We start from the raw sequence: 55,753 nt of genomic DNA on the forward strand, positions 1-55,753 counted from the left end.
GCGGTCGCCCTGGAGAACTGGCAGCGCATGCACCGCTTCTGCTCCCGCTGCGGCGAGCGCACGGTCGTCGCGGCCGCCGGCCACATCCGCCGCTGCCCGGGCTGCGGCGCCGAGCACTACCCGCGCACCGACCCGGCGGTGATCATGCTGGTCACCGACGAGCAGGACCGCGCGCTGCTCGGCCGCCAGGTGCACTGGCCGGAGGGCCGCTTCTCCACGCTGGCCGGGTTCGTGGAGCCGGGCGAGTCGATCGAGGCGGCCGTCGTCCGCGAGGTGTGGGAGGAGGCGGGCGTGCGCATCGGCGAGGTCGAGTACGTCGCCAGCCAGCCCTGGCCCTTCCCGTACAGCCTGATGCTGGGCTTCAACGCGCGGGCCGTCAGCTCCGAGATCACGGTCGACGGCGAGGAGATCCAGGAGGCCCGCTGGTTCTCCCGCGAGGAACTGGCCGAGGCGTTCGAGTCCGGTGCGGTCGTCCCGCCGTCGGGGATCTCGATCGCGGCCCGGCTCGTCGAGCTCTGGTACGGCCGGCCGCTGCCGAAGCCGGCGCCGTAACGTGCGTCACATGCGGAAGGCCCCCGCCGAGGCGGGGGCCTTCCGCATGCGCTCCGTCAGCTCGGTGCCGGGCGTCAGACGGCCAGGGCCTGCTTGACCTGCGCGAGGCTCGGGTTCGTCATGACGGACTCGTTGCCGGCGGAGGACTTCACGAGCACGGTCGGGACGGTCTGGTTGCCGCCGTTGGCCTGCTCCACGAACTTGGCGGACTCGGGGTCGAGCTCGATGTTGATCTCGTTGTACGCGATGCCCTCCCGGTCCAGCTGCGTCTTCAGCCGGCGGCAGTAACCGCACCAGGTGGTGCTGTACATCGTGACCGTGCCCGTGTCCTGCATGCTCGCTCCTCTGTGAGGTCTCGGGGACCGGAGGCCGCCCGGTCCGAGTACTCGAACGCACGCCGTCCCCCGGCCATTCCCGGCGCCCGGCCGGTATGACCCATCCGACAATCCGGCCGGGCCTGTGGACGGATTTCCCGCCCGCCCCGCCCGACCTGGCAGCATGGCGGGGTGACAGCAGCAACGCATCCCCCTTCGTTCCCGGCCGGCCCGGGTACCGGCGCGGCCGACGCCGACGCCGTGCTCCTGGGCCTCGACCCGGAGCAGCGCGAGGTCGCCACGACCCTGCGCGGCCCGGTGTGCGTGCTGGCCGGAGCCGGTACGGGCAAGACCCGGGCGATCACCCACCGGATCGCCTACGGGGTCCGCTCCGGGCAGCTCATGCCCGCCAGCGTGCTCGCCGTCACCTTCACCAACCGGGCCGCCGGCGAGATGCGCGGCCGGCTGCGCGCGCTGGGCGCCGGCGGGGTCCAGGCCCGCACCTTCCACTCCGCCGCCCTGCGCCAGCTCCAGTACTTCTGGCCCCGGGCCATCGGCGGGGACGTCCCCCGGCTCCTCGAACGCAAGATCCAGTTCGTGGCCGAGGCCGGGGCGCGCTGCCGCGTCCGCCTCGACCGGGGCGAGCTGCGGGACGTCACCGGCGAGATCGAGTGGGCCAAGGTCACCCAGACCGTCCCCGCCGACTACCCGGCCGCCGCCCTGAAGGCGGGCCGCGAGGCCCCCCGGGACCCGGCCGAGATCGCCCAGATCTACAGCACGTACGAGCAGCTCAAGCGCGACCGCGGCATGATCGACTTCGAGGACGTGCTGCTCCTGACCGTCGGCATCCTCCAGGACCGCCACGACATCGCCGAGCAGATCCGCACCCAGTACCAGCACTTCGTGGTGGACGAGTACCAGGACGTCAGCCCGCTCCAGCAGCGCCTGCTGGAGCTGTGGCTCGGCGAGCGCGACAGCCTCTGCGTCGTCGGCGACGCCAGCCAGACCATCTACTCCTTCACCGGCGCCACCCCCGACCACCTGCTGGACTTCCGCATCCGCCACCCCCACGCCACCGTGGTCAAGCTGGTCCGCGACTACCGCTCCACCCCCCAGGTGGTCCACCTCGCCAACGGTCTGCTGAGCCAGGCCCGGGGCCGCGCCGCCGAACACCGGCTGGAGCTGCTCTCCCAGCGCGAACCCGGCCCCGACCCGGTCTACGCCGAGTACCCCGACGAGCCGGCCGAGGCCGAGGGCGTCGCCCGCCGGGTCCGCGACCTGATCGCCGCCGGGGTCCCGGCCGGCGAGATCGCCGTGCTCTACCGCATCAACGCCCAGTCGGAGGTCTACGAACAGGCCCTCGCCGACGCCGGCGTCCCCTACCAGCTGCGCGGCGCCGAACGCTTCTTCGAGCGGGCCGAGGTCCAGAAGGCGGTCCTCGCCCTGCGCGGAGCCGCCCGCTCCGCGGGCAACGACCCGCTGCTCGACGACATCGTGGAGCTGGGCTCCCAGGTCCGGGCCGTCCTCAGCTCCACCGGCTGGACCGCCGAGCCGCCCGCCGGCTCCGGCGCCGTGCGCGACCAGTGGGAGTCGGTGGCCGCCCTGGTCCGCCTCGCCGAGGACTTCGCCCGCAGCCGGCCCGGCGCCGGCCTGGCCGAGCTCACCGTCGAGCTGGAGGAGCGCAAGGCCGCCCAGCACGCGCCGACCGTCCAGGGCGTCACCCTCGCCTCGCTGCACGCGGCGAAGGGCCTGGAGTGGGACGCCGTGTTCCTCGTCGGCCTCACCGACGGCATGGTGCCGATCACCTACGCCAAGACCGACGAGCAGGTCGAGGAGGAGCGCCGGCTGCTGTACGTGGGCGTGACCCGCGCCCGGCTCCACCTGACGCTCTCCTGGGCGCTCTCGCGGGCTCCGGGGGGCCGGGCCTCCCGACGCCCCAGCAGGTTCCTGAACGGCCTGCGGCCGGGCTCCGCGGCCCCCGCGGCACGGGCGGGAGCCCCGGCCGAGCGCGGGACGCGCAGGCGCGGCAGCCGCGGACCGGTGCTGTGCCGGGTCTGCGGCCGGACCCTGACCGAGGCCGGCGACCTCAAACTGATGCGCTGCGCGGACTGCCCCTCGGACATGGACGAGGGCCTCTACGAGCGGCTGCGCGAGTGGCGGGCCGGCCAGTCGAAGCTCCAGGGGCTGCCCGCCTACTGCGTCTTCACGGACAAGACGCTGATGGCCATCGCGGAGGCCGCGCCCTCCGAGCCGGGCGAGCTCTCGATGATCTCTGGAGTGGGCGGCCGCAAGCTCGACCGGTATGGAGCCGACGTCCTGGCGATCTGCGCAGGTCAGGACCTGGCGGGCGAGGATTCTGACGACGCGTAGAAACTCGTCGGAAAAATAGTTTGCACATGCCCGGCGGAGCCCCATAGGTTCTTAGCAACGGAAACGGTGGCTTCTCCGAAGCCCGGGATCCGTGCTGTACTTATCCGAATACGCATGGGACAGGCCCTCGGGCCGGGTCCCCGAGACGCCGAGAGGAGGCGAGACCAGTGACCAGCTTCATGACCTTCACCAAAATGACCGATCGCTCGGTCGACGCTTCCTGCCTGCTCGGTTCCGTCTCCCTCCGGGGCACCGGTCTGTCCGCGATTTCCGCCGACAAGCCCGCCCTGCTGGCGACCCTTCCGGTCAGCGAGCGCAACGAGCGACCGACCAAGGCACTGGTGGCAGTAGTCGGAGCCGAGCAGGCGCATGGCGCCTATGGCCCCGCCGCCGCAGCCGGTGCCGGATCCAAGCAGCAGACGACGACGCAGCACCACCTGATGTGGGCCTTCCGCGGGCTCGAACCCTGGAGTGATCCAGCCTGATCGCATGATCAGGCCGGCGCCTTCAGGGCCGCGGAACCCCACCCGGGATCCGCGGCCCTTCTGTTTGTCCCCGACCGGGGACGACGGAGCGAAGGGGCCTCGGGACTGGCAGGACCAGGTAACAGCCGCCACCCGGCCGACCGGCCGGAACGACTAACCGAACAAGACGAGGAAGAGACAACCGTGCAACTCGAAGCGCACGCCCCGTCCGTACCGCAGACCCAAACGATCTCCCCGCCCGCAGTCCCGGAGGACCCCGCCTTGACCCCCCTCACCGCGCTCACCGCGCTCGACGACGCCATCGAGAACCTCGGCGTCCCCGTCCCCTGCCGCACCTTCGACCCCGAGGTCTTCTTCGCCGAGTCCCCGGCGGACGTCGAGTACGCCAAGTCCCTCTGCGGCACCTGCCCGCTGGTCGAGGCCTGCCTCGCCGGCGCCAAGGAGCGCCGCGAGCCCTGGGGCGTCTGGGGCGGTGAGCTCTTCGTCCAGGGCGTGGTCGTGGCCCGCAAGCGGCCCCGCGGCCGCCCGCGCAAGAACCCGGTTGCCGCGGCATGACCGCCACCGGAACCATCGACCGCCCTCTGACGCACGACCCCCTGAAGCAGGCCCCCATGTCCCCTCACGCCACCACGAGCGAGCAGCCGCACGGCTCCGCCACCGCAGACTTCATCACCACCGGCGCGATCACCTCGCGTCAGAACAGGACCCGCGAAATGCAACTCATCCCAGAAGCCCTGGCCCGTGCGCATATGGACGACCGGCTGCGTGAGGTGGACGCCCAGCGTCACGCCGTGCGCCTGGTCGCCGCCCGGCGCATGCAGCGCAAGGCCGAGCGCGTCTCGATGCGCGCCCGCCGCGCGCTGGCCATGGCCGTCATGCACTGACGGCGACAGCCCCCGGAGGGACCGGTCCGAACGGACCGGTCCCTCCGGTGCGTTGCGGGCCCGGCGCGGCCCCTCGGGGATATCGTCTGGTGGTGGACCAGCCGACTCCCCACCCCGCCCAGCCGGGACCCGAGGACCAGTCCGTCGTCTGCGCGCGCTGCGGCGCCCGCTCCCCGAACGGCGCCCCGCCCACCTGGACCTGCTCGGTGGAGAACGGGACCAGACAGTACTTCTGCGTGGACTGCGCCCGCGCCAACCTCCGGGCGATCGAGGGCCGCCTCGACTCCTCCTGGTGGTGACCCGCAGGCTCAGTCCTCGGGCGCGAACCCGGGCAGCCAGGCGTCGAGTTCGTCCCGCAGCCGTACGGTCGCACCCAGCTGGCACAGCACCCCGATGGTGCTCAGCGTCACCCGGTGGATCAGCAGGTAGGACGGCGGCAGGTTGATCTGCCGCCCCAACTGGTGGGCCGGAGAGCGCGGATCGGCGATCCGGGCCGCCTGCCCGCGCAGCCACGAGCGGGTGAAGGTGAACTCGTCGGCCTCGGCGGGCTCGATGATCGGCTTGAGGTAGTCGAGCACCGCGTCGGGATCGAGCTCGATGGACTCCTTCACGAACCCCTCGGCGCGCAGGTGCCCGTAGACCCCCTCGGCGTCCCCGTCCAGGGTCATCCGCAGCGACCGGCCGATCGGCTTGGGCCAGCCGCCGGGCAGCCGGTCCACCGTGCCGAAGTCCAGGACGCCCAGCCGCATCCGGCCGTCCGCCCCGGATATCAGCCGGAAGTTCCCCGGATGCGGATCGGCGTGCAGCAGCCCGGTGCGCGCGGGACCGGAGAAGAGGAACCGGGTCAGCAACTGGCCCGCACGGTCGCGCTCCTCCTGCGTGCCGTCGGCGATGACCTCCGACAGCGGGGTGCCCTCCAGCCACTCGGTCACCAGCACCTGGTCGCCCTGGTGCACCACGTCCGGGACGAGTACGTCGTCGTCCCCGTCGAAGGCGTCCGCGTGGGTGCGCTGGGCCTCCGCCTCCAGCTCGTAGTCCAGCTCCTCCGAGACCCGGTCGCGCAGCTCGGTGATCAGCGGCTTGATGTCCATGCCCGGGATCAGCGGACCCAGCAGCCCGGCGAACCGGCCCAGCTGCTTGAGGTCCGACAGCAGCGCCTCCCCGGCCCCCGGGTACTGGACCTTGACCGCCACCTGCCGCCCGTCGTGCCACACCGCCCGGTGCACCTGCCCGATCGAGGCGGCCGCGGCCGGCTTGTCCTCGAACTCCTCGAACAGATCGCGCCAGTCCTCGCCGAGCCGCTCCGCCAGCACCTGGTGCACCCGCGCCGCCGGCAGCGGAGGCGCCGCCTCCTGAAGCTTGGTCAGCGCCGCCCGGTAGGGCCCGACGACCTCCTCGGGGAGCGCGGACTCGAACACGGACAGGGCCTGCCCGAACTTCATGGCACCCCCTTTGAGCTCACCGAGCGTGCGGAACAGCTGCTCGGCGGTGCGCTGCTGGAGCTCTCGGGCCACGATCTCGGCGGACTTGCCGCCGATCCGCTTCCCCAGCCCCCAGGTGGCCCGCCCCGCGATACCGAGTGGCAACGCGGCCAGCTTGACGGTCCGGGTGACCGCCTTCCGGGGAAGATCAGACATGCGCCCCTCCAATTCCCAGACAGCCTCGGCGCAAGCGGCGGTTCGGGGGTGCCCTCCCCCCGCCTGCGGTCACACGCATCCTGTCATGGCCCTCCCCACCGACCGCGGCCCCACCGACCCCCTCCACCGCCCCCCGAATCCGGCCAACCCCGAGCCCCGCCAACCCGGGTGGGACACCATGGTCGGGACAGCGACCGGAGCCGATCGTGAAGGGGGACCGTCGATGGCGGGGCGGGGGCCTTCTCGGCAGGAACTGATCCGGCGGCGGCGTTCCAGCGGCTTCATCGGCCGCACGGGGGAGGTCTCGGCCTTCCGCGAGGCCATGCGCCGGCCTCCCGAGGAGGCGACCCCGTTCCTCTTCCACGTGCGCGGCCCGGCCGGCGTCGGAAAGTCGACCCTGGTACGGCAACTGGAGACCATCGCCCGTGAAGGACAGGCGGTCACCGCCTATGCCGACGAGTCCGTGGCGGACGTCATCGAGACGATGGAGGTCATCAGCGGCCAGTTCGCCCAGCAGGGCGCCCCCCTGAAGGGCTTCGACAAACTGCTGGCCACCTACCGCCAGCGCCGGCACGAGGCCGACGCCGGTCTCGGCGCCGCAGCGGCCGACCCGGCCGCGGCCTCCGCCCCGTCGCCCTCCAGCACGGTCGCCTCCCAGCTGGGCCTGGCCGGCCTGGGCCTGATCCCCGGAGTCGGCGCCTTCACCGGCGCGGTCGACCCGCACCAGGTCGCCGCCGGAGCGGATCGGGTCAGAGCCCTCCTCAGCAGCCGACTGCGCCATCACGGCGACGTCGAACTGATCCTCTCCCCACTGGACGTCCTCACCCCCCTCTTCCTGGAGGAACTCTCGGAGGCCGCCCGCAGGCACCCCTGGATCGTGCTGTTCTTCGACACCTACGAACGCACCGGGCCGATGCTGGACACCTGGCTGCGCGACATCATGGTCACCGACCGCCACGGAGAGCTTCCCGCGAACGTGCTGGTCGTCCTGGCCGGCCAGTCCCGGCTCGCCGCCCCCTGCTGGGAGGACTGGCACGACCTGGTCACCGACTGGCCGCTGGAGGTGTTCACCGACACCGAGGCCCGCGCCCTGCTCACCGGCAAGGGGGTGACGGACGAGAGGGTCGTCGAGGTGATCCTGCGGCTGTCGGAACGGCTCCCCGTCCTGGTCTCCACCCTCGCCGAGACCCAGCCGGGAAGCGTGGAGGAGATCGGGGATCCGAGCGGCACCGCCGTCGAGCGCTTCCTGAAGTGGGAGACCGACCCGGCCCGCCGGGCCGCCGCCCTCGCCTGCGCCTTCCCGCAGGCCCTGGACGAGGACGTGTACCGGGCGGCCGTCGAGGAGGAGGCGGCCGAACTCTTCGGCTGGCTGCGTTCGCTGCCCTTCGTCACCGACCGCTCCGGCCACTGCCGCTACCACGAGGTCGTCCGCGGTGCGATGCTCCGCCTCCAGCGCCGCCAGTCCCCCGCACGGTGGGAACAGCTGCACACCCGCCTGGCCGACGCCTTCCGGCAGCGCCGCGAACGACTGGAACAGGCCACCGCCCCGCCGGACGGCTGGTGGTGGGACGAGACCTGGCGCGGCCACCGCCGCCAGGAGACCTACCACCGGCTCTGCGCCGACCCGCGCGGCGCCCTCCCCGCCGCCCTCGGGGAGCTCCTCGACGCCTACGACCACGGCATCACCACCCTCCGCCGCTGGGCGGGCACCCTGGACCAGGCCGCCAGGGACACCGAATCCGCCGACCTGGCGGGCTGGAGCGCCCGCCTTCGCGCGGCCCTGGAACAGCCCGAGCCCGGCCTCGCCCTCCTGACCCTCCTGCTGACCGACAGCCGGCTCGACACCCCGGGCCGCTGCCTCGCCTTCACCCTCCGCGGCCGCGACCACCGCAACGCCGAGAGGTACCCCGAGGCCCTCGCCGACTACACACGGGCCCTGGCCCTCGACCCGGACACCGAGCGCGCCCACTACGGCCGGGGCCGCACCCACGAGCTCATGGAACGCTTCGAAGAGGCCGTCGAGGACTACACCCGCGCCATCGCACTCGATCCCGATGCCCAGAGCCTGGTCAACCGGGGAGCGTGCCACCTCAACCTCGGCCGAACCACCGAGGCCATGGCCGATCTCGGCCGCGCCGTCGAGCTCAGCCCCGACGACGCCTGGACCCTCGCCGAGCGCGGTGTCACGTACCGGCTCATGGACCGGTACGAGGAGGCGCTGTCCGACCTCGACCGCGCGATCCGGCTCAAGCCGGAGTCCTGGTGGGCCCTGTACCAGCGCGGACGGACACATGAACGGATCGGCCGGTACGCGGAAGCCCTGGCGGACTACACCCGGGCCGTGGAACTCGAACCCGACGAGCCCTGGTCCTTCGGCGACCGGGGGGACGTCCACCGCAAGACCGGACGGTACGAGGAGGCGCTGACCGACTACCTCCGTGCCGACGAGCTCCGCCCCGACACCGCGCGGGAGCTGACCCGCTGCGGCCTCGCCCGGCGTCTGCTCGGCCGGTTCGACCAGGCCCTGGCCGACCTCACCCGGGCACTCGTACTCCAACCCGACAGCATCTGGGCGCACTACGAAACGGCCGTGGTGCTCCACGCCCTCGGCCGGCCCGGCCGCGAGGGGCACCTGGACCGGGTGGTCGACCTCCTCCGCGTACCCGAGGACGCGGAGGACTTCGGCTGGCTCGTCCTCGCCCACAGCGTCCGGGCCCGCTGGGACGAGGCCCGGCGCCACCTCGTCCGCTTCCTGGACCTCGACCCGCCCAGAGGAGACGTGCACGAGATGCTCATGGCCCTGCGCGGTCTGCTTCCCCTGCTCGGCCCGGCGGAGACGCCGCTCCCGGAGCTCTGCCGCGTCGTCGAGGGGCGGCTGGCCGCGCTCGACTGAGATCCGCCTCATGGCCGGGCCTCCAATTCCGGTGCCGTCGACGGGACCGACGCCCCGCACGGGCAGTCAGGGTGGGGGGCCAGCCCCGAGCGTTCCCAGTGCAGTGCGGGCAGGGCGGCCTCCCAGCGGGAGCCGGTGGAGGCCGGCAGGCGGCCGTCGAGGAAGGCCAGGGCGTGGGCCGCGGCCAGGCCGGCCACCGCCGTGGACAGCCCCAGGTCGCAGGCGGACCGCTCCCGCCGCCGGTGCGCCGACCGCCACTGGACCAGCATCCGCGGCCAGGCCGGGTCCCGGTCGACCCGCTCGCGCTCCATGCACCCCGCGCAGGCCGTCACCCCCGGCAGCACCAGCGGCCCGACCAGCCCCGTCCCCTCCAGCACCCCCGCGTACAGATGCGGGGTGCCCGTCGCCACCCAGTCGGCGGCCGTCGCCGGATCGGGTGCCCACGCCTGGAGCCCGTCCCGGGGCGCGACCACCACCAGCGCGACCTCCGGCCCGGGCCCCTCGGGGTCGCCCTCGCGCGGAGCCCGCCCCGGCGCCGCCTCCCGTACGAGGGCCCGCGCGGCCTCGGCGCGCAGCCGGCCCACGCTCCCCGGCCCCAGCCCGCCCGGCGCCACATCGGCCGGCTCCACCCGGCCCCCGTCGAGCACCTCGACCCGGCCCACCCCGGCCCCCGCCAGCACGGCGGCGATCAACGCCCCCACCCGGCCGCTCCCGCGCACCCGGACCCGTATGGCCCGCCGGGCCGCGACGCCCCGTAAGTCGCCCCCGGGCTCCGGGTGCACCAGGGAGAGGGAGCCCAGGTCGGGCCCCAGCCGTTCCAGTACCTCCGGCCGGCTCCGCACGGCCTGGGCGCGGGGGCCGCCCGCCGTGGCGTCGTCGAGCAGTCCGGCCCCCGCGAGCCGGCGGACCAGCCCGTCCGCCTGCCCCTCCGGCAGGCCCATGCCCCGGGCCTCCGCCCGCAGCAGCTCCATGCCGCGCGTCCCGTCGATCCGGTCGATGAGCGAGCCGGTGGCCGTGTCCACCGGGCCGAGCACCACCGCGTGCGCCGGGGTCACCCCGAACTGCACCGTCCGCAGATCCCGCCACGCCCGTGCCAGCGCGGGCTTCACCTTCGGATACATCGCCGCCTCCTCGTTCCCCGTGGCGTCCGCGGCCGTTTCCCCGGACTCCTCCGTCACGATGCCCGCCCGCCGCACCGCGTGCGCGGATTTGTCCACAGGCAAGGGGTATTAGGCATATGAGATGGATGGAGGGGTGGTTTTCGGAGGCACCGCGCAGCGTTCCTGTTCGAACCGCGGACGTGCGGGACTTCCGCCACGGCGACCGGGTACCGTCGTGGCGTGTCCGCCGACCCATCCCCGCACGCCGTCGAAGTACGCCGGAGCGCGCGCCGCCGCAGGACCGTCTCCGCCTACCGCGAGGGTGACCGGACGGTCGTCCTGATCCCCGCCCGCATGTCCGAGGCGGAGGAGCGGCGCTGGGTGGGCGTCATGCTCGACAAGCTCGCCGCCCAGGAGGGCAAGCGCGCCATCGGCGACACGGAACTCACCGAGCGCGCGGCGCGTTTGTCCGAGCAGTACTTCAGTGGCCGCGCCCGCCCCCGCTCGGTCCGCTGGGTCACCAACCAGAACACCCGCTGGGGTTCCTGCACCCCCGCCGAAGGCAGCATCCGGCTCTCCCACCGGCTCCAGGGGATGCCGGAGTACGTCGTCGACTACGTGCTCCTGCACGAGCTGGCGCACCTCCTCGTCCCCGGGCACGGCCCCCGGTTCTGGGAGCTGCTGGAGGCGTACCCGAAGACCGAGCGGGCCCGGGGCTTCCTGGAGGGAGTGGTCGCGGCGGAGCGGCTCCCCCGGATCCCGGCCGCCCGCGAGGAATGACGTACCGGCAGGGAGCGCGATATGTACCGGGTCGGTACCGGCTTGCCCGGATGTCGGCCCGAGCCGTTAGCCTGAGCGGCACACGACCGCCGGCACACGACCGCCGGTACGCATCCGGCGGCACGCGATCACGCAGGCGAGCAGCCGCACACCACATCACACTCGGGACGGGGGACGGTCGGACGTATGGCCAGGGAATTCCAACGCGGCCACAAGGCCAGGATCAGTGACCTGACGGCGGGTACCGATCTGTACGTGGGCGTCCGGATCGACGGGCCCGGACTCACCTTCGACATCAGCTGCTTCGGCCTCGACGCCGACGAGCGCCTGTCGGACGACCGCTACTTCGTCTTCTACAACCAGCCGAAGTCGCCCGAGGAGTCCATCCAGCAGCTCGGCGCGCAGGCCGGGGACACCGAGTCCTTCCGGGTGACCCTCGACCACGTGCCGGCGTCCATCCACAAGCTGTCCTTCACCGCCACCCTCGACGGCGACGGGCAGATGTCGCAGATCGGCCCCGGCTACATCCGGATCGTGGCCGGCGGCGAGGAAGTCGTCCGTTACTCCTTCACGGGCTCCGAATTCAGCACCGAGCGCGCCCTGATGATCGGCGACTTCTACCGCAAGGACGTGTGGCGCTTCGCCGCCGTGGGCCAGGGCTTCGACGGCGGGCTCGCCGCGCTGCTGGAGAACTTCGGCGGCGAGGTCGCCGAGGAGGACGAGCAGCAGCAGCCGCCGCAGCAGGCCCCGGCCCAGCCGCAGGCCGGCGCCCCGGGGTTCGCCCCGCCGGGCCAGGCCTCCGCCCCGGCGCCGGCCCCGTCCTACGGCGCCCCGGTGCACCAGCAGCCGCCCGCCCCCGCGCCGTACGCCGCCCCGCCGCAGCAGCAGCCCCCGGCGCCGGCCCCCGCCCCGGCCGCGGTGCACTCGGCCCCGACCATGGTCGGCCCGCTGACCCCGCCCGTCCCCGCGACCCCCTACGGCCAGCCGCCCCACCCGCCGCAGCAGCCCGGCCCGCCCTCGCACGGCGGCCGTCCGCCACAGCAGCACGCGTACGGCGGTCAGGTCCCGCCCCCGGGCCCGGCCCCCGCCCCCTACGGCCAGCCGCCCCAGCCCTCCTACGGCGGCCAGGTCCCGCCCCAGCAGCAGGGCTACCCCCAGCACCCCCAACAGGGCTACCCCCAGCAGGCCCCTTACGGCCAGCAGCCCCCGTACGGCCAGCAGCCCCCGGCCCCCTACGGCCAGGCGGCCCCGCAGGCCGGACCGGGCCTCGCCTCCGCGCTCCAGCTGTACAAGGAGGCCCCCACGGGCGCCCGCTGGACCGCGCAGAACCACCAGCTCATGCGGGTCGACCTCGCGGCCGGCGGCGGCCAGCCCGTCCTCGCCCGCCAGGGCAGCATGGTCCTCTACCAGGGCAAGGTCGACTTCAGCTACAAGGGCGCGGGCTTCGCGGGCCGCATCGTCGGCAACGCCACCGGCCAGGAGATGCAGCTGATGCGCTGCACCGGCCGCGGCCAGCTCTTCCTCGCGGAGAACGGCGCCCACCTGCACGCCATCGAGCTCCAGGGCGACGGCATCTGCGTCAACTCCGAGAACGTCCTCGCCTTCGACGAGTCCCTCCAGCACGAGGTCCGCCGCATCGAGGGCCACGGCATCCCCGGCGGAGCCCTGTTCACCATGCTCTTCCAGGGCACCGGCACCGTGATCGTCAAGACGCACGGCACCCCCGTCGTCCTGCCCGTCACCCCGACCACCTTCGCCGACAGCAACGCCATCGTGGCCTGGTCGGCGGCCTCCCAGGTGATCGTTTCCAGCCAGGTCCGGCTGCGCCGCAACGCCTACCCCGGCCACAGCGGGGAGACCGTGAACCTCCAGTTCCGCGGCGCCCCCGGCAACTTCATCGTCGTCCAGCCGTACGAGGTCTGAGGGAGCCCCACATGAATGCCATGAACCCGATGAACCAGCAGCTCGCGGGCTACGCCCCGACCCCCGTCACGGCCCGCATGGAGAACCACGGTTCGGCCATGCTCAAGGTCGCGATGCAAAGCGGCCAGGACCTCTTCGCCCGCACCGGGTCGATGGTCGCCTACGAGGGTTTCGTCCAGTACGAGCCCAACCCGCCGGCCCTGCGCCAGATGGCCTCGCAGTGGATCACGGGCGAGGGCGCCCCGCTGATGAAGTGCACCGGCGACGGCCTGCTCTACCTCGCCGACTACGGCGCGAACGTCGTCTGCATCAACCTCAACAACGACGCCCTCTCCGTCAACGGCACCAACCTGCTCGCCTTCGACGCCCACCTCCAGTGGGGCGTGGAGCGGGTCAAGGGCATGGCGAAGTTCGCCGGCCAGGGCCTGTTCAACGTACAGGTCTCCGGCACCGGCTGGGTCGCCATCACCTCGCGCGGCACCCCGATCGTGGTCGACTGCGGACGCGGCGACGACGAGACGTTCGTCGACCCCGACGCGCTCGTCGCCTGGTCCCCGAACCTCAAGGTCAAGGGCAAGAGCAGCTTCAAGGCCTCGTCACTGATCGGCCGGGGCAGCGGGGAGGCCTACCAGATGGCCTTCTCCGGCCAGGGCATCGTCGTCGTACAGCCCAGCGAGGACAGCACCGACCGGCTCCGGACCCGGGGCTGAGGGGGAGCGGACACACCATGCAGAGCTCACTTTTCGGCCACGCCGAGCGGCAGTCCCAGGAGCGGTACGCCGTCCAGAACCCGCAGCTGCTGCGGGTCACCCTGACCGGCTCCGACGACGTCCTCGCCCGCAAGGGCTCGATGGTCGCCTACCAGGGCATCGTCGACTTCGACGGCGAGTACCAGAGCACGGGCCAACGCGGTGCCCGCCTGCGCACCGGCGAGGGCCTCGACCTGATGCGCTGCTCCGGCCAGGGCACGATCTACTTCGCCAACCTCGCCCAGGACGTCCACGTCCTCGACGTCGACCACGAGGGCCTGACCGTCGACAGCAGCTACGTCCTGGCCATGGACTCCACCCTGCACACCGAGGTCATCGCGGTGGACAGCCAGTACGGGATCTCCGGCTCCGGCAAGTACCAGCTCAACATCACCGGCCGCGGCAAGGTCGCCCTGATGACCTCCGGCCAGCCGCTGATGATGCAGGTCACCCCGGACAAGTACGTCAACGCCGACGCCGACGCCATCGTCGCCTGGTCCACCTCCCTGCGCGTGCAGATGCAGGCCCAGACGCACTCCAGCGGCGTCTGGCGGCGCCGCGGCAACACCGGCGAGGGCTGGGAGCTCAGCTTCCTCGGCACCGGCTTCGCCCTGGTGCAGCCCAGCGAGGTGCTGCCCCCGCAGAACGCCCAGCTCGGCCAGGGCCTCGCCGCCCAGTACGGCATGGGCCAGCACGGCGCGCACGCCCAGAACCAGAACAACGTCTGGAGCTGAGCGGGCGGCCGCACCGGCACGGCGAAGGGGCGGACCCACCGGGCCCGCCCCTTCGTCACGCCCTTACGCGCCCAGCCGCTCCCGGGTCGCCTCCAGCAGCCGCACCACCGAGGTGTCGGCCACCGAAGCGACCTCCTCGTACGCGAACCAGCGCAGGTCCAGCGACTCGTCGCTGATCTCCGCCTCCGCACCGGCCGGGGCCAGCGCCGCGTACTGCACGTCCAGGTGCCAGTTGCACGGCGCCGGGATCGGGTGCCGGTCCAGCCGCACCGGCCCGCCCGCCAGCAGCGTCAGCCCGGAGGGGATGCCCGACTCCTCGACCGCCTCGCGCAGCGCCGTACCGGCCAGCGTGGTGTCACCGGGCTCGCAGTGCCCGCCCATCTGGAGCCACAGCCCGAGCTTCTTGTGCAGGGTCAGCAGGACCCGGCCGCCGACCGGGTCGACGACCAGCGCGCTGCCCGTCACATGCCCCGCCCCGCAGGGCTTGTACATGCCGTCCGGGTGCTCCGCCAGGTGCTCCAGGTAGACGTCCCTCAGCTCGCGCTGCTGCTCGTCCCGGCCCTCGTAGTCCTTCAGGACCAGGACGGCGTCCTCGTACAGGCTCACTTCTTCTCGTCACCCTCGCCCTGTTCGCCCGGCTTGTCCTGCTCGCGCTTGCGGGCGGCCTCGCCGAGCATCTTGTCGATCTCCGAGAAGTCCAGCTGCTCGCGGTGCACGAACCCGTCCGGGTCGTCCAGGTCCGAGGCGGTCGGCAGCATGTCCGGGTGCTCCCACAGCCCGTCGCGGCCGTCCATCCCGCGGGCGTCGGTCAGCGAGGCCCACAGCCGCGAGGCGTCCCGCAGCCGGCGCGGCCGCAGCTCCAGCCCGATCAGCGTGGCGAACGTCTGCTCCGCCGGGCCGCCCGAGGCACGCCGGCGGCGCATCGTCTCGCGCATGGCGTCGGCCGAGGTCAGCCGGGGCTTGGCCGCCTCGTGCACCACGGCGTCCACCCAGCCCTCGACCAGCGCGAGCGCCGTCTCCAGGCGGGCCAGCGCGGCCTTCTGCTCCGGGGTGTCCTGCGGCTGGAACATGCCGCCCTGGAGGGCCTCCTGCAGTTGCTCCGGGTTCGACGGGTCGAGCTGGCCGACCACGTCCTCCAGCTTCGAGGTGTCCACCTTGATGCCGCGCGCGTAGCCCTCGACCGCGCCGAACAGGTGCGAGCGCAGCCACGGCACGTGCGCGAAGAGGCGGGCGTGCGCCGCCTCGCGCAGGGCCAGGTAGAGGCGCACCTCGTCCGAGGGGACGCCCAGGTCCTTGCCGAAGCTCTCGATGTTCAGCGGCAGCAGCGCCGCCCGCCCGGCCGGGCCCAGCGGGAGCCCGATGTCCGTGGAGCCGACGACCTCGCCCGCGAGGGTGCCCACGGCCTGGCCGATCTGCTGGCCGAACATCGCCCCGCCCATGGAGCGCATCATGCCGAGCAGCGGGCCCGCCATGGCCTGCATCTCCTCGGGCAGCACGCCGCCCATGGCCGCGCCGACGCGCTCGGCGACCGGGTCCACCAGCTCCTTCCACACCGGGAGGGTCGCCTCGACCCACTCGGCGCGGCTCCACGCGACGGCCGCGTTGGCCCCCGACGGCAGGGAGGTCACGCCGTCCAGCCACAGGTCGGCCAGGCGCACCGCCTCCTCGACCGCGGACTTCTCGGCGACGCCGACGCTGGCGTCCTTCACGCCGTCCGCCGTGCCCTGGGCGACGGTCTGGCGGGCGATGTCCTTGGCCATGTCCCAGTTCACGGGGCCGCCCTCGTAGCTCAGCATCTGACCCAGCTGCTGGAAGGCCGCGCCCAGATCGTTCGGGTTCATCGCACCGAACATCGCGGCGAAAGGATTGTCCGCGCCGCCGGGAAGGCCGCCGGGGAGGCCGCCCGGGTTGAACCCGAACGGATTCGCGGGGCCGCCCTGGCCCCCCTTCTTGCCCTTGTCGCCGTCCTCCGGCTCCTCCGGCGGAAGGCCGAATCCGAATGGGGTGTCGCTCACGGGTTTCCTCGGCTCGTAGGGCCGCCGGCGGGTGCCGACGGGCAATGGTCCGACAACACCACCCAGCGTAGACACCACTCCCGCTTCCGGGCTCGGTGCTCCGCCGACTCCTGGGCTGCGGCAGGATGGACATCACCTGGTGGGTACGCGTCACGGCGCGCCCCCACTGAAGACAACCGCTGGAGACGCCCGGTGAGTTCCCCAGATCCGCAGGCTCGCGCGCCGCACGACGCCGAAAACCGCCCTGAGCACGGCGACAGCGCCCCCGGCGTTCGCCAGCCGCGAAACGAGGCCGACCCCCGCCGACGCAGCCCCGTGATCGCGGTCACCGGGGCCGCCTCCGGCGTCGGCGCCGCGCTCGTGGGCCGCCTCGTCGAGTCCGACGAGGTCAAGCAGGTCATCGCGATCGACGAGCGGCGCGGGGACTGCGCCGACGCCCACTGGCACGTCCTGGACGTCCGCGACCCGGCCATCGCCGACAAGCTGCGCGGCGCGGACGTCGTCGTGCACCTGGCACTCGACCTGGACCTGGAGACCGACCCCGCGGCCCGTACCGCGTACAACGTACGCGGGACCCAGACCGTGCTGACCGCCGCCGCGGCGGCGGGGGTGCACCGGGTCGTGCTCTGCACCTCGGCGATGGTCTACGGGGCCCTGCCCGACAACGACATCCCGCTCTCCGAGGACTCCGAGCTGCGGGCCACCGCCGAGGCGACCGGCGTCGGCGACCTGCTGGAGATCGAGCGCCTGGGCCGCCGGGCACCCCGCGCCCACCCGGGCCTGAACGTCACGGTCCTGCGCCCGGCCGTCCTGGTCGGCGGCACGGACACCGCCCTGACCCGCTACTTCGAGTCCCCGCGCCTGCTCGTCGTCGCCGGCTCCCGGCCCACCTGGCAGTTCTGCCACGTCGAGGACCTGGTCAGCGCCCTGGAGTACGCCGCCCTGGAGAAGGTCGAGGGCGAGCTCGCCGTCGGCTGCGAGGGCTGGCTGGAACAGGAGGAGGTCGAGGAGCTCAGCGGCATCCGCCGCATGGAGCTGCCCTCGGCCGTCGCCCTGGGCGCAGCGGCCCGGCTGCACCGGATCGGCCTGACCCCGTCCCCGGCCGGCGACCTCGCGTACACGATGCACCCCTGGGTGGTCAGCGTCAGCGGGCTGCACGCGGCCGGCTGGCGGCCCCGCTGGACCAACGAGGAGGTGCTCGCCGAGCTGCTCCAGGAGGTGGCGGGCCGGCACACCGTCGCGGGCCGCCGCCTGGGCCGCAAGGACGCCGCCACGGCCGCCGGCGCCGCCGGTGCGACGGTGGCCCTGCTGGGCGCCGCCGCCGCGGTCCGCCGGGCCCGCAGGCGCCGCGGCCTCTGACCCGACCGCTCCCGCCGGCCCCCACGGGCCCGGACACCGGTCCGGGCCCGGCCGGAACACGGGGCTCCTGTAGGAGGCTCCCAACCGGCCGGTCACGCCACGGGTGATCCGGCTATTCCGCCACGTCAGCCCCTGAGGCACGATGGATGACATGGCACCGCACTTCGACCACCCCGGCGAGCAGGCCGCCCAGGACCCCGTCCGGCTGCTCGCGATCCGCGAGACCCCGCTCTCGATCGACGAGGTCTTCCAGGCCGTCGGAGACGACGCGACGGGAGGCACCACCCTCTTCGTCGGCACGGTGCGCAACCACGACGGCGGCGCGGACGTCGACTCCCTCGGCTACTCCTGCCACCCCACGGCCGAGGCCGAGATGCGCCGCATCGCCGAGCGCGTCGTGGAGAAGTACCCGGTCCGCGCCCTGGCGGCCGTCCACCGGGTCGGCGACCTGGCCGTCGGCGACCTGGCCGTCGTCGTCGCCGTCTCCTGCCCGCACCGCGGTGAGGCCTTCGAGGCCTGCCGCATGCTGATCGACGACCTCAAGCACGAGGTCCCGATCTGGAAGCACCAGACCTTCTCGGACGGCACCGAGGAGTGGGTCGGAGCCTGCTGACCGCGGTCCGCAGCACACCATCGGCCCCCGGTCGCGCAGGCGCCGCCGGGCGGGAGTAGCCTCACACCCGTTCGGCCGCGCAACACGCCCTCGATTTGCGTAACCCCCCCACGGGCACCAGCGTTGAAGTCACCGACGACACTCGTACTTTCGGGGCAGGGAGGCACGTCCATGGCGTCACTGGCGTGGTTGCTGATTCCGCTGTTCGCCGCGATCGGGGCGGCGATATGGGGCAGCTGGGCAGCGCGCGACCGCACCCAGGGGGACATATCCGAGCTCGCCGGCTACGCGAGGTTCCGCGAGGCCATGGACAAGGCCGACCGGGCGAGGCAGAAGGAAAAGGCGCACTCCGGTTCCGACGCCGTCTGACGCGTCCCGGGAGTCCGCGTGAGCGGGCCGGCAGGCCCCCCGCTGAGAATCGCCTGAGAGTTCCGCCCGCGGGCCCCGTACGGACCGGCCCCACGGGTCGCCCGCCCGGGCCGTCCCGTACTGTCGATCCATGCCACGCCGTACAGCGACGATGCTCGCCTCCTCCCTCGTGCTGTTCGCGCTGCTCTGCGCGGGAGTGTTCCTCCGGGTCCCGTACTCCGAGATGAGCCCGGGCCCGACGGTGAACACCCTGGGCGAATCGCACGGCGAGCCCGTCCTGAACATCTCCGGCCACCAGACGTACCCGACCACCGGCCACCTCAACATGACCACGGTCCGCGTCACGGGCGCCGACTACGACATGAACCTGCTGGAAGCGGTCTACGGCTGGCTCGCGGACGACAACATCGTGGTCCCGCACGAGAACCTCTACCCGGACGGCAAGACGGACAAGGAGTCGACGCAGGAGAACGCCGAGGAGTTCAGCCAGTCGCAGGAGAGCGCCAAGGTGGCCGCCCTCAAGCAGCTCGGCATCCCGGTCAGCACCCGCGTCGTCGTCGCCACCGTCGTCAAGGGCAGCCCCTCCGAGGGCAGGCTGCACGCCGGGGACGTCATCAAGGACGTCGACGGCAGCCCGGTCACCGTCCCCGGCGACGTCGCCAAGCTCGTCACCCGGCACAAGCCGGGCGAGCCCGTCGAGTTCACCATCGTGCCCGCCGCCGAGGCGGCCGCGGCCGAGAAGGCAGGCCGCGAGCCCACCGCGACCACCAAGGTGACCATCACCGCGGGCAAGGCGCAGGACGACGGCCACGCCGTCGTCGGCATCCGGGCCGGGACCGACCACACCTTCCCGTTCCCGATCGACATCAAGCTCGCCGACGTCGGCGGCCCCAGCGCCGGCCTGATGTTCGCCCTGGGCATCGTCGACAAGCTCACCCCGGAGGACCTGACCGGCGGGAAGTTCATCGCCGGCACCGGCACCATCGACGACACCGGCAAGGTCGGCCCGATCGGCGGCATCCAGATGAAGACCATCGGCGCCCGCCAGGCCGGCGCCGAGTACTTCCTGACCCCCGCCGAGAACTGCGCCGCCGCGGCCGCGCAGGTCCCCGACGGCCTGACCCTGGTGAAGGTCTCCACCATCGACGACGCCGCCAAGGCCCTGCAGAAGATCAGCAAGGGCGACAGGGCCGGACTGCCGAGCTGCACCAGGTCCTGAGCGGACGGTCCCGGCCGGGGCCCGCCGGGCCCCGGTCCCGCGGGACCTCAGGCGAAGGTCGCCGCCAGTGCCTCGGCCAGGCCCGGCACCAGGCTCGCCCCGGTCAGCACCTCGCTGGAGGAGTCCTTGTCGCGCAGCCGCACGGCCGATTCCCGCGAGCCGTCGCGCAGCACGCCGACCGTCAGGCGCACCTCCTGCCGCTCCGGGTGGCCGGCGACCCACTTGGCCAGCTGCTTGTCGCTCAGCCCCTCCGGCACGGAGGCCTCGGCGGACGGCGGCAGCATCAGCCGCTCCACGGTCAGGGCGCACCCGACGACCGCGTCGGGCCAGGCGATGGTCCCCAGGAACTTGTCCAGCGGGGTCCCGGGCGGCACCTCGTCCTGCTCGATCGGGGTGAGCTGGGCCTTGCCGGCGTCGTCCGTGTCGAGGCCGAGCTGGTTCGCGAGACCGGGCTCCTGCCGGCGCAGGCGGGCCGTGGCGACCAGGGCGAAGAGGCGGGCCGGCTTGTCCCAGCCGAGGGTGGAGGCGTACTCGTCGATTTCGAGCACGGCGCGGGTCAGCGGACTGGCCGCCATGGGGGTGCCGGGGGAGGGCGAAAGGTTGGACATGGACAACATCCTGCCTCCTTTCTCCCCGATACCGGGAACTGACTAAAGCCTCAGTAAGTTGCATGGGTGGGCCCTACGATCGTGGGCCCACGACCAGACACAGCGACTTTCGAGGTGCGCACCTTGGCTTTCCAGATGCCGGACCGCGGCGGAGGCCCCTCCGGGCCACGGATGAGAGTCGGCCGCCCCTCCCGGCGCGCCCGGACCCTTCTGCTGACCCTGGGCGTCCTGGCCGTGCTGGCCATGGCGTTCATCATGTTCGCCGGGTTCTGGACGGACTGGCTCTGGTTCCGCTCCGTCAAGTACTCCTCGGTCTTCACCACCACCCTGTGGACCAAGATCGGCCTCTTCGCCGTCTTCGGCCTGCTGATGGCGGGTGCCGTCGGGCTGAACGTCTGGCTGGCGTACCGGCTGCGCCCGCCGCTCAGCGCGATGTCGATGGAGCAGCAGAGCCTCGACCGCTACCGGATGAGCGTCGCCCCGTACCGGAAGTGGCTGCTCCTGGGCGTCGCCGCGGTCGTCGGGCTGATCGCGGGGGCGTCGGCGGCCGGCCAGTGGAAGACCTGGCTGATGTACGTGAACGGGGTGCCGTTCGGCAAGAAGGACCCCCAGTTCCATCTCGACGTGTCCTTCTACACCTTCGACCTGCCCTGGTACCGGTTCCTGCTCGGCTTCGGCTTCGCCGCCGTCGTGCTGTCGGTGATCGCGGCCGTCGTCGTGCACTACCTGTACGGCGGACTGCGCGTGACCAGCCCGGGCGCCCGGGCCACCGCCGCGGCCACCGGGCACCTGTCGGTGCTGCTCGGCCTGTTCGTCACGTTCAAGGCGGTCGCGTACTGGCTGGACCGGTACGGCCTCGCCGTGAAGTCCAGTGACTTCAAGGCCTCCGACAACTGGACCGGTCTGCGCTACGTCGACGCCAACGCCTACCTGCCGGCGAAGACGATCCTCGTCGCCATCGCCGCGATCTGCGCGGTGCTGTTCTTCGCCACCCTGTGGCGGCGCACCTGGCAGCTGCCGGTCATCGGCTTCGGCCTGATGGTCCTCTCGGCGATCCTGATCGGCGGGCTCTACCCGGCGATCGTGCAGAAGTTCCAGGTCCAGCCCAACGAGCAGGCCAAGGAATCCCCGTACGTCGAGAAGAACATCAAGGCCACGCGCGACGCCTACGGGATCGAGGGCGCCGAGGTCAAGGACTACCCGGCCGTCCCGCAGACGGACGACCGGACCAAGCTGCGGTCGGCGGCCGACACCACCGCGAGCCTGCGCCTGCTCGACCCGAACATCGTCTCGCCGGCCTTCCAGCAGCTCCAGCAGGTCAAGGGCTACTACGGCTTCCCGTCCACGCTGGCGGTCGACCGGTACAACGGCCAGGACACCGTCATCGGGCTGCGCGAGCTGAACATCGGCGGCATCCCGAAGAACAACTGGATCAACGACCACTTCAAGTACACCCACGGCTACGGCGTCGTCGCGGCCAAGGGCACCACCGTCAAGGACGGCGCCCCCGACTTCACCCAGTCCGACCTGCCCTCCAAGGGCATGTTCGGCACGGACTTCGAGCAGCGCGTCTACTACGGCGAGCAGACGAAGCAGTACTCGATCGTCGGCGGACCGCAGAAGGAGCTCGACTACTCGGACGACAAGGGCGAGAAGGAGACGAGCTACAAGGGCGACTCCGGCGTCAACCTCGACAACCCGGTCAACCGCGCCGCCTACGCGCTCGCCTTCAGCGAGCCGCAGATCCTCTACTCGGGAGCCATCGGCGACGGGTCGCGGATCCTCTACAACCGCACGCCCAAGGACCGCGTCGAGGCCGTCGCGCCCTGGCTGACCATCGACGGCGCCCCGTACCCGGCGGTCGTCGACGGCCGGATCAAGTGGATCGTGGACGCCTACACCACGACGAACGGCTACCCGTACGCCTCGCGCACCACGCTCGGCCAGAGCACCGCGGACTCGCTGACCAACAACCAGCGCGCCGTGGTGGCCCAGGAGAACCGGGTCAACTACATCCGCAACTCGGTGAAGGCCACCGTCGACGCCTACGACGGCACGGTGAACCTCTACCAGTGGGACACCCAGGACCCGGTCCTGAAGACCTGGATGAAGGCCTTCCCCGGCACGGTGAAGCCCAAGAGCGAGATCTCCAAGCCGCTCATGGAGCACCTGCGCTACCCGCAGGACCTGTTCAAGGTCCAGCGCGAGCTGCTGACCCGGTACCACGTCACCGACCCGCAGACCTTCCTCAGCGGCAGTGAGGCGTGGGCCGTCCCGGACGACCCGACGACCAAGGCCGGTACGGCCGTTCCGCCGTACTACCTGTCGATGAAGATGCCGGGGCAGCCGGAGAAGGACCAGGTCTTCTCGCTGACGACCACCTTCACGCCGAACGAGCGACCCAACCTCAGCGCCTTCATGGCGGTGAACGCCGATCCGGGCACCCCGGACTACGGCAAGATCCGGATCCTGAAGATGCCGACCAGCAAGCCGCCGGACGGCCCCGGCCAGGTGCAGAGCAAGTTCCAGTCGGAGCCCAAGATCGCCGAATCCATCCGGCTGCTGCGCGGCGGTGACTCGGAGATCGAGTACGGCAACCTGCTCTCGGTGCCGATGGCCGGCGGCATGCTCTACGTGGAGCCGGTGTACGTCCGCAGCTCCACCCTGAAGTACCCGCTGCTGCGCAAGGTCCTCGTGACCTACGGCAACCAGACGGCCTTCGAGGACACCCTGGAGAAGGCGCTGAACGTGGTCTTCGGCGCCGAGGCCCCGACCACCCCGGTGCCCCCGGAGACCCAGCCGACCAAGCCGGGCGAGTCGACGGCCAACCCGCCGACGGCCCAGGACCCGACGGTCAAGGCGGCCCTCGCCGACGCCCAGAAGGCGGTCGAGGACGCCGACAAGGCCCTGAAGGCCGGCGACTGGACCGCCTACGGCAAGGCGCAGGGCGACCTCCAGGCGGCGCTGAAGCGGGCGATCGACGCGGAGGCGAAGCTGACGGCGCCCAAGCCGGGGGGCTAGGCGGCCCGGCCGGAAGGCGGTCATGGCCCCGCCCCGCGTCGTGATACTGTGGTTTCACCGACGCGGGGTGGAGCAGCTCGGTAGCTCGCTGGGCTCATAACCCAGAGGTCGCAGGTTCAAATCCTGTCCCCGCTACTGAAGACGAAGGCCCGGATCCAATGGGATCCGGGCCTTCGTCATGCCCGGATGAGATTCGGATGAGATTCGGAGAGGGGCTCGGAGGGGCTCTCGGGCGCGGGGAGGGGCCGGTAGGAAGCTGCTGGGGGACATGAGGTCACTGGGGCGGGTGAGTTGGGGTGTGAGCGTGTTTGACTTGTCTCTCTGTGGGCATGTCGACAAAACGCTGTAGTGACCTCACTGGCTGCGACATACCAGGTGTACGCGGGTAGCAGGTGATGCGACGATGGGATTTATGGGGGACAGGTCAACTCTGCTGGAGACAGGGCGGTTTGTGAGGGCGGAGGCCGAATCGGGTACGGGGGCCGGTCAGGTGGCTCCCGCTGTCAACGCGCAGACCGCACTGACCGATGCGGATTTCGCGGAAGAGGCCTTCGGCGACGCCGAAGGGGCCACCGACGCCGAACTGGAGGCGCGCCACCGGGTGGCCGCCGACAAGGGCGACCCCGGTGCCATGAGCGTGCTCGGCGCCCTGCTGCTGCGCCGCGGCGACCTGGCCGGGGCCGAGCCCTACCTCCGCGGTGCCACCGGCGCGGGGGACCGCGCCGCCGCCAACAACCTGGGCGTCCTCCTCCTCCAGCGCGGCTACCCCGACGAGGCCGCCGGCTGGTGGCGGGTCGCCGCCGTCGCCGGCTCCGCCCCCGCCGCGCACGCCCTGGGCCGCCACTACCGCGAGCGCGGGGACGAGCCCGCCGCCGAGTACTGGCTGCGCCAGGCGGCCGAGTCCGGCCACGCCCTCGGCGCGTACGGCCTGGCCGACCTGCTGGAGCACCGCGGGGACAAGGGCGTCGAGCGCTGGTTCCGGGCCGCCGCCGAGCAGGGCCACCGCGAGGCCGCCTACCGGCTGGCCCGGCACCTGCGCAAGGGCGACCCCGCCGAGGCCGAGCAGTGGTACCGGCAGGCCGCCGCCCGCGGCCACCGGCGCGCCGGACTGCACCTCGGCGCCCTGCTGGAGGCGCGCGGCGAGCTGAAGGAGGCCGGCCGCTGGTACCTGAGCTCCGCCAAGCAGGGCGAGGCCCGGGCCGCGTGCGCGCTCGGCTTCCTGCTGCGCGACGCCGGGGACGAGGACAGCGCGGCCGCCTGGTGGCACCGCGCGGCGCAGGACGGCGACGGGAACGCGGCGAACGCCCTGGGCGCGCTGCACGCGGCCCGCGGCGAGACCGAGACCGCCGAGAAGTGGTACCGCGTCGCGATGGACGCCGGCGACCACAACGGCGCCTACAACCTGGCCCTGCTGTGCGCCGCCCAGGAGCGCACCGCCCAGGCCGAACAGTGGTACCGCCGCGCCGCCTACGCGGGTCACCGCGAGGCCGCCAACGCCCTGGCGATCATGCTGCTCCAGGCCGGCGACGCGGCGGGCGCCGAGCCCTGGTTCTCCAAGGCGGCCGAGGCGGGCAGCGTCGACGCCGCCTTCAACCTCGGCATCCTCTTCGCCAGCCGCGACGAGGACCGCGCCGCCCTGAAGTGGTACGAGCGGGCCGCCGCCGCCGGGCACACCGACGCCGCCCTCCAGGTCGGGATCGCCCTGGTCCGCGACGGCGAGGAGCGCGCCGCCGAGCGGCACCTGCGCTGCGCCGCCGGCGGCGGCAGCGCGGAGGCCGCGTTCCGGCTGGCCGCGCTCCTGGAGTCGCTGGCCCCGCCCCCGGAGCCGGTGGCCCTCGGCGAGCCCGTCGGCGGCGCCGCGCGCACCGAGAGCGAGGACTGGTACGAGCGCGCCGCCGAGCAGGGCCACCGCAGGGCCCAGGTGCGCGTCGGGATGCTGGCCGCGGCCCGGGGCGACCTGACCGTGGCGGCCCGCTGGTACCGGGAGGCGGCCGAGGCCGGCTCGCGCAACGGCGCCTTCAACCTCGGGCTGCTGCTGGCCCGCGAGGGGAACGAACCCGAGGCGGCCCTGTGGTGGACCCGGGCGGCGGTGGCCGGGCACGGCCGGGCCGCCCTGCGCCTGGGGCTGCTCGCCGCCCGGCACGGGGACCTCGCGGAGGGCCAGAAGTGGTGCGTACGGGCCATGGAGCTCGGCCCCGCGGAGGTCGCCGAGCGGGCGGCCCGGCTGCGGGACGCGCTGGCGGAGGAGCTCTCCGTATGAGGCCGGCCGGGGGGACCGGTTAACTGATTTGCATCTGCCGGGTGGACTCCCGTACAGTCGTGTTTACCGACGCGGGGTGGAGCAGCTCGGTAGCTCGCTGGGCTCATAACCCAGAGGTCGCAGGTTCAAATCCTGTCCCCGCTACTGAAGGCCCAAGGCCCGGATCCCATGGATCCGGGCCTTGAGTCGTTTCTGAACGTAAACGCCGGTGCGGCGTGCGGCGAGAAGGCCGGAGGCGTGAGCCCCCGGCCTTCTCGCCGTTCTCCGTCGCGTCAGGCCGCGGCGCAGCCCGGGCACACTCCGCGGTAGGTCACCTCGACCGCCGAGACCGTGAAGCCGAAGCGTTCACCGGCGGGCAGGTCGGCCAGCGGGTCGCCCGCCGGGTGGACGTCGCGGATGGCGCCGCACTGGGCGCAGACCAGGTGGTGGTGCGGGCGGTGGGCGTTCGGGTCGTACCGCTTGGCCCGGCGGTCCGTCGAGACCTCCAGCACCTCACCGAGCGAAACCAGCTCGCCCAAGGTGTTGTACACCGTCGCTCTAGAAATCTCGGGCAGCTTGGTGACAGCGCGTGCGTGCACTTCGTCTGCCGTCAGGTGAACGTGATCACCGTCGAGTACTTCGGCCACGACACGCCGCTGGGCCGTCATGCGCCAGCCGCGTCCGCGAAGTCGTTCCAGCAGGTCACTCATACACGCCAGCCTAACAGTGGGGATTCGGTGCAGATCCCGAACCGATGTGGACTTGGATGTTTACTTGACTTAGACAAAGTCCATCGTAGGATCGGTTACGGCAAACGCCAAGGACAGGACTTGCAGGAAATGACGCAGGAGGCGCACGTGACGCAGGGACCGCTCACCACGGAGGCCGGGGCTCCGGTCGCCGACAACCAGAACAGCGAGACCGCTGGGGTCGGCGGGCCGGTCCTCGTCCAGGACCAGCTCCTCCTGGAGAAGCTGGCGCACTTCAACCGCGAGCGCATCCCGGAGCGCGTGGTGCACGCCCGCGGCGCCGGCGCCTACGGCACCTTCACCGTGACCGCGGACGTCACGCGGTACACCCGCGCGAAGTTCCTCTCCGAGGTCGGCAAGCAGACCGAGACCTTCCTGCGCTTCTCCACCGTCGCGGACAGCCTCGGCGGCGCCGACGCCCGCCGTGACCCGCGCGGCTGGGCGCTGAAGTTCTACACCGAAGAGGGCAACTACGACCTCGTCGGCAACAACACCCCGGTGTTCTTCATACGCGACGCCATCAAGTTCCCCGACTTCATCCACACCCAGAAGCGCGACCCGTACACGGGCTCGCAGGAGGCGGACAACGTCTGGGACTTCTGGGGCCTGTCGCCCGAGTCCACCCACCAGGTGACCTGGCTGTTCGGTGACCGCGGCATCCCGGCGTCCTACCGCCACATGAACGGCTACGGCTCGCACACGTTCCAGTGGAACAACGAGGCCGGCGAGGTCTTCTGGGTCAAGTACCACTTCAAGACCGACCAGGGCATCAAGAACCTCACCCAGGCCGAGGCCAACCGGCTCGCCGGCGAGGACCCGGACTCCCACCAGCGCGACCTGCGCGAGTCCATCGAGCGCGGCGACTTCCCGAGCTGGACCGTCCAGGTCCAGATCATGCCCGCGGCCGACGCGGCCCAGTACCGCTTCAACCCGTTCGACCTCACCAAGGTGTGGCCGCACGCGGACTACCCGCCGATCGAGATCGGCAAGCTGGAGCTCAACCGCAACCCGGAGAACATCTTCGCCGAGGTCGAGCAGTCCATCTTCTCCCCGGCGCACTTCGTCCCCGGCATCGGTCCGTCCCCGGACAAGATGCTCCAGGGCCGTCTCTTCGCGTACGGCGACGCCCACCGCTACCGCGTCGGCATCAACGCCGACCACCTGCCGGTGAACCGCCCGCACGCCACCGAGGCGCGCACGAACTCCCGTGACGGCTACCTCTACGACGGCCGCCACAAGGGCGCGAAGAACTACGAGCCGAACAGCTTCGGCGGCCCCTTCCAGACGGACCGCCCGCTGTGGCAGTCCACCCCGGTCACGGGCGGCACGGGCAACCACGCCACCCCGTCGCACTCCGAGGACAACGACTTCGTCCAGGCCGGTGACCTCTACCGCCTGATGTCCGAGGACGAGAAGGGCCGTCTGGTCGAGAACCTCGCCGGCTTCATCGCCAAGGTCTCCCGTGACGACATCGTCGAGCGCGCGGTCAACAACTTCCGCCAGGCGGACGGCGACTTCGGCAAGCGGCTGGACGCCGCGGTCCAGGCCCTCCGCGGCTAGTACGGACCGCTTGCCCCAGCGGAACGGCGGGCCGGGACCCTCTCGGGGGTCCCGGCCCGCCGCCGTTTCACGCCGCGACGGTGCGCCGCGTGCGGACCTGGGAGCGGATGACGTCACGGACGGAGACGATGCCCACCGGGCCGCCGTCCTCCAGCACGATCAGATGCCGGAAGCCGCCGACGGCCATCGCCTCGGCGGCCTCGGCCACGGTTGCCTCGGGGGTGCAGAAGACGACGTTGTTCGTGGTGTGCGCGCCCACCGACTCCCGGTCGGGATCGTGGCCCGCGCCGATCGAGTTGAGGATGTCGCGCTCGGTCAGGATGCCGATGCCGCTGTGGTCGGGATCGAGGACGACGGCCGCTCCGACGCGCCGGCCGGACATCAGGCAGGCCGCCTGACGGAGGGTGTGGGCAGGTCCGAGGGTGAGGATCACGGTACTCATGGCGTCACGGACGAGCATGAAGAGAACCACCTCCTGGTGTGTCCCGCTTCGAGAACCGCTTCACAAGCGCACAAGCGGGGGAGTCTCAGATTCCCACGAGCACGCAGCGTCATCAAGGGGGCGCGCTGAGCGCATGCCCCCGCGCGTCGGGATCAGGAGGAGGCGGAGGGGCGCAGGAAGCCCAGCATCTCCTCGTGCAGCAGCCCGTTCGAGGCGGCCGCGTTGCCGCCGTGCACCCCGTCCACGCCGTCCACGCTCGTGAACCGGCCGCCCGCCTCCTGCACCACGACCGCCAGGGCGGCCATGTCCCACAGGTTCAGCTCCGGCTCGGCGCACAGGTCCAGGGAGCCCTCCGCGACCATCATGTACGGCCAGAAGTCCCCGTAGCCCCGGGTGCGCCAGCAGGCGCGGGTCAGCTCCAGGAACCCGGGGAGCCGGCCCTGCTCCTCCCAGCCGCTCAGCGAGGAGTACGCGAAGGAGGCGTCCCCCAGCGAGGCCACCCGGGACACCCCGATGGGGCCCGCGGGCTCGCCCAGCGCGCCGCCCGAGAAGGCGCCACCGCCCTGCGAGGCCCACCAGCGGCGACCCAGCGCGGGGGCCGAGACCACGCCGACGACCGGGCGGAACCCCCCGTCCGGGCCCTCCACCATGAGGGAGATCAGGGTCGCCCACACCGGCACGCCGCGCACGTAGTTCTTCGTGCCGTCGATCGGGTCCACGACCCAGCGGCGCGGTCCCTCGCCCTTGAGGCCGTACTCCTCGCCGAGGATCGCGTCGTGCGGCCGCGCTGCCAGGATCCCCGCCCGGACGACCTCCTCGGCGGCCTGGTCGGCCTCGCTCACCGGCGTCATGTCCGGCTTCGTCTCCACCTTCAGGTCCAGGGCCCGGAAGCGCTGCATGGTGGTGGCGTCCGCGGCGTCGGCGAGTTCGAGGGCGAGGCGCAGGTCGTCGTCATACGTGGGCATGTCCGAACAGTACCGAGAGCGCACCGGCCCGGCGAACGCTGTCCACGGTACGGCCGGGAGGCGCCCTTGACAGGATCTGGCGGCCCGTCAAATCTTGCGGGTGAGCCAGGCCCGGTGACAGCCGGCCGGTGCGACAGGCGGGGGAGGCGACGATGTCGGCGGCCCGGGAATCCTTGCTGAAAGCGGCCGAAGCGGCGCTGTGCGGCCGGCCCTGGCCGGCGGTGCGGATGGTGGAGGTGGCCACGGCCGCCGGGGTGTCGCGGCAGACCCTCTACAACGAGTTCGGCGGCAAGGACGGCCTGGGCCGGGCCCTGGTGCGCCGGGCGGCCGACCGGTACCTCGACGGGGTGGACCGCGCGCTGGCCTCCGCCCCGCCCGGGCACACCGCCGCCGAGCGGCTCGCGGCGGTCGCCGAGTGGACCGTACGGGCGGCCCGCGCGCACGCCCTCGTACGGGCCCTGCTGACCGGGGCGTGGGGGCCGGCCCTGCCCGCGCCACCGCCGGCCGGGAGCCGGTTCGCGATCGGGCCGGGGGAGCTGACCCGGGCCGCCCGCGACCGGGCCGCGGCCGCGCTGCCCCAGGAGCCGGAGCGCCGCTGCGAGCTCGCGGTACGGCTCGCGCTGTCCTACGTGGTGGCGCCCGGGGAGGAGCCGGGGGAGCGGGAGCTGCTGCGGCTGCTCAGTGGGCCGAGCCGGAGAGCTGGAGGCCGATGACGCCCAGGATGACCAGCGTGATCGAGACCAGCTTGAGGGTGGAGACCAGGTCCCCGAGGAAGACCATGCCGTAGATGGCGGTGCCGGCCGCGCCGATGCCCGTCCACACCGCGTACGCCGGGCCCACGTCCAGCTTCTTGAGGGCCAGGGTCAGCAGGCCGAAGCTGCCGAGCGCGAAGCACGCGAAGGCGATCGTCGGCCACAGCCGGGTGAACCCGTGGGACAGCTTCAGGCAGACCGCGAATCCGGTCTCCAGGATTCCCGCGACCACGACCAGCAGCCACGCCATGTCGAATGCCTCCCCGCGTCAGGTGACATCGCGTCACTGGTGGGACTATGCATTTACCAGACAAGGCGTCATGCAAACCCCGCCGGACGATCAGTCGCCTTCGCGGCGCTCGCGCGTCCCCAGCAGCCGCCGCAGCGAGTACAGCCGCGCCGGGTCCGCGTGGCCGTCCTCCACCCACTGGTCGAGCGCGCAGTCCGGCTCGTCGTGGCTGCACGCGCGCGGGCACTCCTCCGTACCCGGCACCAGGTCCGGGAAGGCCAGCACCACCCGCGAGGGGTCCACGTGGTGCAGGCCGAACGAGCGCACGCCCGGTGTGTCGATGACCCAGCCGTCCCCGGACGGCAGGGGCAGGGCCAGCGCCGACGTGGTGGTGTGCCGGCCGCGGCCGGTGACCGCGTTGACATGGCCGGTGGCGCGCTGGCGGCCCTCGGCGACCAGCGAGTTCACCAGCGTGGTCTTGCCCACGCCCGAGTGGCCGACGAAGGCGGTGATGCGGCCTTCGAGGCGCTCGCGGACCCGCTCGGCGGCGTCGCCCGTCTCCAGCTCCTCGCGGTTGGTCACCACGTAGTTCAGCCCGAAGGTCGAGTAGACCTCCAGGATCTTGTCCGGGGAGGTCAGGTCGGACTTGGTGAGCACCAGCAGCGGTTCCAGGCCCGCGTCGTACGCCGCCACCAGGCAGCGGTCGATCATCCGGGGCCGGGGCTCGGGGTCCGCCAGGGCCGTGACGATGGCCAGCTGGTCGGCGTTGGCGACGACCACCCGCTCGTACGGGTCGTCGTCGTCGGCGGTGCGCCGCAGGACGGACTTGCGCTCCTCGATCCGCACGATCCGCGCGAGGGTGTCCTTGTTTCCGGACAGGTCACCGACGAGCGACACCCGGTCGCCGACCACCGCCGCCTTGCGGCCCAGCTCCCGGGCCTTCATCGCGGTGATCTTGCGGTCCCCGACCAGACACGTCAGCCGGCCCCGGTCGACGGTGAGGACGAAACCCTCGGAGGCGTCCTCGTGTTTGGGCCGGATGTTCGTCCGTGCCCGATTGCCCTTGGGGTTCGGGCGCTGGCGGATGTCGTCCTCGTCGGTGTGCTTGCCGTACCTGCGCATGACCGGGCCCCTACGCTCCCGCTCCCGCAGCCGCTCCCGAGAGCATGTCCGCCCACATCCTCGGGAAGTCGGGCAGGGTCTTCGCGGTGGTCGCCACGTTCTCGATCTCCACGCCCTCGACGGCCAGGCCGATCACCGCGCCCGCCGTGGCCATGCGGTGGTCGTCGTAGGTGTGGAAGACCCCGCCGTGCAGCGGGCGCGGACGGATGTGCAGCCCGTCCGCCGTCTCGGTCACGTCGCCGCCGAGCTCGTTGATCTCCTTGGTGAGCGCGGCCAGCCGGTCCGTCTCGTGCAGCCGCAGGTGGGCCACCCCGCGCAGGGTGGACGGGGAGTCGGCCAGCGCCGCCACCGCGGCGATGCCCGGGGTCAGCTCGCCGACCTCGCCCAGGTCCACGTCGATGCCGTGGATCCGGCCGGTGCCGGTGAAGATGAGGCCCGCGTCGGTCAGCTCGCAGGAGCCGCCCATCTCCGTGAAGATGCGGCGCAGCTCGTCACCGGGCTGCGTGGTGCGGCGCGGCCAGTCCGGGATGGTGACCGTGCCGCCGGTGATCAGCGCCGCTGCCAGGAAGGGCTGGGCGTTGGACAGGTCCGGCTCGACGACCAGGTCGCGGCCGAGCAGCGCGCTCGGCGCGACCCGCCACACGTTCTTCTCGCCCCCGGACTCGGGGGTGTCGACCTGGGCGCCGGCCGCGCGCAGCATCTCCACCGTCATCCGGATGTGCGGCATCGACGGCAGGGTCGCGCCCGTGTGCCGGACCTCGACGCCCTGGTTGAAGCGCGGGGCGGACAGCAGCAGCGCCGAGACGAACTGCGAGGAGTTGGACGCGTCGATCTCGACCGTGCCGCCCTCCAGGGCGCCGCCGCCGTGCACGGTCATCGGCAGCGCGCCGCGGCCGTCGTCGTCGATCCGGGCGCCCAGGGCGCGCAGGGCGTTGATGACCTCGCCGAGGGGGCGCTCGTAGGAGCGGGGGTCGCCGTCGAAGCGGATGTCACCGGCGGCCAGGGTGGCGACGGGCGGCAGGAAGCGCATGACCGTGCCCGCGTTGCCGACGTCGACGGTGGCCGGCCCGTGCAGGGCCGCCGGGATGACCCGCCAGGCCTCGCCCCCCGCGCCGGCCCCGGCGGAGCTGGAGGAGACCGTCTCCTCGATGCCGACGCCCAGGGCGCGCAGCGCGTCCGACATCAGCTGCGAGTCGCGCGAGCGCAGCGGGCGGCGCACCCAGCCCGGCTCGGCGGCCAGGGCGGCGAGCACGAGGGCGCGGTTGGTGACCGATTTGGACCCCGGCACGGTGACGGTGGCGTGGACGGCGCCCTCGGCGAGCGGAGCGGGCCAGAGGGGATGGAGCGCGGGGGTCTCGGTCATGGCCCCCACTTTAGTGGCTCCCCGCCACCCCGGATCTTGATCGCTCCCGCGTCTCACAGGCCGAGCAGCCAACGCCCCCCGCCCACCAGGCAGCACAGCGCGACCGTGTGGAAGAAGCCCAGCCAGACCACCGGGTGCAGGTGAGTGAGCCGCCCCAGCTGGTCGGCGTCCGAGTCCGGCGCCGCCCCTCCGCGCCGCTTGCGCTGGAGCTCGAAGACCGGCCGGACCCCGCCCAGCAGCAGGAACCACACCACCGCGTACGCGAAGACCGCCTGCACCGCCTCCGAGGCCAGCCAGGACACCAGCACGAACGCCGCCCCGGCCAGCACCACCGTCAGCAGCCCGTACGCGTTGCGGATCCGCACCAGCAGCAGCGCCAGCAGCACCGTCGCCGCCCACAGCAGCACCGTGATCCGGTGCGCCGACAGCAGGGCCGCCCCGCCCAGCCCCAGCAGCGAGGGCGCCGTGTACCCGGCGGCGGCCGTCAGGACCATGCCGATCCCGGTCGGCTTGCCCCAGCTGACGGTCACCCCGCTGGTGTCCGAGTGCAGCCGGATCCCCTCCAGCCTGCGCCCGCTCAGCCGGGCCACCAGCCCGTGGCCGCCCTCGTGCGCGATGGTGATCGCGTTGCGGGCCGGCAGCCACAGCGGCCGCCACGCCACGACGGCCAGGGCGGCCAGGCCGGCGGCGGCCACCAGCCACGCGGCCGGCGAGGTCTGTATCCCGGTCAGCCGGTCCCAGAGGCCGGTGGTCGTGCTGCTGTCCATGGAGTGGCGGACTCCTTGCGGTCGTGGGCGGTGTCCGTGGCAGTGTGTCAGCCATGTGCGGAAGGTTTGCGGCCGGTCGGACGCCACAGGAGCTGGCGGGGATATTCGGCATCGAGCGGTGGGAGCCCGAGGAGACCCTGGCCCCCGACTACAACGTGGCGCCGACGAAAGAGGTCCACGTCGTCCTCGACCGTCCTCTCAAAGACGCGCGCGACCCGCGTCCGGTTCGCCAGCTGCGGACCCTGAAGTGGGGGCTGGTCCCCTCCTGGGCCAAGAGCCCCGAGGGCGCCGCCCGGATGATCAACGCCCGGTCGGAGACCCTGCACGAGAAGCCCTCCTTCCGGCGCCCCTTCGCCCAGCGCCGCTGCATCGTCCCCGCCGACGGCTACTACGAGTGGGTCACCGCCCACGACGAGCGGGAGCTGGAGGTGGAGGGGAAGAAGAAGCGGGCCCGCAAGCAGCCCTACTTCGTGCTCCCCGCCGACGGCTCCGTCTTCGCGATGGCCGGGATCTACGAGTTCTGGCGCGACGCCACCCTGCCCCCCGACCACCCGCAGGCCTGGTGGGCCACCTGCTCGGTGATCACCGCGGAGGCCGAGACCACCCCGCTGGGCGTCGCCCCCGCCGAGGGGCCGCGGACGCTGTCCGACATCCACCCCCGGATGCCGCTGATGCTCACCCCGGACCGCTGGGACGCCTGGCTGGACCCCGCCCGCACCGACGAGCCCGGGCTGAGGGACCTGCTGGCGCCCCCGCCGGGCGGCCTGATGCGGGCCTACCCGGTCTCCACCGCCGTGAGCAACGTACGCAACAACGGGCCCGAGCTGCTCGGCGAGCTGGAGGCACCCGAAGAGGGCACGCTCTTCTAGACCAGGCCTGCGCGGCGCGGCGGCCGCCACCCGGCACGATGGGGGCATGAGCACGCGCAGCGAGACCGTCGACACCCCGGCCGGGCAGGGCCGCGTCACCTGGCACACCGCCCCCGCGGCCAGGGCCGTCCTCGCCCTCGGTCACGGCGCCGGCGGCGGTATCGAGGCCCGCGACCTCCAGGCCCTGGCCGCCGACCTGCCCGCACGGGGCTACACCGTCGCCCTGGTCGAGCAGCCCTGGCGGGTGGCCGGGAAGAAGGTCGCGGCCGCCCCCAAGGTGCTCGACGAGGGCTGGCGGGGCCTGTGGCCCGCCCTGACCCGGCCCGGGCTGCCCGTCGTGGCCGGCGGCCGCAGCGCCGGGGCCCGGGTGGCTTGCCGGACCGCCGCGGAGCTGGGGGCCACCGGGGTGCTCGCGCTGGCCTTCCCCCTGCACCCGCCGGGCAGGCCCGAGAAGTCCCGGGCCGACGAGCTGCTGGAGGCCGGCCGGCCCACCCTGGTGCTCCAGGGCGGCCGGGACTCCTTCGGGCGCCCCGAGGAGTTCCCCGAGGGGGAGTACGAACTGGTCGAGGTCCCCCACGGCGACCACGGCTTCGCGGTGCCCCGGAAGGCCGCCCTGACACAGGAGGAGGCCCTCGCGGTGATCACCGCGGCGGTGGCCCCCTGGCTCGCCCGCACCCTCGGCTGACCCCGGCGGAACCGACCTGACAGATTCGCGGCCGGCCGGCGCGTGATTCCGCTCACCCGCCGCCCCGCCACCCCCCGGGGACACGCCGAATCCCTTGCCCCGCCCGGGAATGCGCGGGCGGGGGGTCCTGTTGAGCGGAGTGTCGGTACGCAGGGAAAAGACGTCGGAGGAGAGGGAGCGCATGACCCAGGTCATCAGCCAGGACCGTCGGCAGGCCGCTGACCTGGACTGGACGGTCCTCCCGGCGCCCAAGCGCGGCTCGGTTCGAGCGGCGGAGGGCCGGGATGGTCGACTATTCTCCGATTCGAGCGGATCCGCTTTCGGAGCCGCCACGCTGTCGGAGGAGGTGGGTCCTGTCGCTGGGACCGACGAAGGCCAGGCGCAGGAGACGACCGCTGAGCGCAACGCGCGGTTCGAGCGGGACGCCCTCGGCTACCTCGACCAGATGTACTCCGCCGCCCTGCGCATGACGCGCAACCCGGCCGACGCCGAGGACCTGGTCCAGGAGACGTACGCCAAGGCCTACGCGTCCTTCCACCAGTTCCGCGAGGGCACCAACCTCAAGGCGTGGCTGTACCGCATTCTGACCAACACCTTCATCAACTCCTACCGCAAGAAGCAGCGCGAGCCCCAGCGCAGCGCCGCGGAGGAGATCGAGGACTGGCAGCTGGCGCGCGCCGAGTCGCACATGTCGACCGGTTTGCGTTCGGCCGAATCGCAGGCGCTCGACCACCTGCCGGATTCCGACGTGAAGGAGGCCCTCCAGGCCATTCCCGAGGAGTTCCGCATCGCGGTCTATCTTGCCGACGTAGAGGGCTTTGCGTACAAGGAGATCGCGGACATCATGGGTACACCCATCGGTACGGTCATGTCCCGACTGCACCGTGGCCGCCGTCAACTCCGCGGAATGCTGGAGGACTACGCCCGCGAGCGCGGGCTGGTCCCCGCGGGCGCGGGAGAGTCGAACGACCTGAAAGGCTCGGGCTCATGAGCTGCGGAGAGCCGCACGAGACGGAGTGCTCTGAGGTCCTGGACCATCTGTACGAGTTCCTGGACCACGAGATGCCCGACAGCGACTGCACGAAGTTCGAGACGCACTTCGGCGAATGCAATCCCTGTCTGGAGAAGTACGGCCTGGAGCAGGCCGTGAAGAAGCTGGTGAAGCGCTGCTGCGGCTCGGACGACGTACCGACCGACCTGCGTTCCAAGGTCATGGGCCGGATCGAGCTGATCCGCTCGGGCCAGGCCGTTCCGGACCACGACGTCACGGCGGGCCCCGCAGGCGGCTGATCCCCCCGGAGCCCTTCCACCCGTACGGCCGACAATCGCCTCCGGAAGCACCATTCATTCACTCGAAGGTGCTAATCCGGGGGCGCCCGTACGGGGCAATACGAAAATGTCCCCCGCTTCGCGCGGGGGTCGATTTATTCTCCCCTCTCGGTACCCCTTCCGATGCGGTACCCGGGTCGACGCCCCAGGGGAGGAGAGCGCCATGCGGGTCCTTCCGCCGGCGGCGCGCGCCTGCGTCCTGGGCGCCGTCCTCGCCGCCGTCGCGTGCGTCCTCCCCGCCCTGCGTCCCGGATCGGCCGTGTCCTGGCCGGCCGTCGGGCTGCTGGCCGCCCTCTGCCTCGGCTGCGAGGCGGTCCGCGTCCTCCCGTTCCGGGGCCGCGCGGCGCCCGAGGGGCTCGGCCCCTTCCTCCCGGTGGTCCTGGCCGCCGTCTTCCTGCTCCCCCCGTCCGCCGCGGCGCTCGTGGCCCTGCCCGGCGGACTGGCCCAGCCCGCCGCCCGGCGGCCCGTCGCCGTCCGCCGGGTGTGGCACGCGGCCCAGCAGGCGGTGGCCGCGTGGGCCGCGGGGCTGACCTACGGGCTCCTCGGCGGCCGGGCGGCCCTCACCGGCGCGGCCGCCTTCCCCTCCGCACTGCTCCCGGCGGCTGTCGCCGCCACCGTCTTCTGCCTGGTGCTCACCGTGCTCGACGCGGCCGTCCTGGCCGCCGCCGAAGGCCGTCCCACGACGACGGCCAGGACCGCGACCACGGCTCCGGCCATCGCCCCGTACTGCCTGCACGGCCTCGTCGGACTGATGATGGCCGTGATGTGGCACAGCCCGTACGGCCCACCGGCCGCCCTGCCGGTCCTGCTGCCGATGTACATCTCCTGCTGGGTCTTCGCCCAGTACCGGCGCGAGCACGCCGCGCACCAGGCCACCATCCGCGCCCTCGTCCAGGCCGTCGACCTCAAGGACCGCTACACGCGCGGGCACAGCGAACGCGTGGGCCAGGCCTCCGCGATGATCGCCCGCGAGCTGGGCATGTCCGGTGACCGCCTCGAAGTCGTCCGCATCGCCGGGATCCTGCACGACGTCGGCAAGCTGGGCGTGCCCACGCGGCTGCTGCGCAAGGACGGGCCGCTGACGCCCGAGGAGCGCCGCGTCATCGAACTGCACCCCGAGTACGGGCACGAGATGGTGCGCGGCATCGGCTTCCTCGGGGAGGCCCGCTCGGCGATCCTGCACCACCACGAACGGGTCGACGGCTCCGGCTACCCCTACGGGCTGAGCGGCGACCAGATCCCGGTGCCGGCCCGGGTGGTGGCGGTGGCCGACTCCTTCGACGCGATGACCTCGACCCGCTCGTACAGCCGGGCCAGGCCGGTGGAGACGGCCCTGGCGGAACTCGAACGCTGCGCGGGCTCCCAGTTCGACCCGGCGATGGTGCGGGCCCTGACCAGCGCCGTCGGCCGGTACGGCTGGCACCCGGTGGTCACCTCCGACGAGGACCTCCAGGTGATCGCGCGGACCGAACCGGAGCCGGGCCGCGGCGCGGGACGGGAGGGGCTGCCCGGGATGCCGGGCCAGGGGCGGGACGCCGCCCTGCCCGGTCCGCCCGGACCGGGCAGGGCCGGCCCGTGAGGGCGTGCGCCGGCTGGGCCGTGCGCGGGGCCGCCGCCCTGCTCACCGCGGTCGGGCTGGGGCACACCCTGTGGACCGGGATCACCGAACCCGGTACCGCCCTCGCCTTCGCCGCCCTGGTCACCGTCGGCGAACTCGCCCGCCGCGACCACCCCGCCGAGGACCGCCGCCCCGCACCGCTCGGCTCCGCCGGGGCCCTCGCCTACGCCCTGCTCGGCCAGGACGCGGGGGAGCCCACCCACCACGGCGTGCTCCAGGTCGTGGCCGTCGTCGTCGCGGCCGCCCTCGTCGGAACCGTCCCGCACATCGCCCGCGGCCACGGCCCCGCCCTCGACCACGTGGCCCGCCGGGTCCTGGCCGTCGCCTTCGCCGCCGCCTGCTTCCAGCCCCTCTACGGCTCCGGCCGGCTCACCCACCGGATCGGACAGGGCCCGTACCTCGTCCTGTTCCTGCTGCTCCTGCTCGGCCTCACCGCCCTCTGCGACGCCGTCCTCGCCGCCGCGCTGGCCGGCGCGCGCACCGGCTGGCCGTACGGGCCGCTGCTGCGCGACGAGCTGCGCGCCCAGCTGGGCATCGGCCCCGCCATCTGCGCCACCGGGGTCGTGATGGCGCTCGGCGTGGCCGTGGCCGGACTGTGGGCCCTGCCGGTCTTCAGCGTGCCGCTGCTGCTGACCCAGCTGTCCTTCCACCGCGTCGACGCCGTACGCACCACCTACCGCCAGACCATCACCTCCCTGGCCCGGGCCACCGAGATCGCCGGCTGCACCGCCCCCGGTCACGCCCGCCGGGTCGCCGCCCTCAGCTGCGCCGTCGGCCGCGAGCTCGGGCTCTCGGAGCGGGAGCTCACGGTGCTGGAGTACGCCGCCCTGATGCATGACATCGGGCAGCTCTCGCTCGTCGACCCCGTCCCCGGAGGGGCCACCGCCGAGCTGCCGCCGGAGGAGGCCCGCCGGATCGCCGGGCTGGGCGGCGAGGTGGCACGGCAGACCGGGGTGCCGGCGGAGGTCGCGGTGATCGTGGAACGCCAGGCGGACCCGTACCGGGAGCAGCCCGTCGCCGCCCGGATCGTGCGCGCGGTGAACGCGTTCGACGACCTGGCCGGAGCGGACCGTCACCCGGGCGGCCCACTGGCGGCCCTGGAACGGCTGCGCCTGGGCACCGGGCACGACTACCAGCCGGAGGTCGTGGAGTGTCTGGCGAGGGTTCTGGCCAGGGGCGGGCGGGGCGGAGTCGTTCCCGTTCCGCCGGGGTAACCCATGGGTAATGAGCGGTCGTCCGAGCGGGCATGGTTGGATGCAGTAAGGGGTGTCCGTGAGGGTGTCCGCAGGGCTGAACCGTTGGAGCGGCAGGCGGGAATCGTGAGGATCTTCGGGAAGGTACGGCATCGGCCCTCCGCCTCGTGGCGGCAGGCCACCGACCGCGCGTTCACGCTGATCGGCGACGGTCGGTACGAGGACGCGGGCGCGTTGCTGACCAGGGCTGCGGACCTGGAGCCCTGGCTGTCCGAGTCCTGGTTCAACCTGGCCCTCCTCCACAAGTTCCGGCACGACTGGGAGCAGGCGCGGGCCGCCGGCCTGCGCGCCGTCGCCCTGCTGGACCGCGAGACCGGCGCCCCGGACTGGTGGAACGTCGGCATCGCCGCGACCGCCCTCCAGGACTGGCCGCTGGCCCGCCGGGCCTGGCAGGCGTACGGGCTGAAGGTGCCCGGCGACCCGCACAGCACGGCCGGGACGGGTGAGCCGGTGGGCATGGAGCTCGGCAGCGCGGCGGTGCGGCTGTCGCCCGAGGGCGAGGCAGAGGTGGTGTGGGGCCGCAGGCTCGATCCGGCCCGCATGGAGGTCCTCTCCATCCCGCTGCCCTCCTCGGGGCGGCGCTGGGGCGAGGTCGTCCTGCACGACGGGGTGCCGCACGGCGAGCGGGTGACCGCGGCCGGGCCCTCGTACCCGGTCTTCGACGAGATCGAGCTGTGGGCGCCCTCTCCGGTGCCGACCTGGGTGGTGCTGCTGGAGGCGGCCACCGAGGAGGACCGCGACGCCCTGGAGCAGCTGGCCTCGGACGCGGGCTTCGCCGCCGAGGACTGGTCGTCGTCGGTGCGGCTGCTCTGCCGGACCTGTTCCGAGAGCTCGATGCCCAGCGGCGAGGACAACGGCGACCACCTCGACCCGCACGACCACAGCGAACCGGGCCACCCCGGTCCGCTGGGCCACCGCACGGCCGGATCCGGCTCCCTGTGGGTGCCCGAGCGCGAATGCGGCATCGCCGCCCCGGCCGGCCTGGTGCGCGGACTGCTCGACGGCTGGGTCGCCGACAGCCCCGACAGCAGGGAGTGGCGGGATCTCGAAGAAGTCTGCTGACCCCGGGCCGTAGGCTGTACGGGCACACCACGGACTTGAGGGAAGGCGTACGGCGGACATGGCGCAGCAGGAGAACCAGGTGACCCCGATCGACGACGAGGGCTGGGTCGTGGACACCGAGGACTGTGAGGCGCGTGAGCTCGCCCACCGCGAGCGCGGTACGTCCCGCCCGATCACGGTCGTCGGCAACCCGGTCCTGCACCGCGAGTGCAAGGACGTCACCGAGTTCGGCGAAGAGCTGGCCCAGCTGATCGACGACATGTTCGCCAGCCAGAAGACCGCCGAGGGCGTGGGCCTGGCCGCCAACCAGATCGGCGTGGACGCCAAGGTCTTCGTCTACGACTGCCCCGACGACGACGGCGTCCGCCACACCGGTGTCGTGGTCAACCCCAAGCTCGTCGAGCTGCCGGCCGGCTCCCGCGTGCTGGACGACTCCAACGAGGGCTGCCTCTCCGTCCCCACCGCCTACGCCTCGCTGGCCCGCCCCGACTACGCCGAGGTCACCGGCCAGGACGCGCAGGGCAACCCGATCAAGGTCCGCGGCACCGGCTACTTCGCGCGCTGCCTCCAGCACGAGACCGACCACCTGTACGGCTACCTGTACATCGACCGCCTCTCCAAGCGCGACCGCAAGGACGCGCTGCGCCAGATGGCGGAGAACACCCCGCGCTACGAGATCGTCCCGAACGACTGACCCGGCGCGTCCCGCGGACGCACGAAGGCCCCGCTCCGGAAACGCTCCGGAGCGGGGCCTTCGCCTGTGGGGGGTGTTCCGCGCGGGTGACGCGGAGCGGCGTGTTCGGATCCCACCACCGCCACGGCCCGACGACCAGATCCGCCCGCCCGGCATGTCAAGTCAGGGGGCGAATACCGGCCGTCGCTGCCGGTCGGCCGGAACTAGAAGTCCTCGTCCAGGTCGACGGTGCCCTCGACGGCGACCTGGTAGGCCGACGGGCGGCGCTCGAAGAAGTTCGTCAGTTCCTGGACACCCTGGAGCTCCATGAACGAGAACGGGTTCTGCGAGCCGTACACCGGCGCGAAGCCCAGGCGCACCAGGCGCTGGTCGGCGACGCACTCCAGGTACTCGCGCATCGAGTCGGTGTTCATCCCCGGCAGGCCGTCGCCGCACAGGTCGCGGCCGAACTGCAGCTCCGCCTCCACGGCCTCCTTCAGCATGTCGGTGACCTGCTGCTGGAGGGCCTCGTCGAAGAGCTCCGGCTCCTCCTTGCGGACCGTGTCGATGACCTCGAAGGCGAAGCTCATGTGGGCGCTCTCGTCGCGGAAGACCCAGTTGGTGCCCGTCGCCAGGCCGTGCAGCAGGCCGCGCGAGCGGAACCAGTACACGTACGCGAAGGCGCCGTAGAAGAAGAGGCCCTCGATGCACGCGGCGAAGCAGATCAGGTTCAGCAGGAAGCGGCGGCGGTCGGCGGCCGTCTCCAGCTGGTCGATCTTCTCGACCGAGTCCATCCACTTGAAGCAGAACTGCGCCTTCTCGCGGATCGACGGGATGTTCTCCACCGCGTCGAAGGCCGCCGCGCGGTCGTCCGGGTCGGGCAGGTAGGTGTCGAGCAGCGTCAGGTAGAACTGGACGTGCACGGCCTCCTCGAACAGCTGGCGCGACAGGTACAGGCGCGCCTCCGGGGAGTTGATGTGCTTGTACAGCGTCAGGACCAGGTTGTTCGCCACGATCGAGTCGCCCGTCGCGAAGAACGCGACCAGGCGGCCGATCATGTGCTGCTCGGCCGGCGTCAGCTTGGCCAGGTCGGCGACGTCGGAGTGGAGGTCGACCTCCTCCACCGTCCAGGTGTTCTTGATCGCGTCCCGGTAGCGCTCGTAGAAGTCCGGGTAGCGCATCGGGCGGAGCGTGAGCTCGAAGCCCGGGTCGAGGAGGTTCTTCTTGTCGGTCGAGCTCATTACTGGCAGGCCTCGCAGGACTCGGGGTTCTCAAGGGAGCAGGCCAGCGCCTCGGCGTCCATCGCCTGCGGCAGCTGGGTGGCGGCGGCCGGGGCCGCGGCGGCCGGGACGGCGGCGGCGCCGGACGCGGCGCGGGCGATCTTCGTCGCCGGGCGCGAACGCAGGTAGTACGTGGTCTTCAGACCCTGCTTCCAGGCGTACGCGTACATCGAGCTGAGCTTGCCGATGGTGGGCGTCTCCAGGAACAGGTTCAGCGACTGGCTCTGGTCCAGGTACGGCGTACGGGCCGCCGCCATGTCGATCAGGCCGCGCTGCGGGATCTCCCACGCCGTGCGGTACAGCTCGCGGACCTCCGCCGGGATCCAGCCGAAGCCCTGGACGGAGCCGGAGGAGTCGCGCAGCGCCTCGCGGGTCTGCGCGTCCCACACGCCCAGCTTCTTCAGGTCCTCCACCAGGTAGCCGTTGACCTGGAGGAACTCACCGCTGAGGGTCTCGCGCTTGAAGAGGTTCGAGACCTGCGGCTCGATGCACTCGTACACGCCCGCGATCGAGGCGATGGTCGCCGTCGGGGCGATGGCCAGGAGCAGGGAGTTGCGCATGCCGGACTTCGCGACGCGGGCGCGCAGCGCGTCCCAGCGCTCGGGCCAGTGGGCTTCCGTCTCGTAGTGGTCGGGGTGCAGGACGCCCTGGGCGGTGCGGGTCTCGGCCCAGGCCGGGAGCGGGCCGCTGCGCTCGGCGAGGTCGCAGGAGGCCTCGTACGCGGCGAGCATGATCCGCTCGGAGATCTTCGTGGACAGGGCCTTCGCCTCGGCGGAGTCGAAGGGCAGGCGCAGCTTGAAGAAGACGTCCTGGAGGCCCATCGCGCCCAGGCCCACCGGACGCCACTTGGCGTTGGAGCGGCCGGCCTGCTCGGTCGGGTAGAAGTTGATGTCCACGACGCGGTCGAGGAAGGTCACGGCCGTGCGGACGGTCTCGTCCAGGCGCTCCCAGTCCATCGCGCCGTCGGCGACGAACGCGCCGAGGTTGACGGAGCCGAGGTTGCAGACGGCCGTCTCGGCGTCGTTGGTGACCTCGATGATCTCGGTGCAGAGGTTGGACGAGTGGACCACCGTGCCCGGGAGCGCGGTCTGGTTGGCCGTCCGGTTGGAGGCGTCCTTGAACGTCATCCAGCCCTGGCCGGTCTGCGCGAGGGTGCGCATCATGCGCCCGTACAGGTCGCGGGCCGGCATGGTCTTCTTGGCGAGCCCGGAGGCCTCGGCCTTGGTGTAGGCGGCGTCGAACTCGTCGCCGTACAGGTCGACCAGCTCGGGGACGTCGGCGGGGGAGAACAGCGACCACTCGGCGTCGGCGTTGACGCGGCGCATGAACTCGTCCGGGATCCAGTGGGCGAGGTTCAGGTTGTGGGTGCGGCGCTGGTCCTCACCGGTGTTGTCGCGGAGCTCCAGGAACTCCTCGATGTCCGCGTGCCAGGTCTCCAGGTAGACGGCGGCGGCGCCCTTGCGGCGGCCGCCCTGGTTCACGGCGGCGACGGAGGCGTCGAGGGTCTTCAGGAACGGGACGATGCCGTTGGAGTGGCCGTTGGTGCCGCGGATCAGCGAACCGCGGGCGCGGATGCGGGAGTACGAGAGGCCGATGCCGCCGGCGTGCTTGGAGAGGCGGGCGACCTGGTGGTAGCGGTCGTAGATGGAGTCCAGCTCGTCCAGCGGGGAGTCGAGGAGGTAGCAGGAGGACATCTGCGGGTGCCGCGTGCCCGAGTTGAACAGGGTGGGGGAGGACGGCAGGTAGTCCAGGCGGCTCATCAGGGTGTACAGCGAGGCCACTTCCTCGACCGCGCGCACGCTTTCGTCCTCGGCGAGGCCGCAGGCCACGCGCAGCATGAAGTACTGCGGGGTCTCGATGACCTGGCGGGTGATCGGGTGGCGCAGCAGGTAGCGGCTGTGCAGGGTGCGCAGGCCGAAGAAGCCGAAGCGGTCGTCCGCGCCCTCGGCGAGCGCGTGCTCGACCAGGGCGTTCAGGCGGGCGGCGTGGGCGGCGACGAACTCGGCGGTGCGGTCGGCGATCAGGCCCTCGCGGTGGCCGACGGCGACGGACTCGGCGAAGGAGGTGGCGCCCTGGCCGGCGGCCTCGTCGGCCACGGCCAGCGTGAGCAGGCGGGCGGCGAGGCGGGAGTACGCCGGGTCCTCGGAGATCAGACCGGCGGCGGCCTCGGTGGCGAGCCCGCGCAGCTCGGCCTCGTCGGCGGCGGCGCTGCGGCCGCGCAGGGCGGCGGCGGCGACCCGGCCGGGGTCGGTGTCGGGGAGGTCGGCCGTGAGCTCGGTGAGGGTGCGCAGCAGCGCGGCCCCGGGACCTTCTGCTTCGGGGTGGTCGGACTCGGCGCGCGGTGCGGCGGGCGCGATGGTCACGGGGGAGCTCTCCCTCACTCGGCCCGGTCATCGGCGGAGCGGGGCGCGAGCGGGCGCACGCGGGCGCGCGCAGAGGCGTTCGGCACCACGTGGCGTCCACCGGCCCAACCGCGAGGCCCGGACGAATCGACACCCCGGTTCGGTCGATCCGGGGGCACTGCCGGCAGGTCTTCGGACTCGCGGATACGCCGCTGGGCGTACGTCACACCGTTGCGGGACAGTTCCGGATTCCCACCGGATTCCCCTGCGGCGGCAGCAGGCATGAGCATACATGTGGGGGCGACCCGATGCGGTAGCCCCCACATGTTGTGTCGGGTGCATGCGGAGCGTGTCGTCACAGCTCCAGTCGGTACGTGAGCAGGGTCAGTGCGGGGATCGGCGACCAGTCCAGTTCGGGGGTGCGGACGAACCCGAGCCGCTCGTAGATCCGCTGGGCCCCGCGCATGGCCCGCTGGGTGGAGAGCACCAGTGCGGTGACCCCGTCCAGGGCCCGGGCCCGTTCGGCGCAGGCCCGTACGAGCGCCTCCCCGACGCCCTGCCCGCGCGCCCCGGTGGCGACCGCGAGCATGCGGAACTCGGCGTCGTGCGGCCCGGCGATGTCGGCGAGCCGGCTCCCGGGCGCGGCGAAGGTGACCCCGCCGAGGAGCACCCCGTCGCGCACGGCGACGAGCACCTCCCCGTCGGCGGCCCGGCCGGCGACGTCGCGCAGGACGTTCAGGTAGTGGTCGTCGTCGTTCAGGTCGAGCAGCCCGTCCCCGGTGTAGGCCTCCCCGGTGATCTCCCCGAGCCGCGCGTACTCGTCTTCCCTTGCCGTCCTGATCTCGAAGTCCATGCCGCCGAGTGTGCCGGACGGGTGTCGGTGGCCGGCGCTATCGTCGGAGACAGCACCGTCCAGGAAGGTGAGCGAGGCATGACCGTGATGAGCGACCGGCCCCAGATGCTGACTGAAGAGTTCGAGACTCTGGCGCGCATAGGTGCCCGCGAGATCGAGGGGCTGCGACTTGAATTCATCTGCGGGAAGCTGGGGGTCAAGGCGGTGCCGGATGGGGATCACGGGACGATCATTGAGTGGCTGACGCGCATCTGCATGCAGTTCAGGCCGGAGCTGTGGCTCTATGCCGAGCAGGGAATCAAGATCCAGCAGTACCGCAATGGCCGTGCTCGGCCTGACGGGGTCCTGGCGCCGAGCGGCTCCCTCGCAGGCCAAGGGGAATGGGTTGAGCCTGAACCTGCCCTCATGGTCGTGGAGGTCACGTCGTACGACACGGACACGGACGCCCGCGACCGTCGCGAGAAGCCCCGCGGATACGCGGAGACTGGCATTCCGGTGTACTTGCTGATCGACCGGGACACCTGCGAGGTCACCGTCCACAGCGAGCCGGACGGCAGCCGGTACGAGCACGTCCGTACCGTTCCATTCGGCAAGGACGTCGAACTCCCCGACCCCGTCGGCATCACCCTGCAGACGGAGGTCCTCAAGGACTGGGTGCGCTGACCCAAGAGGAACACGAGGGCCCCGCCGCCCCGATGGGGGACGGCGGGGCCCTGTCGCGCATTCAGCAGCAGCGGAAGCCCTCGCGGGGGTCCGCTTCGCGGGCGTCCGTGCGGGCCCGCTCGAAGGCGCGGCGGGTCATGACCTCGGCCTCGGGGTCGTGGGAGCGGGCGTGGGCGACGTAGCGGTCGTACGCGGCCTCGCCGGAGAACTCCCGGACGAAGTGACGGGCCTTCGCCAGCGCCCCCCGGACCGCGCCGCTCATGCGACCGGGTCCTTCACGCGGCCGCCGCCGCTGTCCAGGCCGGCCGCCGCGAGCTCGGCCTTCTCCTCGGCCGAGGCGATCAGCCCCGCCGGGGCGATGATCTTCGACTCGCTCCACGGGACCTCGGACAGGCTGACCGAGCCGGGGTCGGAGACGGCCTTGAAGCAGGTGCGGGCCGCGTCCAGCAGGACGATGATGATCAGGGCCGCGAAGAGGGCCGACAGGACCCCGTCGACCGTGGCGTTGGTGACCACGGTGTGCATCTCGTCCATGGTCTTGGCGGGCGGCAGCACCTTCCCGGAGTCGATGCCGGTCTGGTACTTGTCGCGCTGCGCGAAGAAGCCGATCTTCACGTCGTCGGAGAAGACCTTCTGGTAGCTCGCGGTGAGGGTGACGGCCACGTCCCAGGCCAGCGGAACGGCCGTGACCCAGGCCCACTTGAGCCGGCCCGACTTGACCAGCAGCGTGGTGCAGACGGCAAGGGCGACCGCCGCGAGCAGCTGGTTCGCGATGCCGAACAGCGGGAAGAGCTGGTTGATGCCGCCCAGCGGGTCCTTGACGCCGACCCACAGGAAGTAGCCCCAGCCGCCGACGACGACCGCGCTGGCCAGCCAGACGCCCGGCTTCCAGCTGACGTCGCGGAAGGACTTGTGCACGTTGCCCAGGGTGTCCTGGAGCATGAAGCGGCCGACGCGGGTGCCCGCGTCCACCGTCGTCAGGATGAACAGGGCCTCGAACATGATGGCGAAGTGGTACCAGAACGCCTTCATCCCGGCCCCGCCGACCACGGCGGAGAAGATTTCCGACATCCCGAGCGCGAACGTCGGCGCGCCGCCCGTACGGGACAGCAGGGTGGTCTCCTCGACGTCCTTGGCGGCCTGCGCGAGGGCCTCCGGGGAGATGGCGAAGCCGAAGTGGCCGACCGCCGCGGAGGCGGACTGGACGGTGGTGCCGATGACCCCGGCGGGGGAGTTGACGCCGAAGAACAGGCCGGGCTCGATGATGGACGCGGCGATCACGGCCATGACGGCGACGAAGGACTCGGTGAGCATCGCGCCGTAGCCGATGACCCGGATCTGGGTCTCCTTCTGGATCATCTTCGGGGTGGTGCCCGAGGCGACCAGCGAGTGGAAGCCGGACAGGGCCCCGCAGGCGATGGTGATGAACACGAAGGGGAACATCGAGCCGGCGAAGACGGGGCCGTCGCCGCGCGTGGCGAAGTCGGTCACCGCGGGCATCTTCAGCGTCGGCATCGCGACGACCACGCCGATCGCCATCAGCGCGATCGTGCCGACCTTCATGAAGGTGGACAGGTAGTCGCGCGGGGCGAGCAGCAGCCACACCGGCAGGACCGAGGCGAAGAAGCCGTACCCGATCATCCAGAGGACCAGGGTCTCCTTGTCCAGGGTGAAGAAGTCGGCCCAGGAGGACTCGGCGACCCAGCCGCCCGCCACGATCGCCAGGAGCAGCAGCGCGACGCCGACGACGGAGACCTCGGTGACCCGGCCCGGGCGCAGCCAGCGCAGGTAGACGCCCATGAAGAGGGCGATCGGGATGGTCATGCCGATGGAGAAGACGCCCCAGGGGGAGTGCCCCAGCGCGTTGACGATGACCAGGCCGAGCACCGCCAGCAGGATGATCATGATGGTGAACACGGCGAGCAGGGCGGCGGCGCCGCCGACGGGGCCGATCTCGTCCCGGGCCATCTGGCCGAGCGAACGGCCGTCGCGCCGGGTGGAGAAGAACAGCGTCACCATGTCCTGGACGGCGCCGGCGAAGATGACGCCCGCGACGATCCAGATGGTGCCCGGCAGGTAGCCCATCTGCGCGGCGAGCACCGGGCCGACGAGCGGGCCGGCGCCGGCGACGGCGGCGAAGTGGTGGCCGAAGAGCACGCGCCGGTCGGTGGGGTGGAAGTCGACACCGTTGTCGAGGCGTTCGGCCGGGGTCGCCCGGGTCTTGTCCAGCTTCAGCACGCGGTTCGCGATGAACCGCGCGTAGAAGCGGTAGCCGATGGCGTACGAGCCCAGCGCGGCGGCGAGCAGCCAGGCCGCCGAGATCTCCTCACCCCGCGAGAGCGCCAGCACGCCCCAGCCGACGGCCCCGACGAGGCCCACGAGCACCCATAGGGCGATGGACTGCGGGGTGGTTCTCGCCGTCGGCGTCCGCTGTGTCCCTGTTGCTCCCGGTTCCGACATGATCCTCGTCCCCTCGTTGATCATCTGCGTAAGCGCACGGAATCTACGGGGGGTTACCGGTGGACGTAAGCCCCCGTCCGTATAGCGGTACGAGCGTCCACCGGGGTCCGAAGGGTCGTCAACAGGTGATCACACAGCAGGTCGCCGGAGACGGGCAACGAACTTATAACGGTCGCCGCGATATACCGATCGCACCCATTCGACCGGTTCACCATCGGCGTCCAGTGAGTGCCGTGAGAGCATCAGCATCGGCAGGCCCACGTCCGTGCCGAGCAGTCCGGCCTCGCGCGGTGTGGCCAGGGAGGTCTCGATGGTCTCCTCGGCCTCCGCGAGCCGGACGTCGTACACCTCGGCGAGGGCCGTGTAGAGGGAGGTGTACTTGGCCAGCGAACGGCGCAGCGCGGGGAAGCGCTTGGCGGACAGGTGCGTGGTCTCGATGGCCATCGGCTCGCCGCTGGCCAGGCGCAGCCGCTCGATGCGCAGGACCCGTCCGCCGGTGGTGATCTTGAGCAGTCCGGCGAGGGTGTCGTCGGCGGTCACGTAGCCGATGTCGAGCAGCTGGGAGGTCGGCTCCAGGCCCTGGGCGCGCATGTCCTCGGTGTAGGAGGAGAGTTGCAGCGGCTGGGAGACCTTGGGCTTGGCGACGAAGGTGCCCTTGCCCTGGATGCGTTCCAGCCGGCCCTCGACGACGAGCTCCTGAAGGGCCTGCCGGACGGTGGTCCGGGAGGTGTCGAACTCGGCCGCGAGCGTCCGCTCCGGCGGCACCGGGGTGCCGGGGGGCAGTGTTTCGGTCATGTCGAGCAAGTGCCGCTTGAGTCGGTAGTACTTGGGCACACGCGCCGTTCGAGTGGCTGGCCCGCCCTCCGGCTCCGTGGTCGCCCCTTCGGTGGACATCGCCGCCCGCCTTCCCGACTCCAGTTTCGCTGCCGTCACCGGCTCCTCCGATATGTGCGGTCACATGGTGACACGGGCGGGAGGGCAGGCCTCCTCCCTCCCCCAGGTGTCGGTCCGATAACGGACCGAGCACCCGCTCATTAGACCCTTGACACCCCTAAAGGTCTAGGCCAAGCTCCCCGTACTGGTCTACACCAATATGGATCAGATCCCGGCCCCACGGGCAGTACTTGGTACGTACGTCACCGCGGCGGGCGAGGGAAGGTGCACAGCAGCAGCATCCCTGAGGAGGGTGGCGTGAAGCGCAAGCTCATTGCGGCGGTCGGTGTCGTGGGCATGATGGTCGGTGTCGCGGCATGCGGCAACGGCGGCGACGACAAGCCGAAGTCCGACGCGTCGGGTGGCGCCAAGGAGATCACCGTCTGGGTGATGGACGGATCCGCCCCGAAGGCCTGGATCGAGCAGGTCAACAAGGAGTTCTCGGCCAAGCACCCCGGTGTGACGGTGAAGGTCGAGGAGCAGAAGTGGACCGGCATCCAGGAGAAGGTCACCACGGCCCTCTCCGAGAACACCCCGCCGGACGTCCTGGAGCTCGGCAACACCCAGACCGCCGGTTACGCGGTCACCGGCGGCCTCGCCGACCTCACCAAGGACAAGGCCCAGCTCGGCGCCGACGCCTGGCAGAAGAGCATGCTCGCCTCCGCCGAGGTCGACGGCAAGCTGTACTCCGCCCCCTGGTACGCCGCCAACCGCGTCGTCGTCTACGACAAGAAGGCCTACGAGAAGGCCGGCGTCACCCCGCCGAAGACCCGCGACGAGTGGATCGCCGGCCTGGAGAAGCTCAAGGCCGCCGACCCCTCCGCCCAGCCGATCTACCTCCCCGGCCAGAGCTGGTACGTCCTCGCCGGCTTCGTCTGGGACGAGGGCGGCGACCTCGCCGTCAAGGACGGCGGCAAGTGGAAGGGCCAGCTCTCCACCCCGCAGGCCGCCGCCGCCATGGACTTCTACAAGAAGCTCCAGTCCTACTCCACGGCCCCCAAGGACAAGGACGAGGCCACCCCGCAGCAGTCCACCGACATCGTCCCCAAGGGCGGCGTCTCCTCCTGGATCGGTCTCGGCTGGGAGGCCGGCGGTGCCGAGAAGGCCCTGAAGGACGCGGGCAAGGACGCCGACTTCGGCTACTTCCCGATCCCGGGCAAGACGGCCGACAAGTCCGGCACCGTCTTCCTCGGCGGCTCCAACCTCGCGGTGGCCGAGCGCTCCAAGAACAAGGAGCTCGCCAAGGAGTGGCTGGCCCTCGCCACCGGCAAGGACCAGATGACCAAGTACGCCGCCGAGGTCAAGGGTGCCCTGCTCCCCAACCAGGTCGGCGCCAACTTCACCCCGGCCCCCGGCTCCTTCGCCGAGGCCATGGCCAAGGCCGGCCTCAACGGCAAGATCACCCCGGTGACCGCGGGCTGGGCGAACGTCGAGACCGAGCCGAACCCCATCAAGGAGTTCATGACCAAGGTCCTGAAGGGTGAGGACGCCGCCAAGGCGGGCGCGGACGCGGACAAGGAAATCGCGAACCGCATCAACAAGTAACAGCCCCGCCCCGCAGGACCCGCACGACCCAGCAGTGTGAACGCACCGGGGGGTGCGGCAGGCCCCGTCCGCCTGCCGCGCCCCCGGTCGCGCATTTGACTCCACAGTCAACCGCGAGGAAGCCAAGCCATGACCGTGCACTCCCAGGGAGCGACGACCAGCGCTCCACAGGACGCACCACAGAAGTCCGCCGGACGGCCGGAGGCGCACAGCCCCGCAGCCGGCCCCCGTCCCGCCCCTCCTCGCGGGGGCAGAAAGCGGCTCCCCTCGGGGTGGCTGCCGTACCTGCTGGTGCTGCCGGCCGTGGCCAGCATGGCCCTCCTGCTGCTGTACCCGCTGATCAAGAACGTGATCCTGTCCTTCCAGGACATCAACAAGATCGAGTTCATCCAGCGGAAGTACCCCTTCGCGGGGTTCGCCAACTACACCCAGCTCCTCGGTGATTCCGCCTTCTGGACCGTCGTCGTCCGCAGCTTCCTCTTCACCTTCGCCAACGTCGTGCTGATCATGGTGATCGGCAGCCTCATCGGGATCCTGCTCAACCGGCTCGGCACGTGGATGCGCCTGGTCCTGTCGATGGCCCTGGTGATGGCCTGGGCCATGCCGATCGTCGCCTCCGTCCAGGTCTTCTCCTGGCTGTTCGACGAGCAGTTCGGCGTCATGAACTGGCTCATGCGCACCCTCGGCTTCTCCGGCTACGAGCAGCACAACTGGTTCGAGACCGGCCTGTCCACCCTGACGATCGTCACGCTCCTGGTGGTCTGGGGCTCCATCCCCTTCGTCGCCCTCAACATGTACGCCGGCCTCACCACCGTCGGCGCCGAGCTGTACGAGGCCGCCCGCATGGACGGCGCCAACGGCTGGCAGACCTTCTGGAAGGTCGTCTTCCCCAACCTGAAGCCCTTCTTCCTCGTCACCACCTTCCTTGAGGTGATCTGGGTCTTCAAGGCCTTCACCCAGGTCTACGCGATGAACAAGGGCGGCCCGGACCGCGCCTCCGAGATCCTCCCGGTCTTCGCCTACGTCGAGGGCCAGAGCCAGTTCCACTACGGCCTCGCCGCGGCCATCTCCGTCCTGACGATCCTGATCCTGCTGGTCGTCATGTCCTTCTACTTCCGCCTGATCCTGAAGCAGGAGGAGGAGCAGTGAGCACCACCACCGCCCCGGACAAGCCCGCGCAGCAGCTGCGCACCCGCCGGCCGCTGCGGCCCGCGACCGTCGCCAAGAACCTCGGCGCGCTGCTCCTGGCCCTGGTCTTCGTCTTCCCGGTCTACTGGATGTTCTCCTCGGCCCTCAAGCCGAACAGCGAGATCCTCACCAAGGACCCGGTCTTCGTCTTCACCCCGACGCTGGACAACTTCACCAAGGCCACCGGCGTCGAGAACTTCTGGACCTACGTCACCAACAGCCTCGTCGTCACCGTCGGCGCCGTGCTGCTCGCCCTGCTGGTGGCCCTCGCCGCGAGCTTCGCGATCGCCCGCATGAAGTTCAAGGGCCGCAAGGGCCTCGTCCTCGGCGTGATGATGGCCCAGATGGCCCCCTGGGAGGTCATGGTCATCGCGATGTACATGATCGTCCGCGACGCCGAGATGCTGAACAGCATCGGCGTGCTCACCGCGGTCTACTTCGTGATGGTCCTCCCCTTCACCATCTGGACCCTGCGCGGCTTCATCGCCGCCGTCCCGGTGACCCTGGAGGAGGCCGCCCAGATCGACGGCTGCACCCGCGGCCAGGCCTTCCGCAAGGTGATCTTCCCGCTGCTCGCCCCGGGCCTGATGTCCACCTCGCTCTTCGGGTTCATCACCGCCTGGAACGAGTTCGCGATGGTCCTGATCCTCAACAAGGACAAGACCGCCCAGACCCTGCCGCTGTGGCTGACCCAGTTCAAGACCGCCTTCGGCAACGACTGGGGCGCCACCATGGCCGCGTCCTCGATCTTCGCGATCCCCGTCCTGGTGATCTTCATCTTCCTCCAGCGCAAGGCCGTCGGCGGCATGACCGCCGGCGCCGTGAAGGGATAACGGCCGTGACGATCCTTGCGCACCACACGACTGCGTCCGATGAGAACGACCGGCTGACCCGCGACGCCCTCGCGGTCCTCCAGCCCGGCTTCGAGGGCACCACCGCCCCCTCCTGGCTGCTGCGCCAGGTCGGCCAGGGCCTCACCGCCGTCGGCCTGTTCGGGCGCAACATCGCCTCGCCCGAGCAGCTCGCCGCGCTGACCGCGCAGCTGCGCCGCGAGCGCGACGACGTCCTCGTCGCCATCGACGAGGAGGGCGGCGACGTCACCCGCCTGGAGGTCCGGGGTGGTTCGTCCTTCCCCGGCAACCTCGCGCTCGGCGCCGTCGACGACACGGAGCTCACCCGCGAGGTCGCCCGCGAGCTGGGCCGCCGCCTCGCCGAGTGCGGGGTCAACCTCAACTGGGCCCCGTCCGCCGACGTCAACTCCAACCCGGACAACCCCGTCATCGGGGTGCGCTCCTTCGGCGCCGACACCCACCTCGCCGCCCGCCACACGGCCGCGTACGTCGAGGGCCTCCAGGCCGCCGGTGTCGCCGCCTGCACCAAGCACTTCCCGGGCCACGGCGACACCAACGTCGACTCCCACCACGCGCTGCCCCGCATCGACGTGGACCTGGACACCCTCCAGGCCCGCGAACTGGTCCCGTTCAAGGCGGCCATCGAGGCCGGCACCAAGGCCGTCATGAGCGCCCACATCCTGGTGCCCGTCCTCGACCCGACCCGCCCCGCCACCCTCAGCCCGCAGATCCTCACCGGTCTGCTGCGCAAGGAACTCGGCTACGAGGGCCTCATCGTCACCGACGGGATGGAGATGAACGCCATCGCCGGGACGTACGGCATCGAACGCGGCTCGGTGCTGGCCATCGCGGCCGGCGCCGACGCCATCTGCGTCGGCGGGGGCCTCGCCGACGAGGCGACCGTGCTGCGTCTGCGCGACGCGCTGGTCGCCGCCGTCCGCGAGGGCACGCTGCCCGAGGAGCGGCTCGCCGACGCCGCCGACCGGGTACGGGCCCTCGCCGGATGGACCCTCCGGGCCCGGCCGGACGCGCAGCCGGAGGGGAGCCGCGCGTCCGGCATCGGCCTGGAGGCGGCCCGCCGCGCGCTCGCGGTGTCGGGCACCCCGGCCCCCGTGGCCGCCCCGTACGTCGCCACGCTCGCACCCGTCGCGAACATCGCGGTCGGCGACGAGACCCCCTGGGGGGTGGCCGCCGAGCTGGCCGCCCTCGTCCCGGGGACCGTCTCGGGCGTCTACCCCGAGGGTTCGGCCGCCGGGGACGTGCTGGCGGCCGCGGGGGAGCGCACGGTCGTGGCGGTGGTCCGCGACGCGCACCGGCACCCGTGGATGACCGAGGCGCTGGACGCCCTGGTCGCCGCGCGGCCGGACACCGTGGTCGTGGAGATGGGCCTGCCGCGCGCCGAGCCGCGCGGGTCCTTCCACATCGCCACGCACGGCGCCTCCCGGGTCTGCGGGCGGGCCGCGGCCGAGGTGATCGCCGGGACCCGTTAGTCCACCGGGTACGGGAAAGGGCCGGGCCCCCGAGGAGGGGGGCCCGGCCCTTTCCCGTCGTCTACAGGCCCTGCCAGGCGGGCTTCTCGGCGTAGGTGTGGCGGAAGTAGTCGGCCAGCTTCAGCTTGGAGGCGGCGGCCTCGTCCACGACGACGGTCGCGTGCCGGTGCAGCTGGAGCGCGGAGGCCGGGACCAGCGCGGACAGCGGGCCCTCGACGGTCTGGGCGACGGCCTCGGCCTTGCCCTCGCCGGTGGCCAGCAGGACGAGGTGGCGGGCGTCGAGGATGGTGCCGATGCCCTGGGTGATGACGTGGTGCGGCACCTGGTCCAGGTCGTCCTCGAAGAACCGCGCGTTGTCCACGCGGGTCTGCTCCGTGAGCGTCTTGATCCGGGTGCGGGAGGCCAGCGAGGAGCAGGGCTCGTTGAAGCCGATGTGGCCGTCGGTGCCGATGCCCAGCAGCTGGAGGTCCACCCCGCCGGCGTCGGCGAGGGCCTGGTCGTACGCCTCGCAGGCCGCCTGGACGTCGGCGGCGGAGCCGTCGGGGCCCATGAAGGAGTCCTCGGTCAGGCCGAGGGGCTCGACGACCTCGCGCAGGACGACCGCGCGGTAGGACTCCGGGTGCCCGGCCGGCAGGCCGACGTACTCGTCGAGCTGGCATATCCGGGCCCGGGAGGCGTCGACCTCGGCGGCCTTCACCTTGGCGGCGAGGGCCTCGTAGACGGGCAGCGGGGTAGAGCCGGTCGCCACGCCCAGCAGGGCGTCGGGCTTGCGGCGGAGCAGGGCGGCCATGGCCTCCGCGATGAGCTCGCCGCCTGCCTTGGCGTCCGGGACGATGACAACTTCCA

At 72.1% G+C, this 55,753-nt stretch carries 52 protein-coding genes, 2 tRNA genes and 1 riboswitch (2 of these 55 cut by a window edge); of the genes, 34 read left to right on the forward strand and 20 right to left on the reverse strand.

Annotated elements, in window-relative coordinates; all coding sequences use genetic code 11:
• Positions 1-552: the 3' portion of an NAD(+) diphosphatase gene (nudC, locus tag ACZ5NJ_RS18635; RefSeq protein ID WP_468766117.1), read on the forward strand. 390 nt of this gene lie to the left of the window's left edge; 552 of the gene's 942 nt are visible here — the last part of the coding sequence; its start codon lies beyond the left edge, outside the window; the stop codon is at positions 550-552.
• A 74-nt stretch (positions 553-626) separates the two neighbouring features.
• On the opposite strand, the gene ACZ5NJ_RS18640 is transcribed toward nudC, so the two are convergent.
• Positions 627-887, reverse strand: coding sequence for a mycoredoxin (locus tag ACZ5NJ_RS18640; protein ID WP_045949161.1), 261 nt, complete (start codon positions 885-887; stop codon positions 627-629).
• A gap of 171 nt (positions 888-1,058) precedes the next feature.
• On the opposite strand from ACZ5NJ_RS18640, the gene ACZ5NJ_RS18645 reads away from it, so the two are divergent.
• The 5 genes from ACZ5NJ_RS18645 (at position 1,059) to ACZ5NJ_RS18665 (ending at position 4,904) form a co-directional block, all read left to right on the forward strand.
• Complete coding sequence (locus ACZ5NJ_RS18645) at positions 1,059-3,236, forward strand: ATP-dependent DNA helicase UvrD2 (RefSeq protein WP_468766118.1); 2,178 nt, start codon at positions 1,059-1,061, stop codon at positions 3,234-3,236.
• A gap of 167 nt (positions 3,237-3,403) precedes the next feature.
• Entirely contained in the window at positions 3,404-3,721 is a 318-nt protein-coding gene (locus ACZ5NJ_RS18650; RefSeq protein ID WP_468766119.1) for a hypothetical protein, read from the forward strand.
• 183 nt (positions 3,722-3,904) lie between these two features.
• Positions 3,905-4,276 (forward strand): WhiB family transcriptional regulator, encoded by a 372-nt coding sequence (locus tag ACZ5NJ_RS18655; protein WP_351879426.1) that lies wholly within the window; start codon positions 3,905-3,907, stop codon positions 4,274-4,276.
• Positions 4,273-4,605 carry a hypothetical protein gene (locus tag ACZ5NJ_RS18660; protein ID WP_468766120.1) on the forward strand — a complete coding sequence of 111 codons (333 nt, stop codon included), beginning with the start codon at positions 4,273-4,275 and terminating at the stop codon, positions 4,603-4,605. Before ACZ5NJ_RS18655 ends, ACZ5NJ_RS18660 begins: the two co-directional genes overlap by 4 nt.
• A gap of 89 nt (positions 4,606-4,694) precedes the next feature.
• Positions 4,695-4,904: a hypothetical protein gene (locus ACZ5NJ_RS18665; protein WP_468766121.1), complete on the forward strand. Its 210-nt coding sequence runs from the start codon at positions 4,695-4,697 to the stop codon at positions 4,902-4,904.
• 9 nt (positions 4,905-4,913) lie between these two features.
• Here the strand turns inward: ACZ5NJ_RS18665 and ACZ5NJ_RS18670 are convergent, their stop codons facing one another.
• Positions 4,914-6,242, reverse strand: a complete 1,329-nt coding sequence (locus ACZ5NJ_RS18670) for an ABC1 kinase family protein (protein WP_468766122.1) — start codon at positions 6,240-6,242, stop codon at positions 4,914-4,916.
• Between the two features lie 223 nt (positions 6,243-6,465).
• On the opposite strand from ACZ5NJ_RS18670, the gene ACZ5NJ_RS18675 reads away from it, so the two are divergent.
• A complete protein-coding gene (locus ACZ5NJ_RS18675; RefSeq protein WP_468766123.1) occupies positions 6,466-9,135 on the forward strand; it encodes a tetratricopeptide repeat protein in 2,670 nt (889 codons plus the stop codon).
• An 8-nt stretch (positions 9,136-9,143) separates the two neighbouring features.
• On the opposite strand, the gene ACZ5NJ_RS18680 is transcribed toward ACZ5NJ_RS18675, so the two are convergent.
• The gene (locus ACZ5NJ_RS18680; protein ID WP_468766205.1) at positions 9,144-10,256 is read right to left on the reverse strand and encodes a ThiF family adenylyltransferase; all 1,113 of its coding nucleotides are present in this window, start codon (positions 10,254-10,256) and stop codon (positions 9,144-9,146) included.
• Between the two features lie 219 nt (positions 10,257-10,475).
• On the opposite strand from ACZ5NJ_RS18680, the gene ACZ5NJ_RS18685 reads away from it, so the two are divergent.
• The 4 genes from ACZ5NJ_RS18685 to ACZ5NJ_RS18700 all read left to right on the forward strand — a co-directional run bounded on the left by ACZ5NJ_RS18685 (position 10,476) and on the right by ACZ5NJ_RS18700 (position 14,421).
• Positions 10,476-11,015, forward strand: coding sequence for a M48 metallopeptidase family protein (locus tag ACZ5NJ_RS18685; RefSeq protein WP_468766124.1), 540 nt, complete (start codon positions 10,476-10,478; stop codon positions 11,013-11,015).
• A 186-nt stretch (positions 11,016-11,201) separates the two neighbouring features.
• Entirely contained in the window at positions 11,202-12,938 is a 1,737-nt protein-coding gene (locus tag ACZ5NJ_RS18690; protein WP_468766125.1) for a TerD family protein, read from the forward strand.
• 29 nt (positions 12,939-12,967) lie between these two features.
• Positions 12,968-13,648 carry an AIM24 family protein gene (locus ACZ5NJ_RS18695; RefSeq protein ID WP_468766206.1) on the forward strand — a complete coding sequence of 227 codons (681 nt, stop codon included), beginning with the start codon at positions 12,968-12,970 and terminating at the stop codon, positions 13,646-13,648.
• A gap of 17 nt (positions 13,649-13,665) precedes the next feature.
• Positions 13,666-14,421 (forward strand): AIM24 family protein, encoded by a 756-nt coding sequence (locus tag ACZ5NJ_RS18700; RefSeq protein WP_468766126.1) that lies wholly within the window; start codon positions 13,666-13,668, stop codon positions 14,419-14,421.
• A gap of 63 nt (positions 14,422-14,484) precedes the next feature.
• On the opposite strand, the gene ACZ5NJ_RS18705 is transcribed toward ACZ5NJ_RS18700, so the two are convergent.
• Together ACZ5NJ_RS18705 and ACZ5NJ_RS18710 are read right to left on the reverse strand one after the other, a co-directional pair.
• Positions 14,485-15,027 carry an NUDIX hydrolase gene (locus ACZ5NJ_RS18705; protein WP_468766127.1) on the reverse strand — a complete coding sequence of 181 codons (543 nt, stop codon included), beginning with the start codon at positions 15,025-15,027 and terminating at the stop codon, positions 14,485-14,487.
• Positions 15,024-16,436: a zinc-dependent metalloprotease gene (locus ACZ5NJ_RS18710; RefSeq protein ID WP_468766128.1), complete on the reverse strand. Its 1,413-nt coding sequence runs from the start codon at positions 16,434-16,436 to the stop codon at positions 15,024-15,026. The genes ACZ5NJ_RS18705 and ACZ5NJ_RS18710 overlap by 4 nt, the downstream gene beginning before the upstream one ends.
• Before the next feature lie 192 nt (positions 16,437-16,628).
• On the opposite strand from ACZ5NJ_RS18710, the gene ACZ5NJ_RS18715 reads away from it, so the two are divergent.
• From ACZ5NJ_RS18715 to ACZ5NJ_RS18730, 4 genes are all read left to right on the forward strand, one after another.
• Positions 16,629-17,795 (forward strand): SDR family oxidoreductase, encoded by a 1,167-nt coding sequence (locus ACZ5NJ_RS18715; RefSeq protein ID WP_468766129.1) that lies wholly within the window; start codon positions 16,629-16,631, stop codon positions 17,793-17,795.
• Positions 17,796-17,946: 151 nt separating this feature from the next.
• On the forward strand, positions 17,947-18,408 hold the full coding sequence (locus tag ACZ5NJ_RS18720; RefSeq protein ID WP_468766130.1) for a molybdenum cofactor biosynthesis protein MoaE: 462 nt from the start codon (positions 17,947-17,949) through the stop codon (positions 18,406-18,408).
• Between the two features lie 171 nt (positions 18,409-18,579).
• Entirely contained in the window at positions 18,580-18,777 is a 198-nt protein-coding gene (locus ACZ5NJ_RS18725; protein ID WP_045945866.1) for a hypothetical protein, read from the forward strand.
• A 130-nt stretch (positions 18,778-18,907) separates the two neighbouring features.
• The gene (locus ACZ5NJ_RS18730; RefSeq protein WP_468766131.1) at positions 18,908-19,996 is read left to right on the forward strand and encodes a YlbL family protein; all 1,089 of its coding nucleotides are present in this window, start codon (positions 18,908-18,910) and stop codon (positions 19,994-19,996) included.
• 47 nt (positions 19,997-20,043) lie between these two features.
• On the opposite strand, the gene ACZ5NJ_RS18735 is transcribed toward ACZ5NJ_RS18730, so the two are convergent.
• Entirely contained in the window at positions 20,044-20,613 is a 570-nt protein-coding gene (locus ACZ5NJ_RS18735; RefSeq protein WP_468766132.1) for a PPA1309 family protein, read from the reverse strand.
• Positions 20,614-20,739: 126 nt separating this feature from the next.
• Between ACZ5NJ_RS18735 and ACZ5NJ_RS18740 the strand changes: the two genes are divergently transcribed.
• From ACZ5NJ_RS18740 to ACZ5NJ_RS18755, 4 genes are all read left to right on the forward strand, one after another.
• Entirely contained in the window at positions 20,740-23,625 is a 2,886-nt protein-coding gene (locus tag ACZ5NJ_RS18740; RefSeq protein ID WP_468766207.1) for a UPF0182 family membrane protein, read from the forward strand.
• Between the two features lie 61 nt (positions 23,626-23,686).
• A tRNA-Met gene (locus ACZ5NJ_RS18745) sits at positions 23,687-23,760 on the forward strand.
• A gap of 268 nt (positions 23,761-24,028) precedes the next feature.
• Positions 24,029-25,885, forward strand: a complete 1,857-nt coding sequence (locus ACZ5NJ_RS18750) for a tetratricopeptide repeat protein (RefSeq protein ID WP_468766133.1) — start codon at positions 24,029-24,031, stop codon at positions 25,883-25,885.
• A 70-nt stretch (positions 25,886-25,955) separates the two neighbouring features.
• Positions 25,956-26,029 (forward strand) — tRNA-Met (locus ACZ5NJ_RS18755).
• Positions 26,030-26,157: 128 nt separating this feature from the next.
• Here the strand turns inward: ACZ5NJ_RS18755 and ACZ5NJ_RS18760 are convergent.
• Entirely contained in the window at positions 26,158-26,574 is a 417-nt protein-coding gene (locus ACZ5NJ_RS18760) for a Fur family transcriptional regulator (protein ID WP_468766134.1), read from the reverse strand.
• 129 nt (positions 26,575-26,703) lie between these two features.
• Between ACZ5NJ_RS18760 and ACZ5NJ_RS18765 the strand changes: the two genes are divergently transcribed.
• Positions 26,704-28,173 carry a catalase gene (locus tag ACZ5NJ_RS18765; RefSeq protein WP_468766208.1) on the forward strand — a complete coding sequence of 490 codons (1,470 nt, stop codon included), beginning with the start codon at positions 26,704-26,706 and terminating at the stop codon, positions 28,171-28,173.
• 67 nt (positions 28,174-28,240) lie between these two features.
• Here the strand turns inward: ACZ5NJ_RS18765 and ACZ5NJ_RS18770 are convergent, their stop codons facing one another.
• Entirely contained in the window at positions 28,241-28,633 is a 393-nt protein-coding gene (locus ACZ5NJ_RS18770) for a CBS domain-containing protein (protein ID WP_468766135.1), read from the reverse strand.
• A gap of 134 nt (positions 28,634-28,767) precedes the next feature.
• Positions 28,768-29,580: a histidinol-phosphatase gene (gene hisN / locus ACZ5NJ_RS18775; RefSeq protein WP_468766136.1), complete on the reverse strand. Its 813-nt coding sequence runs from the start codon at positions 29,578-29,580 to the stop codon at positions 28,768-28,770.
• A gap of 152 nt (positions 29,581-29,732) precedes the next feature.
• Between hisN and ACZ5NJ_RS18780 the strand changes: the two genes are divergently transcribed.
• Positions 29,733-30,293: a TetR/AcrR family transcriptional regulator gene (locus tag ACZ5NJ_RS18780; RefSeq protein WP_468766137.1), complete on the forward strand. Its 561-nt coding sequence runs from the start codon at positions 29,733-29,735 to the stop codon at positions 30,291-30,293.
• Here the strand turns inward: ACZ5NJ_RS18780 and ACZ5NJ_RS18785 are convergent.
• The 4 genes from ACZ5NJ_RS18785 to ACZ5NJ_RS18800 form a co-directional block, all read right to left on the reverse strand.
• Positions 30,259-30,582: a DMT family transporter gene (locus ACZ5NJ_RS18785; RefSeq protein ID WP_007266432.1), complete on the reverse strand. Its 324-nt coding sequence runs from the start codon at positions 30,580-30,582 to the stop codon at positions 30,259-30,261. The genes ACZ5NJ_RS18780 and ACZ5NJ_RS18785 overlap by 35 nt on opposite strands.
• A gap of 90 nt (positions 30,583-30,672) precedes the next feature.
• The gene (gene rsgA, locus ACZ5NJ_RS18790; RefSeq protein ID WP_468766138.1) at positions 30,673-31,683 is read right to left on the reverse strand and encodes a ribosome small subunit-dependent GTPase A; all 1,011 of its coding nucleotides are present in this window, start codon (positions 31,681-31,683) and stop codon (positions 30,673-30,675) included.
• Between the two features lie 10 nt (positions 31,684-31,693).
• On the reverse strand, positions 31,694-33,046 hold the full coding sequence (gene aroA, locus ACZ5NJ_RS18795) for a 3-phosphoshikimate 1-carboxyvinyltransferase (RefSeq protein ID WP_468766139.1): 1,353 nt from the start codon (positions 33,044-33,046) through the stop codon (positions 31,694-31,696).
• A 53-nt stretch (positions 33,047-33,099) separates the two neighbouring features.
• Positions 33,100-33,813, reverse strand: a complete 714-nt coding sequence (locus ACZ5NJ_RS18800; RefSeq protein WP_468766140.1) for a M50 family metallopeptidase — start codon at positions 33,811-33,813, stop codon at positions 33,100-33,102.
• A gap of 53 nt (positions 33,814-33,866) precedes the next feature.
• On the opposite strand from ACZ5NJ_RS18800, the gene ACZ5NJ_RS18805 reads away from it, so the two are divergent.
• The 8 genes from ACZ5NJ_RS18805 to def all read left to right on the forward strand — a co-directional run bounded on the left by ACZ5NJ_RS18805 (position 33,867) and on the right by def (position 41,323).
• On the forward strand, positions 33,867-34,682 hold the full coding sequence (locus ACZ5NJ_RS18805) for an SOS response-associated peptidase (protein WP_468766141.1): 816 nt from the start codon (positions 33,867-33,869) through the stop codon (positions 34,680-34,682).
• A 46-nt stretch (positions 34,683-34,728) separates the two neighbouring features.
• Positions 34,729-35,367: an alpha/beta hydrolase family protein gene (locus ACZ5NJ_RS18810; RefSeq protein ID WP_468766142.1), complete on the forward strand. Its 639-nt coding sequence runs from the start codon at positions 34,729-34,731 to the stop codon at positions 35,365-35,367.
• Positions 35,368-35,713: 346 nt separating this feature from the next.
• The gene (locus ACZ5NJ_RS18815) at positions 35,714-36,358 is read left to right on the forward strand and encodes a sigma-70 family RNA polymerase sigma factor (RefSeq protein WP_007266438.1); all 645 of its coding nucleotides are present in this window, start codon (positions 35,714-35,716) and stop codon (positions 36,356-36,358) included.
• A complete protein-coding gene (gene rsrA, locus ACZ5NJ_RS18820; protein WP_468766143.1) occupies positions 36,355-36,657 on the forward strand; it encodes a mycothiol system anti-sigma-R factor in 303 nt (100 codons plus the stop codon). Before ACZ5NJ_RS18815 ends, rsrA begins: the two co-directional genes overlap by 4 nt.
• A gap of 202 nt (positions 36,658-36,859) precedes the next feature.
• Positions 36,860-38,275 carry an HD-GYP domain-containing protein gene (locus tag ACZ5NJ_RS18825; RefSeq protein WP_468766144.1) on the forward strand — a complete coding sequence of 472 codons (1,416 nt, stop codon included), beginning with the start codon at positions 36,860-36,862 and terminating at the stop codon, positions 38,273-38,275.
• The gene (locus ACZ5NJ_RS18830; protein ID WP_468766145.1) at positions 38,272-39,528 is read left to right on the forward strand and encodes an HD-GYP domain-containing protein; all 1,257 of its coding nucleotides are present in this window, start codon (positions 38,272-38,274) and stop codon (positions 39,526-39,528) included. Before ACZ5NJ_RS18825 ends, ACZ5NJ_RS18830 begins: the two co-directional genes overlap by 4 nt.
• A gap of 105 nt (positions 39,529-39,633) precedes the next feature.
• A complete protein-coding gene (locus tag ACZ5NJ_RS18835; RefSeq protein ID WP_388951567.1) occupies positions 39,634-40,629 on the forward strand; it encodes a tetratricopeptide repeat protein in 996 nt (331 codons plus the stop codon).
• 58 nt (positions 40,630-40,687) lie between these two features.
• Positions 40,688-41,323: a peptide deformylase gene (gene def, locus ACZ5NJ_RS18840; RefSeq protein WP_468766146.1), complete on the forward strand. Its 636-nt coding sequence runs from the start codon at positions 40,688-40,690 to the stop codon at positions 41,321-41,323.
• 203 nt (positions 41,324-41,526) lie between these two features.
• Here the strand turns inward: def and ACZ5NJ_RS18845 are convergent, their stop codons facing one another.
• The 3 genes from ACZ5NJ_RS18845 to ACZ5NJ_RS18855 form a co-directional block, all read right to left on the reverse strand.
• Entirely contained in the window at positions 41,527-42,543 is a 1,017-nt protein-coding gene (locus tag ACZ5NJ_RS18845; RefSeq protein ID WP_468766147.1) for a ribonucleotide-diphosphate reductase subunit beta, read from the reverse strand.
• A complete protein-coding gene (locus ACZ5NJ_RS18850; RefSeq protein WP_468766148.1) occupies positions 42,543-44,945 on the reverse strand; it encodes a ribonucleoside-diphosphate reductase subunit alpha in 2,403 nt (800 codons plus the stop codon). The genes ACZ5NJ_RS18845 and ACZ5NJ_RS18850 overlap by 1 nt, the downstream gene beginning before the upstream one ends.
• 145 nt (positions 44,946-45,090) lie before the next feature.
• Positions 45,091-45,214: riboswitch (cobalamin riboswitch) on the reverse strand.
• Positions 45,215-45,279: 65 nt separating this feature from the next.
• Positions 45,280-45,777 carry a GNAT family N-acetyltransferase gene (locus tag ACZ5NJ_RS18855; protein ID WP_468766149.1) on the reverse strand — a complete coding sequence of 166 codons (498 nt, stop codon included), beginning with the start codon at positions 45,775-45,777 and terminating at the stop codon, positions 45,280-45,282.
• A 78-nt stretch (positions 45,778-45,855) separates the two neighbouring features.
• Between ACZ5NJ_RS18855 and ACZ5NJ_RS18860 the strand changes: the two genes are divergently transcribed.
• On the forward strand, positions 45,856-46,440 hold the full coding sequence (locus tag ACZ5NJ_RS18860) for a Uma2 family endonuclease (RefSeq protein WP_468766150.1): 585 nt from the start codon (positions 45,856-45,858) through the stop codon (positions 46,438-46,440).
• 61 nt (positions 46,441-46,501) lie between these two features.
• Here the strand turns inward: ACZ5NJ_RS18860 and ACZ5NJ_RS18865 are convergent, their stop codons facing one another.
• The 3 genes from ACZ5NJ_RS18865 to ACZ5NJ_RS18875 all read right to left on the reverse strand — a co-directional run bounded on the left by ACZ5NJ_RS18865 (position 46,502) and on the right by ACZ5NJ_RS18875 (position 49,794).
• On the reverse strand, positions 46,502-46,702 hold the full coding sequence (locus ACZ5NJ_RS18865) for a YbdD/YjiX family protein (RefSeq protein ID WP_468766151.1): 201 nt from the start codon (positions 46,700-46,702) through the stop codon (positions 46,502-46,504).
• Complete coding sequence (locus tag ACZ5NJ_RS18870) at positions 46,699-48,900, reverse strand: carbon starvation CstA family protein (RefSeq protein ID WP_468766152.1); 2,202 nt, start codon at positions 48,898-48,900, stop codon at positions 46,699-46,701. Before ACZ5NJ_RS18870 ends, ACZ5NJ_RS18865 begins: the two co-directional genes overlap by 4 nt.
• A gap of 129 nt (positions 48,901-49,029) precedes the next feature.
• The gene (locus ACZ5NJ_RS18875) at positions 49,030-49,794 is read right to left on the reverse strand and encodes a GntR family transcriptional regulator (RefSeq protein ID WP_468766153.1); all 765 of its coding nucleotides are present in this window, start codon (positions 49,792-49,794) and stop codon (positions 49,030-49,032) included.
• A gap of 297 nt (positions 49,795-50,091) precedes the next feature.
• Between ACZ5NJ_RS18875 and ACZ5NJ_RS18880 the strand changes: the two genes are divergently transcribed.
• The 4 genes from ACZ5NJ_RS18880 to ACZ5NJ_RS18895 all read left to right on the forward strand — a co-directional run bounded on the left by ACZ5NJ_RS18880 (position 50,092) and on the right by ACZ5NJ_RS18895 (position 54,907).
• A complete protein-coding gene (locus tag ACZ5NJ_RS18880; RefSeq protein WP_468766154.1) occupies positions 50,092-51,378 on the forward strand; it encodes an extracellular solute-binding protein in 1,287 nt (428 codons plus the stop codon).
• 129 nt (positions 51,379-51,507) lie between these two features.
• Entirely contained in the window at positions 51,508-52,527 is a 1,020-nt protein-coding gene (locus tag ACZ5NJ_RS18885; protein ID WP_468766155.1) for a carbohydrate ABC transporter permease, read from the forward strand.
• 35 nt (positions 52,528-52,562) lie between these two features.
• Complete coding sequence (locus ACZ5NJ_RS18890; protein ID WP_468766209.1) at positions 52,563-53,399, forward strand: carbohydrate ABC transporter permease; 837 nt, start codon at positions 52,563-52,565, stop codon at positions 53,397-53,399.
• A 5-nt stretch (positions 53,400-53,404) separates the two neighbouring features.
• Positions 53,405-54,907 (forward strand): glycoside hydrolase family 3 protein, encoded by a 1,503-nt coding sequence (locus ACZ5NJ_RS18895; protein ID WP_468766156.1) that lies wholly within the window; start codon positions 53,405-53,407, stop codon positions 54,905-54,907.
• A 61-nt stretch (positions 54,908-54,968) separates the two neighbouring features.
• Here ACZ5NJ_RS18895 and nagB read toward each other — a convergent pair whose 3' ends face one another.
• Positions 54,969-55,753, reverse strand: the 3' portion of a protein-coding gene (gene nagB / locus ACZ5NJ_RS18900) for a glucosamine-6-phosphate deaminase (protein ID WP_468766157.1). The gene runs 1 nt beyond the window's last position; the window shows 785 of its 786 coding nt (coding positions 2-786); the start codon is cut by the window's right edge — 2 of its three bases fall inside, at positions 55,752-55,753; it ends in the stop codon at positions 54,969-54,971.

The organism is Streptomyces sp. NPDC032091, from assembly GCF_055580265.1.

Excerpts from the sequence above, each read along its gene's own strand:
- ACZ5NJ_RS18640 (WP_045949161.1), bottom strand. The coding sequence starts at position 887 with ATGCAGGACACGGGCACGGTCACGATGTACAGCACCACCTGGTGCGGT.
- ACZ5NJ_RS18660 (WP_468766120.1), top strand. The coding sequence starts at position 4,273 with ATGACCGCCACCGGAACCATCGACCGCCCTCTGACGCACGACCCCCTG.
- ACZ5NJ_RS18670 (WP_468766122.1), bottom strand. The coding sequence starts at position 6,242 with ATGTCTGATCTTCCCCGGAAGGCGGTCACCCGGACCGTCAAGCTGGCC.
- ACZ5NJ_RS18675 (WP_468766123.1), top strand. The coding sequence starts at position 6,466 with ATGGCGGGGCGGGGGCCTTCTCGGCAGGAACTGATCCGGCGGCGGCGT.
- ACZ5NJ_RS18680 (WP_468766205.1), bottom strand. The coding sequence starts at position 10,256 with ATGTATCCGAAGGTGAAGCCCGCGCTGGCACGGGCGTGGCGGGATCTG.
- ACZ5NJ_RS18690 (WP_468766125.1), top strand. The coding sequence starts at position 11,202 with ATGGCCAGGGAATTCCAACGCGGCCACAAGGCCAGGATCAGTGACCTG.
- ACZ5NJ_RS18695 (WP_468766206.1), top strand. The coding sequence starts at position 12,968 with ATGAACCAGCAGCTCGCGGGCTACGCCCCGACCCCCGTCACGGCCCGC.
- ACZ5NJ_RS18700 (WP_468766126.1), top strand. The coding sequence starts at position 13,666 with ATGCAGAGCTCACTTTTCGGCCACGCCGAGCGGCAGTCCCAGGAGCGG.
- ACZ5NJ_RS18720 (WP_468766130.1), top strand. The coding sequence starts at position 17,947 with ATGGCACCGCACTTCGACCACCCCGGCGAGCAGGCCGCCCAGGACCCC.
- ACZ5NJ_RS18725 (WP_045945866.1), top strand. The coding sequence starts at position 18,580 with ATGGCGTCACTGGCGTGGTTGCTGATTCCGCTGTTCGCCGCGATCGGG.
- ACZ5NJ_RS18730 (WP_468766131.1), top strand. The coding sequence starts at position 18,908 with ATGCCACGCCGTACAGCGACGATGCTCGCCTCCTCCCTCGTGCTGTTC.
- ACZ5NJ_RS18735 (WP_468766132.1), bottom strand. The coding sequence starts at position 20,613 with ATGTTGTCCATGTCCAACCTTTCGCCCTCCCCCGGCACCCCCATGGCG.
- ACZ5NJ_RS18740 (WP_468766207.1), top strand. The coding sequence starts at position 20,740 with ATGCCGGACCGCGGCGGAGGCCCCTCCGGGCCACGGATGAGAGTCGGC.
- ACZ5NJ_RS18750 (WP_468766133.1), top strand. The coding sequence starts at position 24,029 with ATGGGATTTATGGGGGACAGGTCAACTCTGCTGGAGACAGGGCGGTTT.
- ACZ5NJ_RS18760 (WP_468766134.1), bottom strand. The coding sequence starts at position 26,574 with ATGAGTGACCTGCTGGAACGACTTCGCGGACGCGGCTGGCGCATGACG.
- ACZ5NJ_RS18765 (WP_468766208.1), top strand. The coding sequence starts at position 26,704 with ATGACGCAGGAGGCGCACGTGACGCAGGGACCGCTCACCACGGAGGCC.
- ACZ5NJ_RS18770 (WP_468766135.1), bottom strand. The coding sequence starts at position 28,633 with ATGCTCGTCCGTGACGCCATGAGTACCGTGATCCTCACCCTCGGACCT.
- hisN (WP_468766136.1), bottom strand. The coding sequence starts at position 29,580 with ATGCCCACGTATGACGACGACCTGCGCCTCGCCCTCGAACTCGCCGAC.
- ACZ5NJ_RS18780 (WP_468766137.1), top strand. The coding sequence starts at position 29,733 with ATGTCGGCGGCCCGGGAATCCTTGCTGAAAGCGGCCGAAGCGGCGCTG.
- ACZ5NJ_RS18785 (WP_007266432.1), bottom strand. The coding sequence starts at position 30,582 with ATGGCGTGGCTGCTGGTCGTGGTCGCGGGAATCCTGGAGACCGGATTC.
- rsgA (WP_468766138.1), bottom strand. The coding sequence starts at position 31,683 with ATGCGCAGGTACGGCAAGCACACCGACGAGGACGACATCCGCCAGCGC.
- aroA (WP_468766139.1), bottom strand. The coding sequence starts at position 33,046 with ATGACCGAGACCCCCGCGCTCCATCCCCTCTGGCCCGCTCCGCTCGCC.
- ACZ5NJ_RS18800 (WP_468766140.1), bottom strand. The coding sequence starts at position 33,813 with ATGGACAGCAGCACGACCACCGGCCTCTGGGACCGGCTGACCGGGATA.
- ACZ5NJ_RS18805 (WP_468766141.1), top strand. The coding sequence starts at position 33,867 with ATGTGCGGAAGGTTTGCGGCCGGTCGGACGCCACAGGAGCTGGCGGGG.
- ACZ5NJ_RS18810 (WP_468766142.1), top strand. The coding sequence starts at position 34,729 with ATGAGCACGCGCAGCGAGACCGTCGACACCCCGGCCGGGCAGGGCCGC.
- rsrA (WP_468766143.1), top strand. The coding sequence starts at position 36,355 with ATGAGCTGCGGAGAGCCGCACGAGACGGAGTGCTCTGAGGTCCTGGAC.
- ACZ5NJ_RS18825 (WP_468766144.1), top strand. The coding sequence starts at position 36,860 with ATGCGGGTCCTTCCGCCGGCGGCGCGCGCCTGCGTCCTGGGCGCCGTC.
- def (WP_468766146.1), top strand. The coding sequence starts at position 40,688 with ATGGCGCAGCAGGAGAACCAGGTGACCCCGATCGACGACGAGGGCTGG.
- ACZ5NJ_RS18845 (WP_468766147.1), bottom strand. The coding sequence starts at position 42,543 with ATGAGCTCGACCGACAAGAAGAACCTCCTCGACCCGGGCTTCGAGCTC.
- ACZ5NJ_RS18855 (WP_468766149.1), bottom strand. The coding sequence starts at position 45,777 with ATGGACTTCGAGATCAGGACGGCAAGGGAAGACGAGTACGCGCGGCTC.
- ACZ5NJ_RS18860 (WP_468766150.1), top strand. The coding sequence starts at position 45,856 with ATGACCGTGATGAGCGACCGGCCCCAGATGCTGACTGAAGAGTTCGAG.
- ACZ5NJ_RS18865 (WP_468766151.1), bottom strand. The coding sequence starts at position 46,702 with ATGAGCGGCGCGGTCCGGGGGGCGCTGGCGAAGGCCCGTCACTTCGTC.
- ACZ5NJ_RS18870 (WP_468766152.1), bottom strand. The coding sequence starts at position 48,900 with ATGTCGGAACCGGGAGCAACAGGGACACAGCGGACGCCGACGGCGAGA.
- ACZ5NJ_RS18875 (WP_468766153.1), bottom strand. The coding sequence starts at position 49,794 with ATGTCCACCGAAGGGGCGACCACGGAGCCGGAGGGCGGGCCAGCCACT.
- ACZ5NJ_RS18885 (WP_468766155.1), top strand. The coding sequence starts at position 51,508 with ATGACCGTGCACTCCCAGGGAGCGACGACCAGCGCTCCACAGGACGCA.